Raw genomic sequence first — 55,889 nt, forward strand, 5'->3', positions numbered from 1 at the left:
TCTCCGCCAATGCTAGCAGCGTTGGTAGTGAGCCAGCGGTAGGCAGCAACAGCGTCTAGATGGGCTGCCGGGAATTTATATTCAGGCGCGCGACGGTAGTCCACTGACACCACGATAGCATTGGCCTGCTTGGCCAGGCCGCGGGCGCCACCGTCATACACGGTACGGTCCGCGATCACCCAACCGCCGCCGTGGAAATACAGCACTACGGGGAATGGTCCGTTACCAGCAGGGGTATAGACGGTTGCTGGCAAGTTCCCTCCAGCACCGGCTACGGTTATCTCATGGGTTGCCACGCCCGGGACCAGTGCTGTGGGGCTGCTGTCACGCTTCTGGTCGGCCAGTACCTGCTTTACACCATCTGCCACAGTAGGCTGCTTACGGGCTTCGTCCGGCGTGGTTTTTTCAATGGCCTTAGGATCGAAGGCCGCTTGGGCGTTGAGCACTTTCTGCATGTCGCTGTCAGTGCGGAACAAGCTCTTAGTCGAGCTGACAGCTAATTCCGACAAAGTAGGTTTTTCCGGATCGCGAGCGCAACCGGCCAAGGTTGCCAAGCTGACGGCGGTTACTGCAGCAACCAGGGCACAACGTATTGGATGGGAAGAACGCATGGTGAATCCTCGATGGGTGCAGCTGTGGCCACGAAGTGGCGGCGGACGCTGCAGAAGACGCGCCTACGCTTTGTCCGAGGAAAACAAGTAGTGTTCAAGGCAGACAGCATTTATACGGATCAGCGGTAGGGAGCGAAATCCAACACTGCGCGCGAGTACTACCAGTGCGAGCAGCTAAAGTCTTGCAGGCTTACCTCTGTTCCACATCAATGAGAAAGAATTCAGGCAAAAATTGAGTTCAGATTCAACCTCAGTCCCGTTAGGCGCTGCGCAATTCTCGAACCCGACGTGCTACCAGAATGACCTGGAAGACTTCTGCGGTTTTGTCGGTTTGGCTTCTACAGATGAGTTTCGTGTGGTGACCGATCGCACGTGCTAGCCTGGCGCGCCCAGCTCGAGCATCGCGGTATTCATCAGGCGGACAGCGTCATCATCTTCGACCGGGACTTCCAGTGGACGCTCCTGCAGTAAGGATCGCGACGAGCGGCGCTTGATGACCTTGTTCCACCGAGAAAGATTGCTGGAACTAAGGTGGCGAGCGACTTTCGGAATAAGCGTAATCCGTAGCTTTCCGGGATAAGGAACAACCCATGGCACACTCTGCCCATTATCGAATCGACTACATTCATAACGGCGCTTACAAGAGCTTTTACGTCAGCACGGAGACGATGACCAATGCCGAGGCGTGGCACTGGGCTGCAGTGGATTCAGGAGTTGCACAGATCCCAAAATACCGGCGCGACAAGGTCCAAGTGGTCAGCAAACCCCTCGCTGAGCGGCACGGAATCGCCGAAGTACAATGGTCTCAGGCTTAGTGGTTTGAGACGCCCAAGAGTGGCATTTGAGCCTCGGGACACTGCTCAAACCTGCTCTATGGTCACAGCTATCATCACCGTCAGCTACGACATCTAGAGAGATGTACTGACTGGTTAACAAGCTTTACGAGGCCAGCTAATGGCCTCTCAAGGATCCGATCGCTCCCGGTTTTATCTGCGCCGCTAATCTCGTGCGCAGGGTAAAAGACCCGAGGTAGAAAGCAACAAGGGCGCTACCCACCGCTGGTTGGTCGTCAACCGCCGTTGGTAAATGGTCTGAGCGCCTCAGCTTACGACGCAGGCCTGTGTGCTATGGTTCAGAAGCATCTAATACAATGTAACTCAGGGGAGTACATATGTTTACAGATATCAAACCAGGTCCGAAGCCCGAGCGTGAAGATGGGAAAGACGACCGGAGACGACATGTAGATCCGCCCAACGAAAAGAAGCATCCCACACTTCCCGTCCATAAACATAAGCCTGGTGATTAATCGCCGGCTTGCAAGCCGAGTTGTAGAGCCTTGGCTCCATCCGAGGCTTTTTTGTGACCGTTCCATGGCGAAGGGCGCGGTAGTCGATATACCGGGTACAGCGCGGTTACAGTAGTTACCAGGTGAGTCAGGGCCTGCCCCCCTTTTTTCGCGGCTGCTTTGGATCAGGTCACCCTGACCGATCCGGCTTGCGCTTGTCACTCATTGATAAAGCTGGCGGGTGATCAATCGGATCACAAACACCCCCAAGGCCAATGCACTGACGAAGGCGATAAACGCGCCAATAATCACCGCCCAGGTCACTTGCCCATTAGTGTCTTCTGCGTTCTGTCCCACTTCTCCAGCTTGGCGAGCATTTGAATCAATGATGATTTTCAACTCGTCTGCAGCCTTGCGGAACAACGGGATTGCGATGACGTCTGCCATGGTCCCAGCCTGTTCGGCATTTCCGGCTTTCGTTCACGGCAGAAGCGGTCATCAGCCCTCGCACATTCCCGCAGGAATTAAAGAGGCGCATGGCCTGATTGACCACGATTTTTCAGGCAATGTGGGTCGAGTTGGTGAGGAGTACTCGAGAATAAACATTCTGCGGAGGGGTACCGTCACTACCTCGCCATTTGATGGTGACTAATATAGCCTGAACGGCTTGAGCCGCGGGCGCTAACGCCAAGCAGGGCCAGGCTTCGACAGCCGCCAGTTAGCAGGATAATGATGCCATTTTCAACATTAGAAATACCGCGCGAGTTTTCCGAAGAGTCTGAGGAAGTGTTCGGTGAGTTCCAGCGAGGCATGGGATTCCCCATGACCCCTAATTTCATGAAGATGCACGGCCACTCGCTGGCAGCGGCGAAAGGAACGTGGGGCTTACTGCAAGGCGTGATGCTGAGTGGAAAACTGCCTCGCACCCTAAAAGAAATGCTCGTCGCAGCAGTTTCGCATGATCGCAAGTGCGTGTACTGCGAAGCTGCGCATCTGGCCTGCTGCAGGAGCCTGGGAATCGATATAGCGACGCTGCAGACGCTGGTTGAGCACGTTGAAGACCTTACGCCTGAGAAGATGCGCGACATCATCCTTTTCGGGGTGAAGTGCGCTCGCAATCCACAAGGCATGACACAGCAAGACTACGCGTCCCTTAGTAACCATGGTTTGAACGACGAGGACATCATGGAGTTAATATCGGTCGTAGGTTTAGCCGTCTACCTGAATATCGTCGCGGACGCGACCGGGGTGACTCCCGACGATATGTTCTTCCAGGTCTGATACCGACATGAAAGATGCCCTCACGCGACAGAGCTTGCTGCTGGAATTCATATCCGAGTGCGTGAGTCTGCAGAGCGTACCGGAGTTGGCAAAGCTGATTACTGACCGCCTGCATTGGATTTGTGACTATGACACCTGCGCAGCCTTAATGCATGGAGTGGATGGCTTGTCTTTATCGTCGCAGGACCGAAAAGCCGGATCAGGAGCGCAGATCCATAGTGATCTCCTGTTGTCGAGACACAGGACTGCGCTAAGCGACGCAATGGCGAAAGGTTCGCCAACGATGGCGCATTACGATGAAAGCGACCTGTTTCTGCTCGCCTTGCCATTGGGCTGCAAGGCAGTGGTTCACGGTGCTTTGTGCGTCGCCGGGACGGCGAAAAGATTCTCTCAGGGCGATGTGCGCCATCTCCAACACGTTTGCAGCGCCGTGGGAGGTGCGCTTGCGCGCATCGAGGCGCTTGCAGCCGAGCGCGAGGCCGAAACGGTCATCAAACTGGTGGAGTCGCAACTTCGGGTCGCAGCTGAGGACCGCGTACTACTGGCCGAGCAAATGGTCAGCATCGTGAGTCATGATCTTCGTAACCCGCTGTCGGCCATTTTGATGGGGACCAGCTTGATTGGTAACGGCGAGCCACTTCCCGGTAAAAAGGAGCGAGTGCTGCAAAACGTGCAGCGGTCCGCGCTTAGGGCGCAGCGCCTAGTGGAAGACCTGCTTGATTTCACTCAGGCCCGTGTCGGCAAGGGATTGGCCATGCGCATGACTGACGTCAACATTACCGAGCTTATAATTTCGATCGTCGATGAGCTCCGGCTAAGCTTCTCTAACATCGAGCTGCGCAACCATGATGCCCATTCGGGCTCGGCTTATCTTGATGCGGACCGTATTCATCAACTGCTCGGAAATCTGGTTGCCAACGCTGCTACATACGGCGCGACAGGAAGGCCTATCCTTCTTGAGTACGAGATCAGCGCCGAAGAGCTTACCCTCTCGGTCCGGAATGAAGGCCCGCCGATTCCAGAGTCCCTGTTCGCAACCATGTATGAACCGATGATTCGTGGACAGACGCAATGCGGGCAGCGCGGTGTCGGGCTGGGTCTGTATATCGTTCGGGCTATTGCACAAGGTCATCATGGAACCGTTAACGTGACATCAAGCGCAGAAAATGGGACGTGCTTTTCAGTGCACCTGCCGCTTGATGGTCGCTCTGACGCATCATCTGAGGCTTCAGCCCAGACTTGATCATTACCGGCGTATGCGTGCAGGCGCATTGACAGCTTTGTTTCCCCAAAAATAGCGTTGGGAGGAACGTCCATGCAAATCCTCGATCTCACTTGATGTCAGGTCACGCTTAACAAACGATAACAGCCCGTTGGTCGCTTTGCCTGCTTTGTCATGGAGCTTGAGCGAAAGATAATGGATCAGATGAACCCAACAACCTTTAGCCATTAAACCTGCGGATAACTGAAAATTGGTCTCCGACGCATCATCTTTAGAACTCTGAGCTTACGCATGACCAATTTCTCCGATATTCCCGCAGTGGCGTCGTCTTCAGCCAACTGCGCAAGTGCGTCTGCAGCGGCCCTTTTCAACACTGCCGGCGACATGGCCATCCACTTCCGGAACAGGGATTGGAGTAGCACAGCCCTTGGTAGTTATGGTACTTGGCCTCAAAAGCTGTTGACGCTTCTTGAGGTAGTTCTGTGCTCAAGACAGCCGATGTTCATTGCCTGGGGACCTCGACAGGAACTGCTGTACAACGAGGCATACGCAGAAATTCTCGCATTCAAGCACCCAGCTGCGTTGGGAAATCCGCTGCTCGAGATCTGGAGTGAAATTCGCGACGACTTGTCGCCGATCGTGACGATGGCCTACGGAGGCCAAGCTGTCAGCATGGACGACATCATGCTGGTGCTGCACCGCAGAGGCCACGCAGAGGAGACACACTTCTCCTTTTCCTACACGCCCCTGCATAAGCAAGACGGGCAAGTGGGGGGCTTTCTCTGCGCTTGCACCGAAATTACTGATCAGGTCTTGTCAAAACAACGACAACAGCACGCTGAAGAAGCGTTATGCAAGCTCAATGAGACGCTCGAGCAAGAGGTAGAGCAACGCACTGAGGAGTTAAACCGGTTGTGGGTTTCCTCGCCTGACCTCCTCCTTGTCATGGACTTCAAAGGCTTTTTTTTACGGGTCAACCCAGCGTGGTCAGAGCTGCTCGGTTATCAGCCGCACGAGCTGATTGGTCATCATGTGAACGAGTTTGTGGTCCCTGACGATCACCACGATACGGTTAGAGCGTACACCTTGGCAGCCAATGGAGGCTTGCCAAGGTTGGTGAATCGCTATCGGCACAAGGACGGCTCTGTGCGCTGGATTTCCTGGGCAGCAGCTCCGGCAGGAGATCTTACGTATGCTACCGGCCGTGACATCACTTCGGATAAGGAGCAGGCACAAGCGCTCAAGCAGGCTGAAGAGGCACTGCGACAGTCCCAGAAACTGGACGCCATCGGCCAATTGACGGGTGGTGTAGCGCATGACTTCAATAATTTGCTGACTGTCATCAAATCTTCAGCAGACATGCTTAACCGACCAGCGCTTACAGATGCTCGGCGTGCCCGATACATCGGAGCCATTTCAGAGACAGTGGATCGCGCTGCCAAACTCACTGCGCAGCTATTGGCATTTGCGCGACGCCAGGCACTTAAACCTGAGGTTTTCGACGTGTGCGAGAGCGTGCGCTCCTTATCCTCAATGATCAGGACACTCGTCGGATCGCAGATTGAATTTGTGACGGATCTGCCTGATCTGCCCTGCCTTGTGAAAGCCGATCCAACCCAATTCGACACAGCAGTAGTCAACCTGGCAATCAACGCGCGGGATGCGATGAATGGCGGCGGCCGTCTTACAATCAAGGTTGAAAAAGTTGAAGGGGTCCGCGCAATCCGGGACTTCCAGCTTTTCCCTGGAGCATTTGTCGCCGTATCAATCATCGATACTGGGCACGGCATATCGCCAAGACATCTGGATCAGGTTTTTGAGCCATTCTTCACTACCAAGGGAGTTGGACAAGGCGCGGGGCTTGGGCTCTCCCAGGTTTTTGGGTTTGCCAAGCAGTCTGCAGGCGAAACCACTGTGGACAGCACAGAGGGTTTCGGAAGTACATTTACGGTGTACCTGCCCAGGATTGAACAGTCAGCGTCAGCACAGGTCGAGGATGAGCTGCTGCCTATGATGGATGGACATGGCCTCCGTGTACTGGTGGTAGAGGACAATGTGGACGTTGGTGCTTTCGCGTTAGACTCATTGACTGACCTGGGCTACCTACCGGTGTTGGCCAACAACGCTGAGCAGGCGTTGCTAGAGCTAGCTAAAGACGCGAGCCGGTTTGACATTGTGTTCTCAGATGTTGTCATGCCTGGCATGAATGGCATCGATCTCGCGCACCATATTCGCGACACCTATCAGGGTCTGCCTGTTTTGCTGGCCTCTGGATACAGCGATGTGTTGGCAAAAAATGGCACTTCCGGGTTTGAGCTGTTGCACAAGCCATACTCGATCGAGGATCTTTCTCGGCTCCTGCGCAGGGTATGTGCCCGCCAACGTCAGGGGCTCGGGACTGGCAGGCAATGAACATGTGACTGGACCAAATAGTCCTACATTGAAAGGTACATATGCACGATCGATCACGCGCTGAATCAGTGCCTCTTACACAGCAAAGCGCAGCCTTTGCGGAAGAGCTTACCTACCGCCTGCGTCAGCAACAGCTGGCAGCAGAGTTTGGCCTTTATGCCTTAAAAACCCATGATATTCCGGCGCTCTTACAAGAAGCGACGCGCATCTGTGCTTTAGGTATGCATGCCGAGTTTTGCAAGGTCATGCAGTACCAGCCAGAAGCGGGCGATTTTCTTCTTCAAGCCGGAGTCGGCTGGAAGTCTGGATATGTAGGGATTGCCCGAGCGGGCGCTGACCTGGAAAGCCCTGCCGGTTATGCATTTCAGACAGGGAGACCGGTCATTTCAAATCATTTACAGGGTGAAACGCGTTTCCGGACACCGAAGATCCTTGCCGATCACAACATCAAACGTGCCATTAACGTGTTATTGCAGTTAAACGGCGAGAAATACGGTGTTCTGGAGGTTGATAGTCCGAACGAACAATTATTTGCCGAAGCTGACCTCGCCTTCATGCAGGGTTTCGCTAACTTATTGGGCGTTGCCCTGGAAAGACAGCATTCGGAGCAAATTTTACGCACACGTGAATTGCAACTCAGCGAGGCTCTGGAGCACCAGGACGTGATGACCAAGGAGGTAAGTCACCGGGTAAAAAACAGTCTGTCCATGGTAGCGAGCCTGTTGCACCTGCAAGGTCGCAGCTCTGGTAATGCCGAAGTGCAACGCGCGCTCGCTGACGCTGAGTCCCGCGTGCATACGGTTGCGGCTGTGCATGATCGCCTATGGCGTACCAACGAAGTGCATAATGTCGACCTTGCTGATTTCATCGGCGGTTTGTGCAGCCAGTTCTCGGTTTCAGGCACGGGCAACGGAGCAACTTTTGATGTTGATGCTGCGTCTATCTCAACTGACGATGCTATTCCGCTAGGTCTGCTGGTGAATGAACTGCTGACTAATGCAATGAAGTACGCTCCGCCCGAGAAACCGGGAGACGTGCACACCAGCCTGAAAGCGATAGGCCGCGGCTTGCTACGGCTGGAGGTTCGGGATCGGGGTGATGGCCAGGCCGCTGCGCTTGGTACCGAAAAACCTACCAGCTTGGGAATGAAGCTTATCGCGAGGCTGGGGCGTCAGCTTGGCAGCACACCGAAATGGGAAGATGCCCACCCAGGAACGCGCTTTGTATTGGAGTTCATGCCTTCAGCGGCCGCATGAAGCGGTTGCTGAACGCTAGTCAGTCACGCTCAAACGCCGCACAAGACAGCCGATGTCGTTTTAAGGACTGCGTCCGGGCATCCCGTGTTGCGTATCTAGGGAGGTTTTCCTCGTTCTGGCAGCTACTCTTATCGATTTACAATAATTTCGTTGAGTGCAGCCGGCTCAGGACTCCAGCGGCAGGCCGTCGGCGTCCACCTTCGGCTGCCAGCTGTCTGCCGCGTCGTTTACTGCGATCACAAGACCGTCGAATTGCGCGCCACTGATGATGCCCGTTTGATACACCTGCTCGATGTACTCAATGGTCAAAGCAGCATTGTGCTCGGCGAATGCGTCGCTCATCCCGCCACGGATCGCTTCGATCAGCAGTTCGACGCGTATCGCGACACGCTCGGGGGTCATGGTCATCCTGGGAGAACTCCTTTCAAGTCGTTCTGGCGGCTCGGTCATCTGAACCTTCGGCATACGGTTCGGATGGCAGTTGCCAATTGGCCAGCTCGGTGTGGGCCTCGACGCTCAGCGATTGCATTTGCGCGGAGCTGATCAGGCCAAATTCGCGCAGCGTACGCAATAGCAGCGTGCCCGCGCTCAGCATTTGGCAGTCGTTGGACGTCAGGGGCACAGCTATGCCCCACCAGCATAGCGTACAGCCTTTTCGGGCGTCATACCGACGCCCTTTTCAGACCAAAGGGAAACGCGAGCTATGCTTCCTTCAACAAGACTTACAGGAATGCAGGCTAAAAAAGGACGCAGCCAAGCACAAACCGCCAAAATCAAGGTCATGAAGGACTGGCACTTGAACATGGCCGCCGAACTGGAAATCGTATTCGGCGCGGGTGCAGCCCGAGGCATCGGTGTCGCTGTCGCGCAGCGCTTTGCGAAATAGGGCTACCACAGCTGTTGGCCAAGAGCTGTCCGCATAAGAGGGAATGTTGTGGGCTATTACAAGTCGGCGTTTTCAAACGCGGTCAGTGTCATTTACCAAGGTTTCAACGCCTGCGTCTGACTCCGCGATCATCTCTGCCACTCGACTGGCGAGCACGTCTAAAGCCAGTGGTTTAGTGAGTAGCTGCATGAAAGGGCCTAGAAAATCGGCCCTTGCCATAGCCCCCTCTGCATACCCTGTGAGAAACAACACTGGAAGACGCGGCTTACGTTGTTGAAGAATCTCGGCTAATTGACGCCCGTTCATTCCTGGCAATCCGACATCGGTAAGCAAGAGGTCGACCTTTTGCAAATCGTTGTACACCTTCAGGGCTTCTTCACCACTGCGGGCCTCGTACACCCGGTATCCAAGCTCGGCTAGCACTTCATGATTGATCAGGCGCACAGACTCATCATCTTCGACCAGAAGGATGGTCTGACCTTGTCCTGCGGTGACCTCCAAGGCGCCGCTCGGATGATCTTCCTCGATCCCCTGATGTTCCGGTAAACAGATTGAAACGACAGTCCCTACGCCGGTTTTACTCTCAATGGAGAGACGACCGTTGCTCTGTTTAGCGAATCCATAAACCATGGATAAGCCCAAGCCAGTGCCTTGGCCTATAGGTTTGGTAGTGAAGAATGGTTCAGTAACCTTGTTTAGGAGATCATCGGGGATGCCATACCCTGTATCACGTATCTGCAGACAGACGTGCTGGAAAGGGCTTGTCCCTGTTCCCGCATCAAGGAAGGTGGCAATGGTTAATTCACCGCCATCAGGCATGGCGTCTCGTGCGTTGATCACCAGGTTGAGAACCGCGTTCTCCAACTGGTTGGAGTCTACAAAAATCCAGGGTTGGTCCAGGCTCAGCTCAACCTTGAGAACGATGTTCTCCGTAACCGTCCGCTTGAGTAGATCGGCTAGCGATCGGATAAGCTCATTGACCGAAACTGCTTTTGGATGCAGGGACTGGCGTCGAGAGAAGGCAAGCAGACGGTGCGTCAGAGAAGCAGCTCTTTGTGCTGAACTCTGCGCTGCGTCCATAAACCTATCAATACCGTCCAGGCGGCCCTTGTTCATTCGAAGTTTCACAAGGTCGAGCGCGCTGATAACGCCCGTCAGCATATTGTTGAAGTCGTGGGCAATGCCACCGGTCAACTGCCCCACTGCTTCCATTTTCAAGGATTGGCGCAATTGCTCCTCGGCGCGCGCACGTTCTTCACTCTCGGCCTTGAGCTGCTCGACAGCGGCGTTTAGCTGACGGGTCCTCGCTTCAACCTGAATCTCAAGCTCTTCATTGAACCTGCGCAGAGTCAGTTCAGCTTGCTTCTCCTCGTTGATGTCGACGATCACAGAAGCTGCACCGATGATGGACTGCTTTTCATCGTATAAAGGAACAGCACTGACACGCATCCATGACTCTTTGCCGTCATTTAGGCGATGGTAAAAGTCCAAGCCAGATACCGGGTCTCCTCTCAGCGCTCGAGCGCCCGGAAACATATCAGGCTCCAGCTGCCTACCGTCGGCATCAAGCGCTACCCACGTAGAAGCAACGTCAGGTTGCCTGGAAGGCATGATGCCTCCCGGCACATAGCGCCGGTGCAAAGGGTTGCTGACGAGTGATGTACCTTGCGTGTCCATGAAGCACACACCCACTGGAATGTTTTCAAGCAGGATATGTAACCGTCTCCTCTCCTCCGCCAATTGCTCAATACTCTCGCGCATTTCGAATTGGCGCATACGCGACCGCCACGCTGCAGCTGTAGCACTCAACAACGAAGCTGAACTGAGCGGACGCTCCAGGACGACCACGTGACCCGCCGATTTAGGGAGCCTGCGCCGAGCCATCTCGGTGTCTCGGCCGGACCGCCCTTTATTGGACGCGAGAAGAATAATTGGAATCTCGGACCAGCGTGGTTGAAGCTCGAGTGCCGTTCCAAGACTGAGCACGTCGCCGGACAGACTCTCCTCGGTGAGTATCACCAGCCCCGTGCTTTCACCCACGGCCGCTGCGAGTGAGTGGAGATCACTATGGACTTCAAGCGGGTAGGTCGTGCCAAAGAGCTTGCTCAGGCTAGCTGCATCCCCGTTGAAAGGGGCCACAACAAGTAAGCTTCTCCCCGCAGAGAATCGCTCAGTCTCCACGCTTTCGTTCTTCCATCAAGGGCAGGTCTTCACCAAAGTACTCTGGAGTTCCGGTCAATACGCCCCGGAAGTTGGCCAGCGGTTCACCAACGCGCACGCCTTTCGAGTCAATGCGAAGCTCTCGAATCGCGTCTTCATGGGCGCCGCTACGGTTCTTCAGGACAGAAATTGCTTTACGCAGCCGTCCCTGCGCCTCAAAGAATCGGATAAGGATCACTGAGTCGGCGACGTAAGAAATGTTGAGGTTTGTTGACATTGAGCCAACCAGGCCGTGCTGGGGATTGATCAGGAACGTGACCACGCCAAGCTGGCTGAGGTAGGAAAGCAATTCGTGCATCTGCAAGATCAGTTGTTGCTCCTGGGGCATCGCTGCCATGTAGCCGTTCAAGCTATCGACCACGATCATGGTGCACCCCCGCTCTTCAACTTCGGTGCGCACACGCCACGCAAATTCCCCTGGTGAGATCTCTGCAGGGTCGATTTGTTGAATGACCAAGCGACCACTGGAGATGTGGTGACTCAAATCCATCCCCATGCTATCCGCGCGTGAAATCAGAGTAGCGACGCGCTCGTCAAATTCGTAGATGGTGCAGTTCTCACCCCGACTGCAAGCGGCTGCGAGATAAGCCAGCGCAATCGTGGTTTTGCCAGATCCTGCGGGCCCGGTTACCAAGGTGCTAGTGCCCCTCAAGGGACCGCCTGCCAATAAGTCATCCAGAGCCGCAATCCCGCTGTCTACAGGCTCTGCGGTAAACGGGACATGGTGGGTTGCCGCGATTAACCGCGGATACACTTCAAGTCCGCCCTTGCGGATTGTGAAGTCATGGAAACCCGCTATGAAGTCAACGCCGCGTAATTTTTGAATCTGAAGGCGCCTGCGGGCGGCTCCGAAATCCAGAGTCAATCGTTCAAGCGTGATGACGCCATGACAAAGGCTGTGAAGATGGTTGTCTCTTTCACCATTCGAAGCCGTGAGATCGTCCACAAGCAGAACGGTTATGGCCCGGCCAGCAAAATACTGCTTCAGGGCCAATACCTGACGGCGATAGCGCAAAGGATCCTGAGCCAGAAGCCGCATCTCAGAAAGGCTGTCAAATACCAACCTCTTCGGCTTTATCCTGTCCACCCGCTCCTGGATTAGCTTAATGGTGTCACCCAGTTCCGCCTCCCAGGGGTGCAGGATCGATTGCTCATAACCCGCGCCCAGCACCTCCTCAGTTGAGGAGAGTTCGAAAAGATCAATACCCTCCAAAGTCCAGCCATGCGACTGTGCGACGCCTTCCAGCTCTTCGCTGGTTTCTGAAAGGGTGATGTACAGGACAGACTCGCCGGCTTTTACTCCCTCCAGCAAAAACTGAAGTCCAAGCGTAGTCTTGCCTGCCCCAGGCGTCCCTTCCAGAAGGTAAAGCCGATTGCTGGGTAGGCCTCCTCTCAACACTGAATCGAATCCGACATTGCCGGTTGATATCACTGGGCGCAACGAGGCCATTTTTTTAAACCTTGATAAGGAGGCAAGCGTTAAAGCTTAGGGCTTCCAGTATGAAGCCGCGTAGATACCGACGCTACGAAAACACAAGCTCGCGATCGTAAAGGACACTGGTTCGGTAGCCTCTGCTAAAGCTTGAATTGCCCCACCAAACTATTGAACGACATCGCTAGCCGCGACAGCTCTTGGCTAGAGGCACTGGTCTGATTCGCGCCTGCAGCCGTCTGCGTGGATAGGTCCTGGATGTTCACCAGATTGCGATCCACCTCCCGCGCTACTTGGGCCTGCTCTTCTGCAGCGCTGGCAATGACCAGATTACGCTCGTTGATTTGACTTACCCCATTGCTGATTCGCTCTAATGCCAATCCGGCTTCGGTCGCTAGCAACTGTGTGTTTTGCACAAGAGTCCGGCTTTTGCCCATCGCATGCACAGCTTCGTCGGCACCATTTCGCACCCGACTGATCATGGCTTCGATTTCACCTGTTGAAGTTTGAGTGCGGTGAGCTAAGGCTCGCACCTCGTCCGCGACTACGGCAAAACCTCGGCCTTGTTCACCGGCCCGAGCAGCTTCGATCGCAGCATTGAGGGCAAGCAGGTTGGTTTGCTCGGCGATACCGCTTATGACCTCCAGAACCTTGGTGATGTCATGGATCTGTTCAGCCAATGCTTCGACACGCTGTGTCGAATCGTTGATTACCTCTGTCACGGTGTTGATGGCTGTAACCGCCTGCTGAACCTGTTTTTGCCCCTTCATTGCATCTTCAGCGGTTTGATTGGATATCTGCGACGTACTGACTGCGTTTCGTGCTACTTCCTCCACAGCCGCTGTCATTTCGTTGACAGCGGTGGCTGCTTGTTGGATTTCGCCGTTCTGCGTGACTAATCCGCGCGTACTATCCTCCGTAACCGCAGTCAGCTCCTCTGCCGCCGAGGCCAACTGGTTAGCCGCATCGGCAATCTGGTGTACAGTGTTTTTGAGGCCACTCTGCATGTCAGATAGCGACTTGAGGAGCTGACCCGTTTCATCCTTACCGCGCACCTCGATGGTCTGAGTAAGATCACCAATAGCAACACGTCCGGCTCCTTCCACAGATCGATAAATCGGTCGAGTAATCATCGCCGTTACAATCATCCCAAGGGCGATCGCACACGCGACGGCCACCAAACATCCAATGATCAGAGTCCAGGTGACTTGCGAATTTGTGTCAGCGGCGGCCTGCGTCGATTCATTGGCTTGACGGGAGTTCGACTCAATGATGATCGAGACCTCACTCATGAGCTTTTTGTATACCGGCGTTACCACGTCGTTGGCGATTCTTTTGGCCGATCCTGCATCACCGTTTTTGAGTGCCGCAATACCTGCGTCCACCGCCGCAATGTACGTCGGCCAATCGCGTTCGAAATCATCACCAGCTGCGCGCTCGTCAGCCTCCAGCGGCGTGGCCCGATACGCCTTGAACGAGGCCAAGGCCTCAGCTTGATTCATGCGATATGACTCGAAAACGGCGTCGATATCGGACTGTTCGGCATTTGAAGTGGTGAGCACAATCGCTTTATAGAGATCCCGATTGGTACCGATGAGGTTAGCCTTAACTGCATCGGTTTTTTTGATCGATACCAGATTATTACCGGTGATGCCTTGAACCTGTTCGTAGAGTCCGGCGATACCCGACTTGCCGAGTGCCGCTACGACGACAGTGATCAACGCACACAAGCCAAAGGCGGTTAGAAGCTTGGACTTCAATTTGAGATTGGTTAACCAAGACATAACGGTACTCGCCGAAAAGGGAAGGGATTACCCAGTAATCGGCCCGCAGGTGGATAACTTAAAATAGGCGGATTACACAGAGAACGTCGGCAAGCCCTCAACAAACAGGTGATCGCTGCCCCAAATGCCCCCGCATCAAGGGTCCAGGCTTGTGGGCTTAAGGAGATTTAGCGTTTCTGGAGATGAGGTAAGCGCAGTGACTTATCGCACTGGATGACAGCACCCGGTAAGGCAATGGGGCGCGCTAGTCGCCCCCTCGCTAGCCTCAATGCTTGAGACCTACTGAAAGCCGACAGTTGCGAGACTCGATACTTCCCTGCCGAAAAGGCCAGCACACCCGATCCTTCATGCTAGGCGTCTGCCGAACGATCGTCAGTTTCACCTTCTGCGTCGGTTCAATCCGATGGGTACCGTCGTAGTTTGGATGATAGATGACAATATTATGAGCGCCTGTCGGTTCAAAATTCTGATCGTTAAAGCTGGTTTGCCGGGAAGCGGAGTCCACAACAGTGTCAAGCGACGCTGGTTCGGATCGTAAGACAGAACCTGTATTGGTGTCTCCATCTAGCGCTTGGGACGTAATCCCTAATGGGGGGATTAACCTAAGAGGCTCTGGTCGGCCAATCAACAAAAAAACGGCGGCGGCCACCATACCCACCACTGCTAGACAGGCGACAAGGCTACGAATGCTACGGCTGCGACGTCGTCGGGTCACCCTTTCCGGGGCATCGCTGAAATCCGCTTTCATTCAAGATCTATCCCTGTCTCAATGTCTTTTAGTATGTTCTTAGCAATACCGGGCTTCGACCCAGCATCGCAGTGACTGTCGCTACCGCAGAACAGCCAATCGAATGAAATATCACCTGGATCACGAGGATGAGCCGGCGTCGCTGGCCGCTCAGAGCCATAGTGGCCATTTGACAATAACAGTTCTCGGAACGCTACACACCGCAGGTCAGCGAAATTCGTGAGAGGACGAAACACTTCTTCATGATAAGTGGTCTAGTCGATGGATCGTTCCATCTACGGTTTCACTTGGCCTGATCGCTGCAGTTGGACCGATCCCACCAGCCCGTTCGACGTGATTACTAGGAATCAACCACTCAAGATTCTGTCGGAACGTAACACTCCTCAGCGGGAATGCTGCGAATGGACTCCATCCTGGTTGTTGAAGACGAGCTTATGATCCTGAATCTGGTGATCGACGTTCTTGAAATGTATGGCTACACGGCTACTCCTTTCAGCAATGCCGATGCTGCCTGGAGATTTATCGAAAGCTGCGGCTATCCTCCGCGGTTACTGATTACGGATTTACAGATGCCAGGAGAGATTGACGGCATTGAGTTGGTCAAGCGACTTCAGCCTTCGACGCCCGTTGTCGTCGCCTCCGGCTATCACTCAACCGCTGAATCACTGGATGACCATCGCGTGCACTGGTTACCCAAACCGTTTGATGTCGACCAACTGCATGCGATATGCCAAAAACTTGCACCACAGCATTAAACACTGTTCATATATACAGACTATTCACAGATAGCGTACTGCTTGATACAGGCCGGAGCAGCGATGGCGAGCCACCCAACACGTGTAAACGATAGCTCCACCGGAGACATCAGCGGATCAGATCACAACATCTTCTTCGCTGCCGTGGAGACCACGCGCATGCCGATGATTGTGACAGACCCCAAGCGGCCTGATAACCCGATCATCTTCGCGAACAACGCATTCATCGACATGACCGGTTACAGCCGCGATGAAATCGTGGGCTCCAACTGTCGATTCCTGCAGGGGCCAGAAACCGATCCAGCTGCCGTCAAGCAGGTCCGTGAGGCCATTGCTGCCAATAACGAAGTGGCCGTTGAGTTGGTGAATTACAAGAAAGACGGTTCGGCCTTCTGGAACGCGCTTTTTATTTCGCCGGTGTACAACGAGTCCGGTGAGCTGATCTATTTCTTTGCCTCGCAGCTGGATGTCAGCCGCCGGCGTGATGCAGAAGATGGGCTGCGCCAGGCTCAGAAAATGGAAGCTCTGGGCCAGCTTACAGGGGGCATCGCACACGACTTCAACAATCTGCTGCAGGTGATGATTGGTTACCTGGACATGATTCAGCGCACCGCCGATAAACCGCATTATGATCAACAGCGGATTCTACGCAGTGCCGGTAATGCGCGAGACGCCGCTGAACGGGCGAAAACGCTCACTCAACAGCTGCTTGCCTTTTCGCGCAAACAGAAGCTTCAGGGCCGTGTGGTGAACCTGAATGCCATCATCACTTCATCACAGGAAATGGCCGAACGCACGTTGGTCGGAACCGAAATCAGGTTGTCTCTGGCAAGTGATCTATGGAATTGCAGAGTGGACACGACCCAAACGGAGGTCGCGTTGCTGAATATATTCATCAATGCCCGTGATGCCATGGAATCACGACAGCAGCCACGTCTGACCATGGAGACCAAGAACGTACAAATTCAGAACCTCGCCTCCACGTCATATGACGGATTGATGCCTGGACGTTATGTCAGCGTGGCTATTACCGACAACGGCGCTGGTATGCCGCCTTCCATCGTCAACCGAGTGATGGACCCCTTCTTCACCACCAAAGACGAAGGAAAGGGCTCTGGATTAGGCCTTTCCATGGTGTACGGATTTATGAAGCAATCCGGAGGAACGGCCCGGATTTATTCCGAAGAGAACATCGGCACAACGATTCGGATGTATTTCCCTGTGGATGACAGCCAGCTCAATACCCTTCCCGTCATGGAGGTGATCGTCGAGCAATCAGGCCGAGAGCGGGTCCTGATTGTGGAAGACCGTCCAGACGTCGCGGAACTGGCCAGGATGGTTTTGGAAGAATACGGCTATAGGTGCGGACTGGCCTACAGCGGTAAAGAGGCGCTTGCCATTCTCAAGGGAGAGAAATTTGACCTGCTTTTCACCGACCTGATCATGCCTGGTGGAATGAACGGCGTGATGCTGGCCCGGGAAGCCAAGCGCTTTTACCCTGCCTTGAAGGTGTTGCTGACAACTGGTTATTCCGAAAACTCGCTAGAGCGTACGGATGCAGGGGGCAACGAGTTTGATGTGATATCCAAACCCTACGTGCCCACCGATCTGGCGAAGAAGGTAAGGCATGTGCTGGAGGGACCCAACGGGGTAAGCTGATTATCCGTTCTTGTTCGGTGCAGTCTTGAAAGCCCGCCAGGCTGCACTAATGGTTCTTTGAAGCGGTGTGCGAGACTGAGCTGATTGTCTAAGCGTGCGACCACCGCACCTGGATAATACCGTGCCGCTCTGCGAGTGGTTTGCTAACGGCCTGCACCTTGTCTCGGCGATATTTCGGGATCTGAGCAACCCCCAAATCCACTGCAGCCCAGCGCCATGCTTCAGCATTACTCATGGTCTGCGCGCTGACGTAAAAGCTCTTGTCGGCACCATCGTGAACGTAGTCGATTCGATAATGAGCGGAGTGTGGCATGGGCGATTCTTTTCCCAGTATGTGACGAAATTCACTTACTCTGAGAGTTCCCACGCTCCTTCGTTCCGTATCTTTGAATCACCTCGGCCGCTCTGGCGCCGGCGGCGAAGTGCGTGGTTCAGACTTGGGACGCGATGCAAGTGGAGAAGCCTTGATCTGCGATCAACCAATGTTCGGGTCGTGAAGCTCCATTGCTACGGGGTCACTTTGTATGATGCTCAGCTGATGCAAGCTGACATAGCTTCCTTCTTTGTATTCAACGTCACGCAAGGTTCCTTCGTGAAGGAAACCGAGCTTACGGAGAAGATGGAAGCTAGCTGCATTCTCGGGCTCCACATCTGCGTGCACCCGATGGATGTTCATATGCCTAAAAGCATGCCGTAAAACCTCCGGCAACGCTTTCTGCATAATTCCGCGCCTCCAGTAGGCAGGCAGTAGCCAGTATCCCAAGTCGACACTGCGATGCTCGTGTATCCAGTCACTGAATCCGCAGGCTCCGATGAGCTCGTCGTCTTCATGCCTTGCAATACCCCACCAAATACCCTCACGCTCAGACAAAAGCCGCTCATACCACCGCATTTGCTCTACGGTCGCCTCAAGGCTGTGATAAGACACGCCGTAATGGCGTATGACGCTTGGGTTAGAGAGACCTGCAAAAACGGCCTGGATGTCCTCAGATCGTATCTCGCGAAGCACGTAATTTCCCAGGTCAAAACTGGGTACGCTCAATGCTGTTGATGGGTTCAAATCGATATCCATATCCGCGCTTCATCTGATCCTTCTACGGAAAAATTTACGTGTCTAGAGCGCTGGAAGTCAAAGACGTCTTGATAGGAATACCGCTCTACATGGCTAGAAACTGGCAAAGGCCTTGAGGTCGAGCGGCTGCTTTGGGTCGATAGCTGTCGTTCGCAATGAACAAGAATCTGCGGCCATAAAAGGCCCCCGGACCGTCGGAAAGTCAGGGGGCCTATTTAACAGATAACCCGTTATTCGTGGAGCTGGTGATTGACGGGGTGACTTGTCGCCCAGGCTGGCATCGGCCAGCAAGCCCAAGGGCGCGGTAGCCGCCTTTATGGACAGAGGCCTGTCTCTGATGCTGCGATGCTCAGCATGATTTCTTTGTAAATCGCTTCTCTGCTTGAGCCGTAATGAGCTTCGCGATGATGGTTAGGGCACAGCCCGATAACGTTAGCGGGGCTGTCGGCGCCGCCGTCCGATAGTGGTGTCGCATGATGAGTTTCAAGGTAGGTGTAGCCTTTGACGGTAGTAAAGCCTGGAGCTTGACAGGAGAGAAGCTCGCAATGCCCCTTCGCACGGTTGAGGACATACCGACGGACTTCGGCCAAACGCTCAAAAACCAATCCACTTCGAATGTATTGTTCTGGCCGTTCAGTCCCTATGAACTGATCGACTGATGTAGGTGCGCCAACCAACGACGCACCATTCTCGGCATTAGCCTGGCCAGACCTAGACTGACTGTTCTCATGAGGTGGGCCTGCAATGGTGTCGACCATCCCTGTTGTATTAATTGGCGCCGCACCACGCCGGATAAGATACTGGCCAGACTCTATCTCGTACGTTTCGACATGCCATAACTCAGTATCGAGTTGTCGAAAGCTCGCTTCAGAACGCTCAAATGCTCCAAGCTGTTTTTCGGAATCCTTACGGGCTACTAAAAAACCGTAAATGGGAAGATCTTCGCGGTAAGCTTTCTTCACCATCATCGAATTGCCGTGCACTACGAGCCCAGCCTCCGGCCTGCTGCCGCCGCTTAGAAGTGTGACGCCAGTCCTCGACGGCGCGCTCCAGCTCCATCGCCTCTGTCCTAGAATTGGCTTCGTAGAATGCCCCTATCTCATCGCCTTCGATACCTTCCCACCATATTGATAGAATGATCGAGTGTTCATGTACGAACGCCCATCGATAGCAGTAAAAGGGGTTGGCAGATGGCGTCTTAACGGGCTGCCCATTCTCTTTCAAGCCCCACGGCTGCACGTCATGCCCCGCCCGCTTTACAACGTTGTAGATCAGCTCGCGAACTGTCGGCTTGGGGAGAGGATTCATTGCAGGCTCTTCGTGTGGTGTCGAACGCGGAAGCCGCGTCTTGTGGGGTATCTGGGCGACTTTTTCCTACTCGTTAGCCTTATGGTTGGCCCTATCGCGCCACTTGCTTTCAGCTCCCGACTGGGTAGTGCTGCGAACGTCAATTCGTTCGCCGCGAAAGTCTCCATACGCCCGGTAGGAGCTTCCGTCTTTGGCTACCCAGCCTTTGACCTGTAATCCGTCAATCTGTGCTTCAAACTCTGCTGCGGCGCTCATGGCCACGGCCTCCGTTGGTTACTTACCAACCCAGCATGCCATCACGACTAAGAGCACCCGGGACTTTTCCTATAGCTTGCCAGAGTTCAGCAAACCCTTGGTTTCGAGGTAGAACACTGCCGGCTTGCCCGTCTATACGAATAACCCGTAGGTCTTGGGCATCCGAGCACCCAGCATTGCTACTCTCGGATTGCAGGCCCAGCCGGGCCAGCTGTGCTCCTGGATAGCTCGCCAGAATGAACCATCGACTGTCCCATCTCAGACTCAACTTTCTATTCAGTCCGAGTTGTGGTTGAGAAAGCTAAATTAAGCCGAAAAGTGCAGGGGCAATTTGAGCATTTGATCGGCTGCCAGATAAGTTCTGGCGAAACTCGAATGACTGCTTGGCAAGCAACACAATTAAAGATAATTTTGTCTACCCTTTCAAGCACTTGATCGCCTTCGGTGGTTGCGTTTTTCCGCCAAAGTCTGTTGCACATAGTGTTGCTACAGACGACGAGCTCATCGTTATCAAACTCGCCCTGTCCAACATAAAGCATATTCCCACAATCACATTGAGCCGATATGATCGCCTTGAGCGCAAAAATGGCCGTGGCTTTCGTGCAGTCCTCAAGCCTAGATATGATGGCTGTGAACGCGTCTGTCGTCAGAGCTTTAGGCTTTTTCTTAGCATTAGACTGTGGCGCATGCAAGTAAGATCCAAGCTTATTATAGTTGGCTCTAAACTCTTTCCAAGGTATAGCTTTGGTTTCTCCTAATGATTTGAAATTTTGTGGGATTGGTTTTACGTCAGGCCCTTCGATAGCAAACGATAAATCTCCGCCTTGGTTCGACGTCGGATCAAAGGAGATTAGCAACTTTAATAGTTGATCCGGCTTCCACTGACTTGCCACGCTGACGGGTATGACGTCCCCATACTCCTGCAACTGTCGGTAAACAACGGTTTCCATAGCGAAACGCAGCTCTAGCGCTGCATAACGCAGGGACGCCTCGTCAGGTTGCTCCAGTAGGCGTTTGGCCCGCTCCAGATAAGGCGTGATGCAGTATAGATCCATATTTATCCTAGACATCAGAATCAGGTGGCGTGAGATTTTTCAACTCATTGGTTAGATCACTGGCTAGCTGTACATAGCTGACCACTGCATCGGGATCTGGTGAGAAATCAGGATCATGTGTTGCACGGTTACGTAATTGTTGAAGCTCGCTGAGAGCTAGCACATGATTCGGGCTGAGAAGTCCTGATTTAGCGATACCTTGGATAGCACCAATTGGGTAGCGGCGGGCCGTCGGCTGCACTAGCCTGCGCGACAGCGCTAAAGTTATTGCCTGCTCCTCTACAGCTAACCATGCCTCCAATATCGCTCCACGTGGGTTCTCAGCCGCATGACTGACAGTCGTAGGAGACACCGAAGATAATGGTAAATCAGGTACAGATGCCGCCACATCCGCTACACGTCGAGCGAACTCAAATTCCAAGCTGCCGAATTTCCCTTTAGTGAGAGCTTTTGAGAGATCCGCTACCTGCTTACGAAAAAGCGAACCGAGCAAAACTGCAGCTGCAGGCCATGCCACAGCTTTAGCTATTTCTACGATGAAGGTAAGACCATCCAGTGTCATATTTTCTTATTCCTGATCGGGGGCAACAGCGACCCACGCTTTCGCCCCGTTGGAGTCGTCGCCACCTTCGGCCTTGAAGACCAGTCCGTCCTTGTCCACCGCGTAGACGCCTGGGCGTTCGCTTGCCGGATCACGCAATTCATTCTTCCAGCCGTACACATCCCCATCCCACACCAGCACGACGCCGCCAAGTTGCTCCTGGTTGCCTGCTCGCCACTTGGCAGCGGTTGCGCGTATCGCCTCGATCAGTTGTGTAATGGTCGTTTTCCGTTAAATCAGGGGACCGGATTGTGAGCTGAATAGAAAACGCTCCAATGCCTCGCCGTAGTCCGCAGAAACCAATGAAAAATTGTTTCCGCTCACTAACCATCCGGCTACCGGGGGGGTACCCACAGGGGGTTGTATAGGTACATTCACGAACGATCTGGTCATATAGGTACTTTGGCCGTCTGCAATCTTGACCGTGGCTATGTTGTGTTTTTTGGCGTAGTCCAAAGCGCCGGATTGAAAGCGCGAGGTCGTGAACAACACTCCTTTTTGGGCACCAATTGAACGCATTCTGTCATGCAAAATTTGTAACGTTTCACGCTTGATCGCGCTTTTGTGCTGTTTGCACTCCACGAGCACTAAAAAGTCCATACCAAGCGCTGAAAATCTTGCGCTAACGTCAATTTCGTATTCCCCGTCGACCCCTTGAATCAGCTCCTGATGCTCCGATCTGTAATCAAGTACCTCATGCCCCATTGCATCCAGCATAGCCCGCACGTGCTGCTCAAATTGGGTAGGAGTGAGCTTTGGTGAAGAATCGTTTGAATTAATCAATTCTGCCTCCGACGTCATAGAAAAAGCGGTGGGGAGTGATAGTGCGGGATCGCGAAAAGTACGCCCTGGTACCGGTAAAGCCCGCGCCTAGGCGGGCTGGTGGTGCGGCAATTTTTCCTTAGTCGTGATGCTTGAGGCCCACTGAAAGCCGACAGTTACGTGACTCAATACTCCCATGCCTGAGAGGCCAGCACGCCCGATCCTTCATGCTGGGAGTTTGCCGGACGATGGTCAGCTTGACCTTCTGCGGAGACTCAGCCCGAGGAGGGATAGGGGGGCTGTGATTAAAGGTGACGATGTTGTGAGCGCCCGTCGGAACAAAGTTCTGATCATTGAAGCTGGTTTGCCGAGACCCGGAGTTAGGACCCGTGTCCAACGAGGTTGGACTTGAGCGTATGACAGAGTCTCTGTCCACCTCTGCGTTCAACACCTGAGCTTTGGATTCCATCGACGCGACTCCTCGGAGGGTCTCCGATCGGGTTGACCACAGCAAAGCGCTTACTCCAATAACACTGCTTATTGCTAGGCACGCGACAATACTTTGCACACCACGCCTGTGGCCTCTTCGGGTAATTAGCTCCGGGGCATCACTGAGTTCTGCTTTCATCCATGACCTACCTGTGATCTCTTTTTGCACATCGGCAACATTCTGGAAGCGATCTTCCCGTTGAACTATCGGACGCGAAAGACACGCTCTTGTACTGCCAAAAGCCAGTGGTGCACAGCGGATTATTCATGCTTCAGTGAGCAGTTGGACTCTCTACTACGGGCCTAGCCCGCATGAGCGCGGGCTTGTGGGTACAGCGACCTTTCCTATACTGTTCGTCTTTTGACCTACCTGATCGAACCATGTATGTGCTATTCGACTTCGATTTCTTGTAGCTTGAAGTAACGCTCGCCAATTTTTAATGCTGGGTACGCAAGGCAGTTCGAGTAGACATCGCTGTATTGCGTCATGGGATCATGAATGTCAAACGCGATGGCTCCTGGCACAGATCCATAAGTCCTAGCGTTCACCATATGCAGCAATTGAAGTCGGGCTGTGGACTCGCCATTTTCAGAAGCTAAGGCCACCACTGCTTGCTTCAATGTTTCGGTACGGCCATCAGCGACCTCCATGATCTTGGATAAAGTTTTGCGGGCTGAAAAGCTTGCAAGCCCAATTCTATTCAGGTCTATCTGAGCCAGCGTAACTAATTCCATAACACTTTCTCCTTAATTGAAGAGGTAGACGTTTTCAGTTGCCGTTGCTCATCGAGCTGGTGGTGCATAAGGTGACTTGTCGCCCTCAAGGCAGCAGTCAGCGACCCACGCTTTCGCGCCTTTGTAGTCGTCACCGCCTTCTGCCTTGAAGACCACTCCGGTCTTGTCTACGGGGTAGGCACCTGGGCGCTCGCTTTCAGGATCGCGCAGTTCGTTCTTCCAGCCGTACACCTCGCCTTCCCACACCAGTACGACACCGCCAGAGTGTTCCAGGTTACCAGCCTGCCACTTTGTGGCAGCTGCGCGTAGCGCCTCGATCAACTGCGTCATGGGCGACATTTCCGTAAATTCGTAAGTGGTTGAAACAACTTGTGATCTTGCTCACTCGCTGCACTTTTCCGTGACTAATTCGTTGCTGCGCAGGCTTGGTCAGTAACAAGCCAAGATTCGTTACTTTTTCCGCTAGAGCTCTTTGCCCGGCTCATGGTCAGAGCGCATTTTTGATTCATGACCCACACGCTGATCGTTGCGGTATCCCCAATGATTACCGGCTCGTCAACAAGCGTGAATTTTTTAATCAGATACTCATAAGCCAGGGCCTTCAATGGAACTGCTTCGATCGCTTCCGTCGAGGAGGCTGACCACGGAGGATTTACGAACACGGATGCTGTAGTGATGACCATGCCAGCAATAGCTATGCCTCGAATCAGCCATTCCTTTTTCGCCAAAAGTGATACAGCTACAAGCAGGATGCCAATGGCTGCACTAAAGAAATTAAAGCCCCAAACTGGACCAAATTTTCCAGCAATGTAGAAGGTCAAAGGCACGACAAATGCTGCCAGCATGCACTGCAAGATGATTGCCCACTCCAAACGCCTGCGCTCAATTTTCGCATCAGCCGAATGAGTTCCTTGGTTTCCTTTCATGCGTTTCCCTCGTTATCTCCAACGCGAACACCGCGCCTCTCCTACTGACTTGGCCCCGCGTTTGACGGCGGGGCTTGGGTATCCGGGGGGACAGAACCGCGCTATTTCCGTGATTCTTCGAATCACCATGCTCGTGTGAATTTCTACGCGGAGCCGGTCTGAAACGTAGGTTAACCAGGGACTTGCACAGGCTTGCCGTCGATTATTCTGTAGCTCCTTTGAACGAGTGTCATAGGGTTCGACGTGAAGCTCTCCACGGTTATGATCTGAGTAATGTCAGATAGATCTCCTATGTTCAGCTCTAAAGCCCCTCGGTCATTTAGTGCCTCAGGTTCAGCGCCAAGACATATTCTGTACTCTCGCTGCCAAGCGTACTCGATTGGTTTGCGAAACAACCCGATGGGGCCGCTATAGTCGCTGAAATCTACATAATCGACCTGGCCGTATCCGCCTTCGAAGAACGGAGAGTTATAAAGGTGAGGGTGAGTCGCAATAGCTTGAGAAAGCCTTCTCGCAAACTCAGAGTGGTTCGTGATCCGAAGGACATGGGTACCAAACTCTCGGAAACGCTCACTGAACTGCAGTACTCCGTTGTCGAGCCCCCAAATGTTACCGTCATGCCCGGTCGACACAGAAGCCAAGCAGTACACCATAACGGTCTCAGGCCGAGGTAGATGCAGGGTCATGGTTGTCTCTGGAGACAATATGATTTCGTCGTCACCTTCTACCTGAAGTGCGAGCTCGCTGATGACTCCATCCCTCATACCAGAGCTGAGCTTCAGGTACACATTTTCAAGCTCGTCCCTTCGAAGTACAGCGCCGGCTTCACCTTCGAGCTTTGCGAAATAGTCCACGCTGTTCATGTAAAGCAGACCACGCTGCAGCGCCTGGAGTCGATCTAAATCAGCCACCTTGAACAGCATCCAGCACTGCTTATTAGGCATGCGATCAGGCACCGCTTGCATCTGCACTTCACTAGATATCATCTTGCCCCCTAACCCCTACAGATCACTGTCAACCAAGAGAATGTGACTGACTTCAGTTTGACGCTCGCGACGGCCAGATCTGCTTTTCCCATACCATTTGGTTTAGCTGCATGTCTTGACCTGGAGTGCCGCAGTGCATCGCGCATCGTATGTAAACTTGAGCGTGGAAATCCCGCGATTTTCTACTGTAAAGACCCCCCAATCTTCGTAGGGCGGACGCAGAACAGCCCTAAGCGCTTCAACATGCTTGGTCGCGTCAAAACCAGCCTGCGCCTCTAAATTTTTAGAAATCAACGATTCTCTCATTCGCTCCGGATTTTCAGGTTCGAGTGGAACATGCCACGGCAAGCAACTTTCACTACCGTCAAACCAGCAATAGAGTGCGGGGTGTCCTTTCAGATGGCGATAAATTAACCCACGCAGATGGGTAGCGAACACTTCAAAGTAATGTTCAAGGTCGTGAATCAGCCCTTGCTCTGCGCCATAGAAAAAATCATCGCGCGTTGCCTCCAGCGTGAAAATGAAAAATCTAGCGCGCCCCGCCTTGTCAACAAATCTGACCCCATACTCAGCGCTTTTGCGGAGCGTCCGACGCTGCCTGACAAAGAAATTTGTGGTCTGGCAACACTCATCCAGATCAGCATCGTCATCATCGAAGGAAGGTACTCCGCTGCGCGAACTCGCATAGGCGGGATTGTTCGGGTTCAACTGATTGGACCGATTGTCCTGGTCATCTTTTGCGGACATAAAGAATTCCATGTGTTCTGTTCACGGAGATCCCCTCATTTGCAGACCAAACCCGCGAGGAGGCGTGTGATGACCGATTTTTTTTCGTTGTACGTAGAGCTAGTGGTGGATCAGGTGCTTGTCGCGTCTTGGCTCGACCCCCGTTATGAGTAGCGCCCCTCGACCATCTTGACCAGCCTATGCACAACGCCGCCTACTTCCTGGGCGGCCACTCGCCAGGCCTCGCGCGCCCTGTGTTCCGCTGCGCGGGCTGCTTCGCAAGCGGGCTCGTCCTCATTTTCTTCAGCCAAGGCCAGCGCCTGCGCCGCTTGATCAAAAGCCAGGGCGGCAGCATCCATGTAGGCCAACTGGACGTTACACGAAGATGTATCAATCATCGGCATGGTAAGGATTCCTTGTGGTGCAGCCCGCACAATAATCCGGTTTAGTTGTCATTGGTCTGACCCCGCACGTTCTGATGCCCGAAAGTGCCCTTGTACTACTGACAAAGCTCGCGACTGGGCGGGCTTGTGGGTGCAGCGACCTTTCGTTCAACAGGTTAGGAGCCGGGTAAACGCCAAGGCAGGTTCACCAGAGACGCTATCTGTAGTCGGAACCGGGGAGTCTGATAGGAACTTTGTTGCCACCCTGATCGATGCCACGTTGGATATCCCCACCAAAGCCTCGACATAGAACTGTTTCGTTCCGTGTCGTAATAGGCCGTGGGTAAGTTCGTCCAAGCCCTGATGAAGGATTTCAGTGGCCCAGCCTCTACCACGGTACGCTTCGGGCACCGCGTATCCGATCTGAAAGCATGCAACTCCATCGATCTGGTCAACGCTGACGAACATAGCCAGTGCCTTGACTCGACCGTGCTCGATCCGGGCGTAGGTACATCTGACACGGCCGTTTATTTCTTCAACGAGTACCCGAACTGAACGATACTTTTCGGCAGCTTGAGTAGCCATCCCTTTACGAATCGCAGCCTGAAGGCTCTCCAGTGCTTGGAGCGGGTCAGTCATTGCCATGATTTTTCCTTAGTCGCGATACTTGAGGCCCACTGAAAGCCGACAGTTACGTGACTCAATACTCCCCTGCCTGAAAGGCCAGCACGCCCGATCCTTCATGCTGGGAGTTTGCCGGACGATCGTCAGCTTGACCTTCTGCGGAGACTCAGCCTGAGGAGGGATAGAGGGGCTGTGATTAAAGGTGACGATGTTGTGAGCGCCCGTCGGAACAAAGTTCTGATCATTGAAGCTGGTTTGCCGAGGCCCGGGGTTAGGACCCATGTCCAACGATGTTGGACTCGAGCGTATGAAAGAGCCTCTGTCCACCTCTGCGCTCAACACCTGAGCTTTGGATTCCATCGACGCGACTCCTCGGTGGGGCTCCGATCGGGTTGACCACAGCAAAGCGCTTACTCCAATAACACTGCCTATTGCTAGGCACGCGACAAGACTTTGCACGCCACGCCTATGGCCTCTTCGGGTAATTCGTTCCGGGGCATCACTAAGTTCTGCTTTCATCCATGACCTACCTGTGATCTCTTTTTGCACATCGGCAACATTCTGGAAGCGATCTTCCCGGGAACTTTCGGACGCGAAAGACGCGCCCTGGTACTGCCAACGGCCTGTGTTGTACAGCGGATTATTCATGCTTCAGTGAGCAGTTGGATTAAGAAAGGAAATTCTTTGCAGCAGACCTCATTAATTTGCTCTCGGACCCGATCATGAGTAGCAGTGTCATGGGTTGCGATTGTCAGGTAGTAATTCTGATCTTCGTACTGCGCAAAAACGATCCACTCACCGCTCAATGCCTGTCTTTTGGCAAGTCGATGTCGATTTCCACTGATGACATCGTCGACAAGAGCCGGAACATCTTCTGGAGTTAGATAACGTAATTCACAAGCGTCCTTTGCCTCCTGAATTTTTTTTTCAAAAAATGGCATGCCGCATTGGTTGAGACCTTTTTCCACATTTTTCGCGAAAGAAGCTAACCCGTCCTGCAGGTAGTGCTTATGCCAGAGGCCCTTAAGCGGTGGGTGACGGTTCTTGATCGGTGGCTTGAACTGACCCAGTTCATTTTTTTCCAGTAGCTCAATTTCATGGACTATTTTGGCGGGGTTTTGAACGCCGGAAAGGGCACCTCCCAAAAGGTTTGCAGCCAGCAACACGCTGTAGCGGCCAGGGGCGATTTGTTCTAAGCCAATCAGCGTTGCAAATTCACTCAGATTAACTTCAGGGACGTCGTCTGGAGACACATTCTCTTCCTTGTGATGGTCATGGTTGACTCCAAACAAACACTACTGATGTCGCTATGCCAGTGCAACCTCGAATGCCTGCCGAATTTTCGTTTGGTCGACGCTCAAATAAGGCTTGCTGTGATCAAGCCACGAATGGCCAAGAATGGTCTGCACCATCTCAACGTCGCCGGTTGCGGCCAGCACCTTTGCTGCCAGTGAGCGCCTGCCGCTGTGCGATGCCCCCTGTACCGGCCTGCCTGTAGAGCCTGCTGATCGTCTGTTGCAGCGCATCGTAGGCCCCCCGCCGTCCAACTGGCGGTGCTTGAACGCCAGTTCAAAGGCTTGCCCTTTGTGCGTCATGACCAGCTTTGATTCTGGGCGAAGTCCACGATACTCATCGGCGCCGGAGAAGCCCCAGCGGCGTTGTAGGCGCACGGCAAGCCACGCATCGAGCGCGGCGAGGCAGCGGGCATGGGTCAGGTACACATTGCGGGGACGGCAACCCTTGGTGATGTCAGCCCGCAAGTACACCTCGGTGTTTGATTGCACCGCTGGGAAAGAGCACGTCCGCCACCTCCAGCAAAGCCAGCTCGGTGACACAAATCGCGGTGGTGTGGGTGAGCCATAACAGCATCACATCACGCTGTGGCATGCGGCCAGTTACGGATGCAACGCGGATAAGTTGCTTAAATTGTCCGGGGCGAAGCGAAGTAGCGCGGCGGGTGGTCATGCGGCCTCTCTATCAGGATTGCACGAGAATCGTGCTCGATCTGGAGAGAGTCAGGCCGGGGCCTCCTGACAAGGGTATCAGCAGTCCCCACCTGGTGTTCACGGAAAATGCAATGCGCGCACATATGCAAGGCAAGAAGCAAGAGGGAGATCTTCACTTCCTCCTTTATGATCTCCTCGGTCCGTCGGTTGGGGAGCCGAACAAAGCGCAGTGAGGTGGATCGGCAAAGCCTACTTAACATTTCGATGAAGCTTAACTGGCATGATCCTTCAGGCGGTGGACAGCGCTCCGTGGAGTAAAATCTCACCATTTGGATGAAACTCGTCACCGAATGACTGCATGCTGGACGCTCATTGATGGCTATCAAGCACCGAAAGTATTGCCACGCTGGCAGGGATTGGCAGGGTTGTCATCTGCGTCTCGCTCAAACGAAGGCTGAATAGGTAGCCTTGCCCTTCCTAGCAGCCACTGCGTTGTAGAAATCCGAACTCAGAGGCGTCGTCAATACCTTCAGCCACTACACGATGCTGCAGACTTTTACCCATCGCAATGGATTGCGGCGGCCACTGCAGCGTTATCTACCCCGAGTTAATATGATTGGCCGATCTTCAATACGTCGAAAGGCAACTGAGTGAGATAAGCCAAGCTGGAATAACCAGTACCGGAATCGTCAAGTGCTAGGCTGAGCCCCGCAAGGTGACAAGCTTAGGTCTCTGCCATTGCGTCCCACAGCGGCCGAGCGCATCTACGATTACCTAGGGATGTCAGACCATCTGTCGTGGCACTCGGAGACAATATCGCGCTTTGCTCAGGAATACTCTACGCCGGAGTTCTACGTGCCCTTGCTTGCTGCCGGCTTTGCCTGCGGCAGTGGGAGCTACCTCCAGCGATTCTTAGAAGGGTTAGGCCGGATGAGAAGGTGGTAAAGGCGCTTTAAGGCTGACGGACCGAGCATCAGTCGCTGATTGCCAATGTAAGAAATACGTTATCAACAATAATGAGGCAGACAACCGACCAACGAGCAGTTAAAGAGCCGTTGCAGTATGTAACAGTTCGTTCACGAACGTGTACAGTGTCGTGTAGCCGCTGGACGCGTCTCTATCAAGATAAAAGCCTCGCATGCCGAACTCTGTCGGACCATCGCAGTCACATCGCTTCGAATCGCCAACCATCCATGTTTCTTGAGGTAACGCGCGTACCGACTGCACTGCGTGCGTGTAGATTACGCTGGATGGCTTGATGGCCCCGACAGCAAAACTAAAGGAGTAACCGTCTAGCGTAGGATAAAGTCTCTCGATAGCTGACGCATAAGGTTTGGCAAGATTCGAACACACCACTACGTTTATCCCAGCGGCCTGGAGAGCTGCCACTCCTTCTATTCCATCGGCGTAAGGCTGAATACTTGCCAACTCATCATGAAGATCGGCTTCAAGCTGGTCCATGAGGATAGGTTTGACCAAGATGCCAAAAAAATCGGCAGCTTCCCTCAGGTCCATTGGTGAAGACATCAGGACTTCCGCGTCAGTCGCCATTGCGAATCGGCCTTGAGCAATACCAAGTCTAAGAATTTGGCGATAGGGATGAGTGCCGTTCTTTATGCGGAGGAGCGTGCCGAAGGCGTCGAAAATAGCAGTCGTAACAGGCATAATGGACCTCGTGGAATGCGACATCGCCAGCTTACCTGAGACTACCATTCCCGCGTCTGCGTTGTACGGGACTAAGGCTAAGCGACGCTAGTCAAACTTCAAGCGACGACATCAGCCCCATGCTAGTGAGGTGGAGCACCTGCGCTGGGCAGTGGGCCTGCTCGTTCCGCCGGGCGATACAGTAAGAGAACCGTGTTGGGCATTGATGCTCAACAGACAAGAGTTCATTCGACATTACCGGCTAGTTGACCGTATTGTCATGTCCCGTTTGTCGCCCGCAAGGTGCTCACTCCAGCCCAAATAAGTAAGCTTACTTGCAATACAGGATTTCTAATAATTAGGATACCTGCACTTACTATAAGGTATAAATTTCGCTTACTAAAAGCTGCATTTTTAGTCGCCCAATGGAGGTAAAGTGAGTTTCGCCTCCGTTGCTATATTAAGCTTCGCTGTAAGCTCGGCAATTACCCCAGCCCCCGACAGCCCGGTTGCGGGATCGGTTCGGATAAGGAGCTCCTGATACTGCGCCCCCCAACCCTCCGCGTCATCATCTATGGCCAACCACTTTGAAATATTTCCGCGAACAACATATCGTATTATTTGATGATATCGAGTTGACTGGTCCCATAATATCTGGTCAGTCCATTCCTTGGCCATGGAACTATGCCATGTCGAGCCTACCACTCGGTCCTGTAGATTTTTTGAAAGGCGCTTCTTTGCACGAGAAAAACCCAAATTCCGTACCCAGCTTGTGCTGAGGACAATTCTGGCATCAGCATACTGAGCGAGCACGGACTCTAAAAGCGGCATCCACATGAAAAGCGTCCCCTCCTCCCTGAGGGAAGGCCCAGATGGCGCCATGAAGACGCTATCTGGATGTAAGACGCCGTCGAAATCCAAAAATATAATCATGCATCGCCCCAGTTTTTCTAAATTGCAGGTAATCCATTGTTCATCTGAGAGCGTATTTCACCCGAACGAGCTGCAACCATTGATAATGGCTAAAGTTTTAGAAACGCCTAAGAAAATCTTTATCTTAATCCATCACATGGCCGGATTGTCTACATATAATGCGAAACAGCTGATACTGTTTGGCGCTTCCTCACATATTCGCCGTTAGCCTACGGGCGCAGTACCCTTTTCGCCCAGACGGCGAAGCAGATTTGCTCCGCACTGCGAACCAGTAATCGCACACAGATGGCATGCTGAAGAAACTGAGAGATCCCTGCGTTCATTGAGCAATATCTAGCGTTAGAGCTTCCCAATTGCTTACCACGATTTTGTGAGGGCGATTGCGTCATAGAACCGTATGCTCATCATATCCTTATCCTACGTGTGTCGATATAGTCGCCGAACACATCAAGCGAGTAACTGGAAGAGTGGTACAGAACTTCTTTTGAATAATGCTCTAATTCCGCCTCGTTTCCTACCCCATAAATTCCGTCATTTGTAACATAAACAAAACCGTTCTCACCGGTCAGCCTATGAACTACAAAAAACATCGCATAAAGTTTCTGACACAACCAAGCCCCAGAACCATTGACGCTACTTGGGGTTGAGATTATGACTTCCCCCAGAATGGAGTTCGAGACTATCCTTACAGCAGCAGCAAGACGAGCCAAGTCATAAGGATCCGATATAAGTAAAACTTCGTCGTCAGACGCGGCCAGAAGCCCAGGCGTTGCTGTTACCTGAAAAAATGGATTTACAGTACTAAATCTTTTCCACAGCCTCGTCTCACCCAGAAGCAGCGCGCCGCTTCCCCTTTCTACTTCGTCGACCGGATCGGTAGTGAACATATTTTCTCCAAGACCAATAGATTCATCCGTGGCGGCCCATCTTTCCGCATCAAGGCATAGCTGGCATCCCGCGAACTGATTTTCTCCCAACGGAAAGAAAGCGACCTTATACGCTGCATCCAGCATAGCACTTTCAAAAGCAAAAGGGCTTTATCGTTCCTTTTGAGAGCTGCGCATATGACAACAAAAAAGGATTTCGGGGCCGCATTGAGAAACATCAGAATTCAAAAGCAGCTACCGCAGGAATCTCTCGGCCCAAGCCAGTCTTTTATCAGCTCCATCGAGAGGGGCATTCGAAGTCCAACACTTCAGAAGGTGGAGCAGCTAGCCGTGCTTCTCGAAATAAGCCCTTTAACGCTGCTAGCATTCGCTTATTTGGAGGAAGATCAGACCGTGGACGATCTCTTGATTACAGTCAGAGAGGAGCTGCGTAGCCTAGGGAAATGACCTGGCCTAGCTACTTGGTGTGACCTGTGAATGCTCGGGGCTTGTTAACATAAAGTTCATCCAGACGCCGAGTACCTCCCCGTATAGGGTGGGCATGAGCACTGCCGACCCTAAAATGGCCACGCATTGGAGTTATCAACGTGGACACTCACTGATGCCCCACCACTCCCTAGAATAGCGGGCTGTAGCCGATGTCCATAAAGTGCTTGTCAAGTGTATGGTCACGGTTATCACGGCGAACCGACCGGGCGCTGCCGCTGCTCGACTGATCAGATTCAGCGCTACCGCAACAAGCTGTCGGGCCCATTGCTTGACCGGATCGATTTGCACCTAACCGTTGCTCGGGAAACTACGTCTTTAGCTGCCACGCCTGACTGCAAGAGTGAAAGCGCCAGCGCAGCGGAGGTGGTCTCCGAAGCCCGACAGCGCCAACAACGACGTCAAGGGTGCGCCAACGCATTTCTTGACCTGCCCGCGCTGCGCCAACACTGCGCGTTACTGCCGGAAGACGAAGCCTGGCTCGAGAATGCGTGTGAACGCCTCAATCTCTCGCTACGCGCTGCCCACCGCCTGCTGAAAGTGGCTCGCACGCTGGCTGATCTGGAGAAGGTCGACGCAATCGCGCGATGCCACATCGCCGAGGCTTTGCAGTATCGGCCTTCGACGAATTGAAACCGCATACACCATGCCACGGCGGGAGATAACCCTTCGTTCAGCACCGCACTGTCGCGCAGAATGTGCAACACCTGTGGGAGTGACCGGGGTGGCGCTCCACCTTGCTCACGAAGGCGGCATCTCAACCGCTGAATATTTGGCGGATGTTCTTGCCTCTTCGCGAGCAAGCTCACTCCCACAACTCGTGTATTGCCAGATACATCTGCGGTGTTGCTTGATGAGATTGGGCTTGCTCACACCTACACTGGTTGGCTGGCGGCTCAGCAGCGCTCCAGCCTCACCGAAACCGATCCACTTCCTTCTGCAAGTCAGCCGCCACGGCATTCAGCTCTTGAGCCGTGATCGCCAGGTTGGACACGACTTCGCGTTGCTCGCTGTTCGCCAGGGCGATGCTTTGCAGGTTGGCGCTGAGCAGCGTGGCGGTGTTGCTCTGCTCTTGGGTCGCGGTGGTGATGGACGTGAATTGCTCACCGGCAGAGCGGCTTTGTTCGTCGATCTGGGCCAGCGCTGCAGCCACTTTGGCGTTGCGCGACAGGCCTTCCTGCATCAAAGCATTACCTTGCTGCATGGTGCTGATGGCATTGCTGGTCTCTTGCTGAATGCTGCTGATCATGCCGGAGATTTCATCGGTGGCCTGACGCGTACGTGATGCCAGGCTGCGGACTTCATCCGCTACCACCGCAAAACCACGGCCTTGTTCACCGGCGCGTGCGGCTTCGATCGCGGCGTTGAGGGCCAGGAGGTTGGTCTGCTCGGCGATCGAGGTGATGACGCTGACGATGCCGCCGATCTCCTGCGAGCGTTGGCCCAAGGTATCGATCACCGTCGCGGTGCTGCTCAGCGAGCCTGCAATTTGCTCCAGCGAGGCGGATGCCTCCTCCATGGACGTGCGACCGATGCGCGTCTGCTGGGCATTGCCCTGCGCCATGCGTTCGGTGGTGCCCATGTTGTCGGCGATGGTCAGGGCCGTGGCGCTGAACTCCTCCACTGCACCGGCCATGCTGGTGATTTCGCCGGATTGCTGCTCCATCCCTTCATAGGCGCCCCCCGACAAGCCAGACAGCGCGTTGGCACGGCTGCTGACTTCCAGCGCCGCTGTGCGGATATGGGACACCATGGTTTCCAGCGCCTGGCCCATCTTGTTGAAGCTGCCCGCCAACTGACCAATTTCATCGTGACTGGACACGTTCAGACGTGCGCTCAGATCACCAGCGCCCAACGCTTCTGCCTGACTGACCAACGCCGACAGCGGCCGCAGCTTGCTGCGTAACAGCCAGATCGCGGAGCCGACAGCGATCAGCATCGCCAGCAGGCTGCCGATGGCCAGTTGCGTGCCGACGCTCCAGGTGACTGCGCTGATTTCATCTTCAGGCATCGTCGCCAGAACCGTCCACGGACCGCCTGCAAACTTCTCGCCGACGGTGTAGAAATCTTCGCCGGCGTCCTGCCAGAAATGCCCAACGCTCGGCGTCTTGGCGAACTCGGCCAGCGTGGTGCTTGCCTGATCCAGGTCCTTCACGCCCGCAGGCGGCACCAGCCATTTGTTCTGTTCGTCGAGCAGCGCCAGGGAGCCAGTGGAACCGATGCGGAAGTTTTTCAGGTTGTCGAACTGCGCCTTCTGCGCGTCGGTGTAATCGAAGCCGACGAACAGCACGGCGATGACTTTGCCGCTGGCGTCACGCACCGGGCTGTACTGCGTCATGTATAAGCGATCGAACAACAGCGCGCGACCGACATATCCCTGTCCGGCGAGCAACTTGTCGTAGGCCGGGTGTTTGTGATCCAGCGAGGTGCCGATGGCGCGTGAGCCGTCCTGTTTGCTCAGCGAGGTGCTAACGCGCACGAAGTCGTCGCCGCTGCGCACAAAAACGGTCGCAACGCCGGCCGTCATGCTCTTGAAGTCGTCGACTTGCGTGAAGTCGTTGTTCAGCGGGGCGCCGTTCAGCAGCAGCGCCGGAGTCTGCACGCCCGCGACCGCAACCTGCTGATCAGCCTGCAGGCTCAGGCCGCCCGAAAAACGCTTCTCGAACAGACCGCTCAGACGCTGCGTGCTGTCGCGCAGGGTGCTGTGGAAGGTGTTCAACTGGTCGGCCAGCAACCGGGCTTCGCTGCTCATGTGCTCTTCGCGGATGACCAGGTTCGCCGAATCAAGAGAGCGCAAGGCGAACAGCGTACTGCCGCTGATGACGACGGCCAGAATAACGGCCAGGGCGATGCCGAGTTGCGAAGCAATTCGGGCGCGAGGCTGAGGCATTGGAGCTCCTTGCCGAACGACGGGACCATCCTGATTCAGGAGCACCATTCGGACGAATTCTAATAGAGGGAATCGATGAGTCGATTGAGGTGAACCGGCTCTGCAATACACCTTCGGCCGACAGACAAAAAACTTGAGTCCTACGTCGCTTCAGGACGGAATTAATTCCCTTTTTGGCTGTCCTGCGTCCGCTTTCGGTCGGGGTGCGCTTTACGACTCATTCCAGAATCGTCACGTCAGGCAATTCCATCGCCTGCACTTCGCCTTTCAAGAAGTCGCTCAGGCGCCGCAGACGCTCGCCGCCAGGGCGGGTCTTGGGCCAGACGAGGTAGTAGTTTTCGCCGCTGACCACCGCCGTGCGCCACGGCAGGCTGAGCCGGCCCTGAGCGACGTCCTCCGCCACCATCAGCAGATCGCCCATGGAAACGCCGTAACCCCTAGCCGCCGCAATCATGCCCAGCTCCAGCGTGTCGAACACCTGCCCTCCCTTGAGCGAGACCCGCTCAGACAAGTCCATGCGCTCCAGCCATCGGCGCCAGTCGCGGCGGTCGGGCGTAGGGTGCAACAGCTCGGCGCCGGCCAGTCGCTCGGCGTCCCACGGCGCGTCATCCAGCAGCGTCGGCGCGCCCACGGGAATCAGCCATTCCGGGAACAGGTACGTTGCCTCCCACTCCGGCGGGAAATGCCCATGGCTGAGCAACACTGCGCAATCGAACGGCTCCTGGGTGAAGTCGACACTGTCGATGTCCATCCAGGCGCTGGTCAGCTGGACTTCGTTGCCCACCTGCAGATGGCGGAAACGACTCAGCCGCGCCAGCAACCAACGCATGGTCAGGGTCGACGGGGCCTTCATGCGCAAGATGCCCTCCTCCGCCATCAACGCGCTGCACGCTCGCTCCAGCGCTGAAAAGCCTTCACGCACGCCCGGCAGCAATTCCCGCGCGGCTTCGGTGAGCTGCAAATTGCGACCATTGCGGCGAAACAGACGGCAGGCAAAGTGCTCTTCCAGCGTGCGGATATGCCGACTGACTGCGCTCTGGGTGATCGACAGCTCTTCAGCGGCGCGCGTGAACGAGCTGTGTCGCGCAGCGGCTTCGAACGCGCGCAGGGCATACAAAGGCGGAAGAGAGCGAGACATTGGCGGGGATTCCTCAGGCTGGACGGCGACCGAAGCCACTCTACCGCAGAAAACCCCAGGATGAGTTTTACTCATGCGAGTGATCGGATTTATCCCTTTGTGCATCTTCACTTGAATCCCCACAATGACCGGCCTGCAAACACCGCAAACCCGAGCGCAAAGACCATGCACCAGCACGCCTTCAAAGAACTGTGGATCATCCTGCGTCTGGCCGGGCCGCTGATTGCTTCGCAGATGGCGCACATGCTGATGGTATTCACCGACACTGTGATGATGGGCAAGCTGGGCCCGGAATCCCTGGCCGGTGGCGGGCTGGGCGCGGCGAGCTACAACTTCGTGTCGTTCTTCTGCGTGGGGGTCATGGCCGCCGTCGGCACGTTGGTCGCGATCCGCAAGGGCGCGAATGATCACGCCGGCGTCACCCGACTGACCCAGGCCGGTTTGTGGCTGGCGTGGGGCATGGCCTTGGTTGCTGCGCTTATCCTATGGAACCTCGAGCCGATCCTGCTGCAATTTGGTCAAGTCGAAGCCAACGTCCACATGGCCAGCGAATTTCTGATCACCTTGCCATTGGCGCTGCCCGGCCTGTTGAGCTTCATGGCGCTGCGCGGATTCACCAGTGCATTGGGGCGTGCGACCCCGGTAATGGTGATCAGTCTGGTAGGCGTGGCGCTGAACTTCGGACTCAACTACGCGTTTATCCACGGGCTGTTCGGCCTGCCGCACTGGGGCCTGATGGGCATCGGTCTGGTCACGGCCATCGTCACCAACGCCATGGCCCTGGCCCTCGCGCTGCACATTCGTTATCACAGCGCCTACGCGGCGTATCCCCTTCACAAAGAACTCATGAAACTCTCGCGCAGTTGCCTGAAAGAGCTGTGGCGTCTGGGCCTGCCCATCGGTGGCACGTATGCGGTGGAAGTCGGGCTGTTTACTTTTGCGGCGTTCTGCATGGGGGCCATGGGCAGCACCCAGATGGCGGCGCACCAGATCGCTCTGCAATCGGTGTCGATGGCGTTCATGGTCCCGGTCGGGATTTCCTACGCGGTGACCATGCGCATCGGTCTGCACTACGGGGCCGGAAACCTGCTGCTGGCGCGCACTGCCGGACGCATGGGGATTGGCTTCGGCGGGCTGCTGATGCTTTCGTTCGGCATTCTGTTCTGGGTTGCGCCCCACGCCGTCATCGGTTTGTTCGTGGACGTCAACGATCCGAAATACCAGGGCGTGGTCGAGCTGGCGGTGAGGCTGCTGGCCATCGCTGCCTGGTTCGAGATTCTCGACGGCACGCAGACCATCGCCATGGGCGCGATCCGGGGGTTCAAGGACGCAAAAACCACGTTCCTGATCGGACTGGCGAGCTATTGGGTGGTCGGCGCGCCGCTGGCCTGGGGCCTCGGATTTCTGGCGAACCAGGGCGCGGTGGGCGTGTGGTGGGGATTGGCGATCGGCCTGCTCTGCTCCGCGGTCGCACTGACCTGGGCATTCGAGCGCAAGACCGCGAGGCTGCTGCACAAGGAGGCGACGGGGGTTGTGGTGATGGGATAGGCCTCTGCGGGTATTCACAATCCGGGGCGGTCACAAACCCAACTGTAGGAGCAATCGGAGGTTACGACGGTCGCGAAGGCGGTGGGTCTGTGACATCCATGTCGGCTGACCCCATGCATTCGCGAGCAAGCTCACTCCTACAGAATCACTCCGAGGTGTGTTCAAAGAACGAGCCGCCGATCACTGGCTCTGCAGCGCAATACCTTTGCTCTGGCCCATCGCCAGATAATCCATCAGCTCCGGCAAGGCCAGCGGGTGACTGATCAAAAAACCCTGGGCCTGATCGCAGTTGAAGCTGCGCAGCAAGGCCAGTTGCTCAGGGGTTTCAACGCCTTCGGCCACCACTTCCAGGCTGAGGTTGTGGGCGAGGTTGATCATCGCGTGGACCAGCTTGCGGTTTTCCTCGCGCTGCTCCATTTCACCGACGAAGCTCTTGTCGATCTTCAGCAGTGTGATCGGCAAGCTGTTGAGGTGCACGAAGGACGAGAACCCGGTGCCGAAATCGTCCAGCGAGAAGCGCACACCCAGCCGTCCCAGCGCATCCATGGTCTGTTTGACCAAATCGCTGCGGCGCATGACGGCCGTCTCGGTCAATTCGAATTCCAGCCATTGCGCATCGATACCCCGATCAGCGATCAACCGGCTGAGTGTCGCGAGCAACTGGTTGTCCTGAAACTGGCGGAACGACAGGTTGATCGCCATGTGCAGCGGCGGCACGCCTTTCTCGCGCAGGGCCTGCATGTCGCGCAGGGCACGGGCAATCACCCAATAACCCAGCGGCACGATCAACCCGCTTTGCTCAGCCAGCGGCACGAACTCACTCGGCGGCAACAACCCACGCTCAGCGTGGCGCCAACGCACCAATGCCTCCAGCCCCAGAATGCGCCCGGTATTCAGGCACAGGCGTGGCTGGTAATGCAGCTCCAGCTCATCGCGACGCAAAGCACGGCGCAGTTCGCTTTCCAGATCGGCGAGGCTGCGCGCGTTGCGGTTGATGCGTTCGTTGAAGACGTGAAAGGTACAGCCCTGAGTGCCCTTGGCCTGCTGCATGGCGATGTGCGCGTGCCACATCAACGGATCGGCGCCGCCATTGAGGCGCGCATAGGCGATGCCAAGGCTGCAACCGATCAACAGGCTTTCCCCATCGACCCAATACGGTTCGGACAAGGCTTCGGTGATGCGCTCGGCGATGGATTCGGCGCGCTCGGGGGCGCGTCGTGTGTCGATCAGCAGGGCAAATTCATCGCTGCCCAGTCGCGCCAGTTGATCGCACGCCTCCAGCTGGCCTTTCAGCCGCGCCACCACTTGCAGGATCAGCCGATCGCCCGCCTGATGACCCAGCGCGTCATTGGCGCGCCGGAAGTTGTCCAGGTCCAGATGCCCCAGCGCCAGGCCGCGGCCGTCGAACTCGGCCAGTCGGGCGGCCAACAGGGTCTGAAAGCCCTGGCGGTTGGCGATGCCGGTAAGAGGGTCCTGCTCGGCGAGGCGATTGAGCGTGGTCTCCAGAACGCCCCGTTCGCGCACGTGGCGCAGACAGCGGCGCAGGGCCTGCGATGTGAGGGCGTCGCGCACCAGCCAGTCGCTGACACCAACGGGCTCTTCGTCCGGTTCGGTGTCGAAAAGCAATACAGTGGGCCAGTGGCATTGGCCGGCGGCGGGCTGAAGGGCTTCGGTGGTAAAGAGTATTCCGGAGGTGGAGAAGTCGGTTTGATTGCTGACAGCGTCCCAGCTCGGCGCGCAGTCAAGGACAGCGGCGTCTCCGAGCGGCGCCAGGCACTCGCGCAACGATGCCGGCCATTCGGGCGTGTCCGCCAGAAGCAGCAAGCGCAAGGGTTCGACAGGCGTAGACAAGCTAACTCCCCACACAAACGTAAAGACCTTGGCGCACCCCCGAATGAGGGTCGTCAAACGCGAGAATCATCCGCAATACGCAAATGTAACAAAACGGCGAAATATAGATAGCGCGGCGCATCACAGTGTCGGACGGTGGCTGCACAATCCGCTGACCCTGTTAAAATGCCCGCCCTTTTCCAGGCGACCCCATTTTTCCCCATGTCCCGACTCAATCCCCGGCAACAGGAAGCCGTGAACTACGTCGGCGGCCCTCTTTTGGTGCTCGCCGGCGCTGGCTCCGGCAAGACCAGCGTGATCACACGCAAGATTGCCCACCTCATCCAGAACTGCGGCATCCGTGCCCAGTACATCGTCGCCATGACCTTTACCAACAAGGCGGCGCGGGAGATGAAAGAGCGCGTCGGTACCCTTTTGCGCGCTGGCGAGGGGCGCGGCCTGACCGTCTCGACGTTCCACAACCTGGGCCTGAACATCATCCGCAAGGAACACGCCCGGTTGGGCTACAAGCCCGGATTCTCGATCTTTGACGAGACCGACGTCAAAGCGCTGATGACCGACATCATGCAAAAGGAATACTCGGGCGACGACGGCGTCGACGAGATCAAGAACATGATCGGCGCCTGGAAAAACGAATTGATCCTGCCGCCCGAAGCCCTCGCCAATTCGCGCAACCCCAAGGAGCAGACCGCCGCCATCGTCTACAGCCACTACCAGCGCACGCTGAAGGCGTACAACGCGGTGGATTTCGACGACCTGATTCTGCTGCCGGTGAAGCTGTTCGAGGAGCACGCCGACATTCTCGAAAAGTGGCAGCACAAGGTGCGCTACCTGCTCGTCGACGAATACCAGGACACCAACGCCAGCCAGTACCTGCTGGTGAAAATGCTCATCGGCACGCGCTGCCAGTTCACCGTTGTGGGTGACGACGACCAGTCGATCTACGCCTGGCGCGGTGCGCGGCCGGAAAACCTGATGCTGCTCAAGGACGATTACCCGTCGCTGAAAGTGGTGATGCTGGAGCAGAACTACCGCTCCACCAGCCGCATCTTGCGCTGCGCCAACGTGCTGATCGCCAATAATCCCCATGCGTTCGAGAAACAACTCTGGAGCGAGATGGGTCACGGCGATGAAATCCGCGTGATTCGCTGCAAGAACGAAGACGCCGAAGCCGAGCGCGTGGCCATCGAAATCCTCAGCCTGCACCTGCGCACCGACCGGCCGTACAGCGACTTCGCGATCCTCTATCGCGGTAACTATCAGGCCAAGCTGATCGAGCTGAAGCTGCAGCACCATCAGATTCCGTATCGGCTGTCCGGGGGCAACAGCTTCTTTGGGCGTCAGGAAGTGAAAGACCTGATGGCCTACTTCCGCTTGCTGGTGAACCCGGATGACGACAACGCCTTCCTGCGCGTGATCAACGTGCCGCGCCGGGAAATCGGCTCGACCACCCTTGAAAAGCTGGGCAACTACTCGACCGAGCGTAAGGTGTCGATGTACGCCGCCACCGACGAGATCGGCTTGGGCGAGCATCTGGACGCCCGCTTCACCGATCGCCTCAGACGCTTCAAGCACTGGATGGACGGCGTGCGCCAGCAATGCGCGACGCAGGACCCGATCGCCGCCTTGCGCAGCATGGTCATGGACATCGATTACGAAAACTGGATTCGTCAGAACAGCTCCAGCGACAAGGCCGCCGACTACCGCATGGGCAACGTGTGGTTCCTGATCGAGGCGCTGAAGAACACGCTGGAGAAAGACGAAGAAGGCGGCATGACCATCGAGGAGGCCATCGGCAAACTGGTTCTGCGTGACATGCTCGAACGTCAGCAGGAAGAGGAAGACGGTGCCGAAGGCGTGCAGATGATGACCCTGCACGCCTCCAAAGGGCTGGAGTTTCCGTACGTGTTCATCATGGGCATGGAAGAGGAAATCCTCCCGCACCGCTCCAGCATCGAGGCCGATACCATCGAAGAAGAACGCCGCCTGGCCTACGTGGGCATCACCCGCGCGCGGCAGACGCTGGCGTTCACCTTCGCCGCCAAACGCAAGCAGTACGGCGAAATCATCGATTGCCTGCCGAGCCGGTTCCTCGACGAACTGCCGCCGGACGATCTCGCCTGGGAAGGCAACGATGACACGCCCGTCGAAGTCAAAGCCGTACGCGGCAATACAGCCCTGGCGGACATACGCGCCATGCTGAAAAGATAACGTTCATTTCGCGCACATCGCGCTCTGAGGACCACCCACGTGGAAGCACTGCACAAGAAAATTCGCGAAGAAGGCATCGTGCTTTCCGATCAGGTATTGAAGGTCGACGCGTTTCTCAACCATCAGATCGACCCGGTGCTGATGCAGCAGATCGGTGACGAATTCGCCGCGCTGTTCGCAGGCTCCGGCATTACCAAGATCGTCACCATCGAGGCGTCAGGTATCGCCCCTGCAGTGATGACCGGTCTGAAGATGGGCATCCCAGTGATCTTCGCGCGCAAGCATCAGTCGCTGACCCTCACCGAGAACATGTTTTCCGCGTCGGTGTATTCGTTCACCAAGCAGACCGAAAGCACCATCGCCATTTCTACCCGTCACCTGAACAGCAGCGATCGGGTGTTGATCATCGACGACTTCCTCGCCAATGGTAAGGCGTCCCAGGCGCTGATCTCGATCATCAAGCAAGCGGGCGCAACCGTCGCCGGCCTGGGTATCGTGATCGAGAAGTCGTTCCAGGGCGGCCGCGCTGAACTGGACGGCCAGGGCTATCGTGTAGAGTCACTGGCGCGCGTACAGTCGTTGAAAGATGGCGTTGTGACGTTCGTCTGATCCGGATTCACCTTTGGGGTGCGCAGCGGACGCCGCGCTTTGAGCCAGCAAACGCGTAGCCCCGTGGGAGTGAGCTTGCTCACGAAAGCATACTTTCAGGCGCAGAGGTTACTGTGAATGTACCGGCCCCGTCGCGAGCAAGCTCGACTCCCACAGATTTCTTGCGGTCAGTAGAACAGGAGACACGTTATGGAAATTGGCGAAAAACTGAGCGTAGAGGCGTTCTTCGATCCGCAGACCTCGACCATCAGTTACCTGGTCGTTGACCGCTCTACGCGTCAGGCCGCGCTGATCGACAGCGTGCTGGATTACGACCCGAAATCCGGGCGCACCAGCACGCAGTCCGCCGACAAGCTGATCGAGAGGGTTCGCGAGCTGGGCGTGTCGGTGCAGTGGATTCTGGAAACCCACGTCCACGCCGATCACGTTTCGGCAGCGGCCTACCTGAAAGAACAGCTCGGCGGCACCGTCGCCATTGGCAGCCACATCACCCGCGTGCAGAAAGTCTTCGGCACGCTGTTCAACGCCAAAGGCGACTTTGCCCGCGACGGCAGCCAGTTCGACCGGTTGCTGGAAGATGACGCGCACTTTCAGATCGGCACGCTGCAGGCCAGAGCCATGCACACCCCTGGCCACACGCCGGCGTGCATGACGTACGTGATTGAAGCCGGCGATGAAGCCGTGGCGTTTGTCGGCGATACGCTGTTCATGCCCGACTACGGCACCGCCCGTTGCGACTTCCCCGGCGCCGATGCGCGCACGCTGTATCGCTCGGTCGGCCGAATTCTCGGCCTGCCGCCACAGACGCGTCTGTTCATGTGCCACGACTACCTGCCCAATGGCCGTGAGCTGATGTTCATGACCACCGTCGCCGAGCAACGCGCCAGCAACATCCATGTGCGCGAAGGCATCGACGAGGACGCTTTCGTCGAGATGCGCGAGAAGCGCGATGCCACCCTCGACATGCCGATGCTGATCCTGCCTTCGGTGCAGATCAACATGCGCGGCGGCAACCTGCCGGAAGCGGAGGACAACGGCGTGCGCTACCTGAAGGTCCCGATCAATGCGCTGTAAACCCTGCCGAGCGCGCTCATCAGGCGCGCTCACACCCTGAACAGCTACCTCCTGACAGCCCCCACGGAACTTGCTCACTTACGATGAATGAACACGAACTGATCGGAGCCGGCCTCGGTACGATCATTGGCGCGGTATTGGGATTGACGGGCGCCGGTGGCGGCATTCTTGCGGTGCCGCTGCTGGTTTTCGGGCTGGGCCTGACGATGATTGAAGCCGCGCCAGTGGGCCTCCTGGCGGTCGGACTGGCTTCGGCCGTCGGTGCAGCGCTTGGGCTGCGCCAGGGTATCGTCCGTTACCGTGCGGCCATTTTCATCGCAATCATTGGCATCGCGCTGTCACCGGTAGGGCTGTGGCTGGCGCACCAGCTGCCCAATGCGCCGCTGGCGTTGGGGTTTGCGCTGATTCTGTTTTATGTGTGCGGGCGGATCTACCGCAAAGCCGCTCACGAACTGCGCCACGGCAAACCGCCGGATCGTGGGGCATTCAGGCCCTGCGTAGTCAATCCGCTGGTGGGTCGGCTGCGCTGGACCCTGCCTTGCGCTCGGTCACTGGCGGCGACCGGCGCATTGGCCGGGCTGTTGTCAGGATTGCTCGGTGTGGGTGGCGGCTTCGTCATCGTGCCGGCATTGACCCGATACACCGACCTTGAGATGAAGAGCATCGTCGCCACGTCGCTGGCGGTGATCGCCCTGGTCTCGACCGGCAGCGTGATCACCGCCACCATCAGCGGCGCGATGCATTGGACTGTGGGACTGCCGTTCGCCGCAGGGGCCGTCGCCGGACTGGTAGTCGGCAGACAGGTCAGCCGTTACCTCGCCGGCCCGCGGTTGCAGCAGCTGTTTGCCGTTAGCGGCTTCTTTGCTGCCGTGCTACTGGTGATCAAAACCCTCGGCTGAACGGATGCCACAGTAAACGTGGGAAACATCGGGCCTAAGCCGTCGCCTGCAACCCCGCCAGCACCAGCCGCTGATACAGCTCTTCTCGCAACCCCTGCGGATGATCGAGGCCCATGCGCTGCAAGTGCTCCGGATAAGCGCTCGCGTCGGGGGCTTCCAGCGTGGCCTTGCCCAGCTCGATGATTTCCGTGAGCTTGAACTTGCTCTTCAACCAGTTCAACGCACGGAGCAGATCGCGCTCTTCAGCCGTGAAATCGCTGCCCAGCGGGTACTCGATGAACAGCGACGGGAACTGGTCGCGGATGTCCTTCAGCCGCTCGGGCGTATTCTGGCTGAACAGCGGATCAAGGCGGAAATCCTTCGGCAGCTTGCCGGCTTTTTGCGCCTGATCGATCAGGCCCGGCTGGAAGCGTGAATCGCTGATGTTGAGCAGCGCCTCGATCACCGCCGCGTCGGTTTTGCCGCGCAGGTCGGCGATGCCATATTCAGTGACGACGATATCGCGCAGATGCCTCGGGATCGTCGTGTGCGCATAGTCCCAGACAATATTGGAATTGACCTCCCCACCCGACTCACGCCAGCTGCGCAGAATCAGCACGGAACGCGCGCCGTCCAGCGCATGGCCCTGAGCGACGAAGTTGTACTGCCCGCCGACACCGCTGACCACCCGGCCATCGGCCAGTTGATCGGAGACCGCTGCGCCCAGCAACGTCACGGTGAAGCAACTGTTGATGAATCGCGCATCCCGCCGTTGCAGGCGCTTGAGCGTCTCGTCGCCGTATAGCTCGTTGATGTAACTGATCGCAGTCATGTTGACCTGCGCGATCTGCGCCGGCGTGAATTCCCGCAGCCGCTCGTAGAAGCTGCGCGGCCCGAGAAAGAAGCCGCCGTGAATCAACACGCCGTCGCTATAAATCGATTCGTCCAGAACCCCGTCGTTGGCCATTTGCTGCAGCTCGACGTCGGCGTAAACCTTGCGGCGGATGATCCCCGCGTCCAGCAGCACCAGCAGCCCGTTGACCAGCATTTCGCTGCAGCCATAAAGCCCGGTGGCGAAGGGCATCACCCCGCCTTGCGCCTCGATCAACGGCTTCCAGGTGGAAATGCCGTCCAACTCGGCCAGGCACGCGCGATAGGTTTCGTTATCGGCCTGGCGCGCAAGCAAGGCGGCGGTCAGGGCGTCGCCCATCGAACCGATGCCGATCTGCAGCGTACCGCCATCGCGCACCAGCGTGCTCGCGTACAAGCCGATGAAATGATCCTGAACACCGACCGGCATGTTCGGCGTCGAGAACAGCGTGCTGCGCTCTTCATGCTCGATCAGCAGGTCGAAGGTGTCGGCGCTGACCTCGGCACCGCCCTGCATGTAGGGCAGATCCGCGTGGACGTGGCCGAGTATCAGAATGCGCTCGCCCAACCCACGGCGTTTTTCCACCATGGGCAACAGGTCGAGGGTGATGTCGGGGTTGCAGCTCAGGCTGAGGTAATCGGGCCGTTGGGAGTCGCGGGCGATCAGTTGCGCGATCAGATTCAGACCATTGGCGTTGATGTCCCGCGCAGCGTGGCTGTAATTGCTGCTGACGTAATCCTGCTGCGCTTCGACACTGCCCAACAGGCTGCCGGGCTGCATGAAGAACTGCTGAACGTGAATGTTGGGCGGGAGGTCGTCCCGGCGCAGATCGGTGAGGAAATCCAGTTCAGGGTAATCGTCGAAGACGCGCTCCAGAAAGGGTTCGAGAAAACGTCCCTGCAAACCATCGCCGCCATCCGGTCGCCCGAGGCACAGCGCGGTGTAGATAGTCAGATGCCGATCGGGCAGCGATTTGATTCGGGCGTACAACGCGTTGGCGAAGCGATTGGGCTTGCCCAACCCCAGCGGCATACCCATATGGATGTGTGCCGGCAATTCAGCCAACACGTGATCGACAGCTTGCTCGATCGAGCAGGAATGCGGCATCCGGCCTCTCCTGATTTTGTTATTTGATAGCGGTTGGACCGGGCCTTCAGGGGATTTGCTGCACTGCGCGGCTTGCGCCCTTAAAAAACGACTGTCACGCGGCCACTCAATCCCGCTTCGTCTCGATTTCCACCAACTTGTCCTCGATGAACCGCAGGTGTTGTTTTGCGCCGTTGCGAGGGCCATACACCCATAAGCTGACTTTAGCAGTCCCGAGCTTCGGAACCCCGTTGCTCCGGAGGGCAGGCATTTGATCAACACTGCTGTCGGGCGCCCCGCACTTCTGGCGGACCACGTCGGCGGTGTCCCCCAGACTGATAAGCGCCGTGCCGCAGCGCATGGTCGCGCCAGCAGTATCGGCGAAGAGCAAGACGGCCAGGCCGAGGAAGATCAGTTTTCGGGTAATCATATCGCTGATCAGAAATTCGCCGGCGTGGCCGCGCTGATGAGTCGCGCAGGAACGTCGAACGGGTTGCGAAAGCGATGGGGTCGGGAGCTCTCGAAGTAGTAACTGTCGCCCTCTTCGAGCACGTAGGTGTCCAGACCGACCACCAGCTCAAGACGGCCCTCGACCAGAATCCCGGTCTCCTCGCCCTCGTGCACGAGCATCTCGACGCCAGTGTCGGCACCCGGCGGGTAGACTTCGGAAAGGAACGCAATGGCGCGGCTCGGATGGGATTTGCCGACCAGTTTCATGGTCACGGCACCGTCCGAGATATCGATCAGTTCGCTGGCTTTATAGACCACTTGGGTCGGATTTTCGGGTTCGAGCTCTTCGGAAAAGAACTCCACCATGGACATCGGTATGCCGCCCAGCACCTTGCGCAGGGAGCTGATCGAGGGGCTGACGCTGTTCTTCTCGATCATGGAGATGGTGCTGTTGGTCACGCCCGCTCGTTTGGCGAGTTCACGCTGGGACAGACCTTTGAGTTTACGAATGGATTGCAGTCGTTCACCGACGTCCAATGCGGGAGTCCTCCTGATGATCAAGTTGGGTCAAGTGGCCGCCATCATGGCAACAGCGTTCAGTATTTACAACACTTGAGCCCATGGCCGGATCAGCAAAGGGACTGGCGGCCGTGACTGGCCGCGAAGGAGTGGTTTGCAGGGGATTGGCGAGCGGCGATCAGGCCCCGGAATAGAGCCTTGGCACGCGTTTCAGATTGCACAGAATCTGGTACGGAATCATGCCCGCGCTGGACGCAAGGTCGCTGATGTGGATGTTCTTGCCCCACAGCTCGACGCGGCTGCCCAGCCCTGCGCCCGGCACGTCGGTGAGGTCGACACAGAGCATGTCCATCGACACACGCCCGAGCAACTGGCTGCGATGCCCGTCGACCATCATTGGGGTGCCGGTGGGCGCCTGCCGCGGATAGCCGTCGGCATAGCCCATCGCGACCACACCGATGCGCATGTTGCGCTCGGCGACGAATGTACCGCCGTAGCCCACTGGCTCACCGACGGGCAGGTCACGCACGCAGATGACGCGGGACTCCAGGGTCATGACCGGCTGCAAACGATCGGCGACCGATTGCGACTGATCAAACGGCGTCGCGCCGTAGAGCATGATGCCCGGACGCACCCAGTCACTCGGCACGCTGGGCCAGCCCATGACGGCTGGGGAATTGCGCAGGCTGAGTTCGGCGGTCAGACCGGCACGGGCCGATTGAAAAATGGCTACTTGCTCATCGGTGCGCGCGCTGTCGAGTTCGTCGGCGCGGGCGAAGTGGGTCATCAAGACAATCTTCGCGGCCTTGCCGCTGTTCAGCAGCCGCTGATGGGCCGCCTGAAAATCCGCCGGGTGAATGCCAACGCGGTGCATGCCCGAATCCATCTTCAGCCACACGTTCAGCGGCTTGCCGAGTGCGGTTTGCTCGATGGCATCGAGCTGCCAGAGGGAATGCACCACGCACCAGAAATCATGCTCGACGATCAGCGCCAGTTCGTCGGCCTCGAAAAAACCCTCCAGCAGCAGAATGGGTGCGTTGATCCCGGCCTGACGCAGCTCCAGCGCTTCTTCAATGCACGCCACGGCAAAGCCATCGGCCTCGGATTCCAGCGCCTGCGCAACCTGCACCGCGCCGTGGCCGTAGGCATCCGCCTTGATCACGGCAAGCGCCTTGGCGCCAGCGGTGTCGCGCGCCAGTTGGTAGTTGTGGCGCAAGGCCTGAAAGTCGATAAGGGCGCGGGCTGGACGCATGCTGGGGCTTCTTGTCGGTCAATAGATGGATATAAGTGGGTGAACTACGGCAGCGCCGCAACCACCGACAGTTCAACCAGAATCTCAGGCTCGCACAGCTTGGCTTCAACCGTTGCACGCGCAGGGGCAAGGCCCCTCGGCAGCCAGGTGTCCCAGACGCTGTTCATGCCGGCAAAGTGTGCATCGATGTCTTTCAGGTAGATCGTCACCGACAGAATGCGGGTCTTGTCGGTACCGGCCAGGTCCAGCAATCGCTCAATGTTGTGAAGCGTCTCGCGGGTCTGCTGCTCAATCCCCGCTGCCATGTCGTCGGCCACTTGCCCGGCAAGATAAACGGTGCCGTTATGGACGACCAACTGGCTCATGCGCTCATTGGTGAGCTGGCGCTGAATGGACATGTTTTGCGATCTCCTTGGAACTGCCGTAACGGGAAATATCGAGGCCTGCAGCGCTGATCTGCGGCGTTTTGCGCGCGATCAGGTCAGCCAGCAATCTGCCTGAACCGCAGGCCATCGTCCAACCCAACGTGCCGTGGCCGGTGTTGAGGAACAGATTGCGGTAAGGCGTTGCGCCGACGATAGGTGTTCCATCCGGCGTCGTCGGGCGCAGACCGGTCCAGAAGCTGGCCTGCTGCAGGTCGCCGCCGTGAGGATAGAGATCGTTGACGATCATCTCCAGGGTCTCGCGGCGACGAGGATTAAGCGACAGGTCGAAACCGGCGATCTCGGCCATGCCGCCCACACGAATGCGATTGTCGAAGCGGGTAATCGCGACCTTGTAGGTCTCGTCGAGAATGGTCGAAGTCGGCGCCATCGCCGGGTCGGTGATCGGCACCGTCAGCGAGTAGCCCTTGAGCGGATAAACCGGCGCCTTGATGCCAAGCGGCTTGAGCAGTTGCGGCGAGTAGCTGCCAAGCGCCAGCACGTAGCGGTCAGCGGTTTCGAGCGTGCCATTGATGCGCACGCCCTTGATGGTGTCGCCGGCGAAATCAATGGACTCGATGGACTGGCCGAAGCGGAACTCAACGCCCAGCTTCACGCACATTTCGGCCAGACGCGTGGTGAACAGCTGGCAGTCGCCGGTCTGATCGTTCGGAAGACGCAGTGCCCCACTGAGGATATTGCTGACGCTGGCTAGGGCCGGTTCAACCCGGGCAATGCCTTCACGGTCGAGTACTTCATAGGGCACGCCGGCCTGTTCGAGCACGGCGATGTCCTTGGCGGCGTTATCCAGTTGCTCCTGAGTGCGGAACAGCTGGGTGGTGCCGAGGCTGCGACCTTCGTAGGCAATGCCGGTCTCGGCACGCAGCTCATCGAGGCAGTCGCGGCTGTATTCGGAGAGGCGAACCATGCGCTCTTTGTTGACCGCATAACGGTTCTGGGTGCAGTTGCGCAGCATCTGCGCCATCCACAGGTATTGATCGACATCGGCCGTCGCCTTGATTGCCAGCGGCGCATGGCGCTGCAGCAACCATTTGAGGGCCTTGAGCGGCACACCCGGTGCCGCCCATGGGGAGGCGTAGCCCGGCGACACCTGCCCGGCGTTGGCGAAACTGGTTTCCATGGCCGCGGCCGGTTGACGGTCAACGACCGTCACCTCGAAGCCCGCACGCGCCAGGTAATACGCACTGGTGGTACCGATTACGCCACTTCCAAGGACCAGAACGCGCATGTTGATTCCCTCATCGCGGATATCCGCTGACGTTTTCAAGTTTTAAGCAAGGATGTGCGCAGTATAAAAAGGCGTGAGCAGTGCTTTTGACTATATAAACGCCTATATTCGGCATTTCTTCTCGGCAACCGACGCTTTGGCAGAGGGCTCTTCGATGCGTACCCAGCACCAGTCCAAACGCGAGCTGGACAAGATCGACCGCAATATCCTGCGCATCCTGCAAAACGACGGACGGATCTCCTTCACCGAACTGGGCGAACGCGTCGGCCTGTCTACCACGCCGTGTACGGAGCGGGTCCGGCGTCTGGAGCGTGAGGGCATCATCATGGGCTACAACGCCCGCCTCAATCCGCAGAACCTCAAAGCCAGCTTGTTGGTGTTTGTCGAGATCAGCCTTGACTACAAGTCCGGTGACACCTTTGAAGAATTCCGCCGCGCGGTGCTCAAACTGCCCCATGTGCTGGAATGCCATCTGGTGTCAGGGGATTTCGACTATCTGGTGAAAGCGCGGATTTCCGAGATGGCGTCGTACCGCAAGCTGCTGGGCGATATCCTGCTCAAGCTGCCCCACGTGCGGGAGTCCAAGAGCTACATCGTGATGGAAGAGGTGAAGGAGAGTTTGTGCCTGCCGATTCCGGAATAAGCATCCGAAACCGGCGCACCGCAAATGGCTTCGGCTAAACCAGGACCTGCCGCGTCGAGGCGATGAACTCATGCACCTGCTTCTCGGCGCGCGGGTGAATCAGGACCTCAGGGCGGCGACCGTTGGGGCATGGCAGGGTTTTTGTGGTGCCGAACAGGCGACAAATCAGCGGCCGCTCGTCATACACGGTGCAGCCGTGGGGCCCCAGGTGTACGCAGTTCAGCTCGTTGAACGCCGCTTCCTGCTCGGCTGGTGTCTTGCGCGGCAAGCGCGACATCTCTTCGGACGACGTGGTCACCGGCCCACAGCAATCGTGGCAACCCGGGACGCATTCGAACGACGGAATCTGCCGCCGCAGATCGCGGATTTTCTCGCTGTTGCAGCCCATCGCGGCAGTTTCCCCTGTGAAAGGTGCTGATTGTGCCCCAGCGCCTCCGGGACTTACACCCGGATGATCATGCACTGGCATTTCTTGCCCGGATTCATTCACCCCGCTACCCTCCGTAAAATTTTCCAAACAGTGTTCTCGGGATATTCAACATGAATGCTCGGTCTCCCCAGCCCGGATTGTCTGATCACGCGGCCTCTTACTACGCCGCCACCCGCCATGCTCAGCCTGACCACCCTGCCCTGCACGGCGAGATCAAAACCGACGTCTGCATCATCGGCGGCGGGTTTTCCGGGCTGAACACGGCGATCGAGCTGGCTGAACGCGGCTTGAAGGTGGTGCTGCTGGAAGCACACAAGATCGGCTGGGGCGCGAGCGGTCGTAATGGCGGGCAGTTAATCCGCGGCGTCGGCCACGATGTGGACCAGTTCAGCAATGTCATCGGCGAGGACGGCGTGCGCCAGCTCAAGCTGATGGGCCTCGAAGCGGTGGAAATCGTCCGCGAGCGCGTCAGCAAATACCAGATCGACTGCGACCTGACCTGGGGCTACTGCGATCTGGCAAACAAGCCCAAGGAGTTCGAGGGCTTTGCCAAAGACGCAGAAGAGCTGCGCAGCCTGGGTTACCGACACCCGCTGGAATTGATTGAAGCGGGCAACCTCAGCAGCGTCATCGGCTCACCCAACTATGCCGGCGCGATGCTGGACATGGGCTCGGGCCATCTGCATCCGCTGAACCTGGCGCTGGCAGAAGCCGCCATCGCTCAGTCACTGGGCGTGCAGGTGTTCGAACACTCGGCAGCGACGCGGCTGGAATATGGGACAGAGGTCAACATTCATACAGCTCAAGGGCGGGTGCGCGCCAGCACGCTGGTGCTGGGCTGCAATGCGTATCTCAACGAGCTCGATGGGGAGTTGAGCGGCAAGGTCTTGCCCGCCGGCAGTTACGTCATCGCCACCGAGCCGCTGAGCGAAGAGCTCGCCAGCCAGCTGATTCCGCGCAATACCGCGATGTGCGATCAGCGGGTGGCGGTGGATTATTTTCGCCTGTCGGCGGATCGGCGCCTGTTGTTCGGCGGCGCCTGTCACTATTCAGGCCGCGACCCGAGCGATATTGCCGCGTACATGCAGCCGAAGATGCTCAAGGTGTTCCCTCAGCTCAAAGACGTGAAGATCGATTTTCAGTGGGGCGGGATGATCGGCATCGGCGCCAACCGCTTGCCGCAGATCGGACGACTGCACACGCATCCAAACGTGTTCTACGCACAGGCGTATGCGGGACACGGGCTGAACGCGACGCATCTGGCGGGCAAGTTACTGGCTGAGGCCATCAGCGGCCAACACAGCGGCGGGTTTGAGCTCTTTGCCAAAGTCCCTCACATCACCTTCCCAGGCGGCAAACATTTGCGTTCGCCGCTGTTGGCGCTTGGGATGTTGTGGCACCGCTTCAAAGAGCTGGTGTAACGAAACTCGCCGCTGTGAGGCTGACTGCGTCACAGCCCTCATTCGCGCCAGAACGGCTTGAGCCCTTCACGGCGCGCCTGCTCGCTGCTCAAGCCAATATCCTTCAACTGCTCGTCAGTCAGTTTCAACAACGCGCGCCGACTGGCCAGGCGATGCTGAAACAGCCCCCACATCCCTAATCCTTCCGGCGCACTAATGCGCGAGCTCCCGTCCTGCTCCCGGACCAGCTCACCGGCATACAGCGTTAACCGAACATCACTTATTCCGCTCATTTCCAGACACCTCAGGGTGGGTTTCGAGTGGATTCATGATGTGTCTGTATGGAAAACCATTACAGATCCAAAGAATTATTATTCTTTGCATACAGATCGGTTTCCTCTCGCGTTGAATGCTGTATTTTCCCAACATCTGTATCGGTCTACCAATCGCATCACCTTGTGGGAGTACGCCATGACCCTCTACGTCAACCTCGCCGAATTGCTCGGCACGCGCATCGAAAACGGCTTTTATCGCCCCGGCGACCGGCTGCCTTCGGTGCGTGCGTTGAGTCTTGAGCACGGCGTCAGCCTGAGCACCGTGCAGCAGGCGTATCGATTGCTGGAAGACAACGGGCTCGCGCTGCCACGGCCCAAGTCCGGGTATTTCGTGCCGGCTGGCCGCAAGACGCCCGCCCTGCCTGCGATAGGCCGCCCCGCCCAGCGCCCGGTGGAAATCTCTCAGTGGGATCAAGTGCTGGAACTGGCACGAGCCGCACCCAGCCCTGACGTGGTTCAGCTGGGTCGCGGCATGCCCGACGTCACCAGCCCGACCTTGCGGCCACTGACCCAGGCGCTGGGCAGGATCAGCCGTCGCTCGGACATGCCCGGGCTGTATTACGACAATATCCACGGCCGGCGTTGCCTGAGGGAACAAGTCGCGCGGCTGCTGCTGGATTCCGGCACCAACATCGATCCGGACGATCTGGTGATCACCACTGGCGCCCAAGAGGCGCTGGCCATCTGTATCCGTTCGGTGTGCCAGCCGGGCGACATCGTCGCAGTCGACTCGCCCAGCTTTCACGGCGCCATGCAGGCGCTCAAGGGGCTGGGCATGAAAGCCCTGGAAATCCCCACCGACCCGCTCACCGGCATCAGCCTCGACGCATTGGAGTTGGCGCTGGAACAGTGGCCGATCAAGGCCATACAGCTGACGCCGAGCTGCAACAACCCGCTGGGCTACATCATGCCGGAGGACCGTAAACGCGCACTGCTGACCCTGGCGCAACGCTTCGATGTGGCGATCATCGAAGACGATGTGTATGGCGATTTGGCCTACACCTACCCTCGCCCGCGCACGATCAAATCCTTCGACGAAGACGGCCGCGTCCTGCTCTGCAGCTCGTTTTCCAAGACCTTGGCGCCGGGCCTGCGCGTCGGTTGGGTCGCGCCCGGCCGATACCTTGATCGCGCGCTGCACATGAAATACATCAGCACCGGTTCCACTTCGACTCAGCCACAACTGGCGATTTCCGATTTTCTCAAGGCCGGGCACTACGAGCCGCACATGCGCCGGATGCGCGGCCAGTACCAGCGCAGTCGCGACCTGATGACCGGCTGGGTCACGCGTTACTTCCCGGAAGGCACCCGCGTGAGTCGTCCCCAGGGCGGGTTCATGCTGTGGATCGAGCTGCCGGAAGACTTCGACTCGTTGCGCCTGAACCGCGCGCTGCAGGGGCAAGGCGTACAGATTGCCGTCGGCAGCATCTTTTCAGCGTCCGGCAAATACAGAAATTGCCTGCGCATGAACTTTGCCGCCAAGCCGACCGCGCAAATCGAGGAAGCGGTGCGCAAGGTCGGCGCTGCCACGGCGCTGCTCATGCAGCGGACCGACCCTGCATGACCTTTGCAGCTAAACCTTTTGAAGCTTTTAACCTTTTGCGGCTTTTAACCTTTAGGAGAAAGCGCGGTCATATCGCCATGACTGATTTTCGGATGACCGC

Annotated in this window: 56 protein-coding genes and 5 pseudogenes (1 of these 61 running past the window's edge); 20 read left to right on the forward strand and 41 right to left on the reverse strand. The window is 56.5% G+C overall.

Going from position 1 to position 55,889, the window contains the following annotated elements; translation table 11 throughout:
* The coding region (locus QMX88_RS00005) for an alpha/beta hydrolase (protein WP_282365329.1) at positions 1 to 611 on the reverse strand (611 nt) is incomplete at its 3' end.
* Positions 612 to 877: 266 nt separating this feature from the next.
* Between QMX88_RS00005 and QMX88_RS00010 the strand changes: the two are divergent.
* Positions 878 to 1,022, forward strand: a pseudogene (locus tag QMX88_RS00010) (tyrosine-type recombinase/integrase); the annotation flags it as partial.
* Between the two features lie 179 nt (positions 1,023 to 1,201).
* Complete coding sequence (locus QMX88_RS00015) at positions 1,202 to 1,426, forward strand: DUF6555 family protein (RefSeq protein WP_282365330.1); 225 nt, start codon at positions 1,202 to 1,204, stop codon at positions 1,424 to 1,426.
* Positions 1,427 to 2,118: 692 nt separating this feature from the next.
* Here QMX88_RS00015 and QMX88_RS00020 read toward each other — a convergent pair.
* Positions 2,119 to 2,343 carry a hypothetical protein gene (locus QMX88_RS00020; protein WP_282365331.1) on the reverse strand — a complete coding sequence of 75 codons (225 nt, stop codon included), beginning with the start codon at positions 2,341 to 2,343 and terminating at the stop codon, positions 2,119 to 2,121.
* A gap of 285 nt (positions 2,344 to 2,628) precedes the next feature.
* Here QMX88_RS00020 and QMX88_RS00025 point away from each other — a divergent pair, with 285 nt between their 5' ends.
* The 4 genes from QMX88_RS00025 to QMX88_RS00040 all read left to right on the forward strand — a co-directional run bounded on the left by QMX88_RS00025 (position 2,629) and on the right by QMX88_RS00040 (position 8,067).
* Positions 2,629 to 3,177: a carboxymuconolactone decarboxylase family protein gene (locus tag QMX88_RS00025; protein WP_282365332.1), complete on the forward strand. Its 549-nt coding sequence runs from the start codon at positions 2,629 to 2,631 to the stop codon at positions 3,175 to 3,177.
* Between the two features lie 7 nt (positions 3,178 to 3,184).
* Positions 3,185 to 4,420 (forward strand): sensor histidine kinase, encoded by a 1,236-nt coding sequence (locus QMX88_RS00030; RefSeq protein WP_282365333.1) that lies wholly within the window; start codon positions 3,185 to 3,187, stop codon positions 4,418 to 4,420.
* 270 nt (positions 4,421 to 4,690) lie between these two features.
* Positions 4,691 to 6,811: a hybrid sensor histidine kinase/response regulator gene (locus QMX88_RS00035; protein WP_282365334.1), complete on the forward strand. Its 2,121-nt coding sequence runs from the start codon at positions 4,691 to 4,693 to the stop codon at positions 6,809 to 6,811.
* Positions 6,812 to 6,852: 41 nt separating this feature from the next.
* Positions 6,853 to 8,067 (forward strand): sensor histidine kinase, encoded by a 1,215-nt coding sequence (locus QMX88_RS00040; RefSeq protein WP_282365335.1) that lies wholly within the window; start codon positions 6,853 to 6,855, stop codon positions 8,065 to 8,067.
* Positions 8,068 to 8,232: 165 nt separating this feature from the next.
* Here the strand turns inward: QMX88_RS00040 and QMX88_RS00045 are convergent, their stop codons facing one another.
* On the reverse strand, positions 8,233 to 8,475 hold the full coding sequence (locus QMX88_RS00045) for a hypothetical protein (RefSeq protein ID WP_282365336.1): 243 nt from the start codon (positions 8,473 to 8,475) through the stop codon (positions 8,233 to 8,235).
* 16 nt (positions 8,476 to 8,491) lie between these two features.
* Positions 8,492 to 8,662, reverse strand: coding sequence for a hypothetical protein (locus tag QMX88_RS00050; protein ID WP_282365337.1), 171 nt, complete (start codon positions 8,660 to 8,662; stop codon positions 8,492 to 8,494).
* Between the two features lie 108 nt (positions 8,663 to 8,770).
* Here QMX88_RS00050 and QMX88_RS00055 point away from each other — a divergent pair, with 108 nt between their 5' ends.
* Positions 8,771 to 8,953, forward strand: coding sequence for a hypothetical protein (locus QMX88_RS00055; protein ID WP_282365338.1), 183 nt, complete (start codon positions 8,771 to 8,773; stop codon positions 8,951 to 8,953).
* A gap of 72 nt (positions 8,954 to 9,025) precedes the next feature.
* Here the strand turns inward: QMX88_RS00055 and QMX88_RS00060 are convergent, their stop codons facing one another.
* The 4 genes and pseudogenes from QMX88_RS00060 to QMX88_RS29500 form a co-directional block, all read right to left on the reverse strand.
* Complete coding sequence (locus QMX88_RS00060) at positions 9,026 to 10,729, reverse strand: ATP-binding protein (RefSeq protein ID WP_282365339.1); 1,704 nt, start codon at positions 10,727 to 10,729, stop codon at positions 9,026 to 9,028.
* A 394-nt stretch (positions 10,730 to 11,123) separates the two neighbouring features.
* The gene (locus tag QMX88_RS00065) at positions 11,124 to 12,623 is read right to left on the reverse strand and encodes an ATPase domain-containing protein (protein WP_282365340.1); all 1,500 of its coding nucleotides are present in this window, start codon (positions 12,621 to 12,623) and stop codon (positions 11,124 to 11,126) included.
* A 125-nt stretch (positions 12,624 to 12,748) separates the two neighbouring features.
* Positions 12,749 to 13,612, reverse strand: a complete 864-nt coding sequence (locus QMX88_RS29495; protein WP_442969420.1) for a methyl-accepting chemotaxis protein — start codon at positions 13,610 to 13,612, stop codon at positions 12,749 to 12,751.
* Positions 13,607 to 14,389 (reverse strand): annotated as a pseudogene (locus QMX88_RS29500) (MCP four helix bundle domain-containing protein); the annotation flags it as partial. The gene QMX88_RS29495 and the pseudogene QMX88_RS29500, both read right to left, overlap by 6 nt.
* Before the next feature lie 1,149 nt (positions 14,390 to 15,538).
* Between QMX88_RS29500 and QMX88_RS00075 the strand changes: the two are divergent.
* Both QMX88_RS00075 and QMX88_RS00080 read left to right on the forward strand, forming a co-directional pair.
* A complete protein-coding gene (locus QMX88_RS00075; RefSeq protein ID WP_282365342.1) occupies positions 15,539 to 15,892 on the forward strand; it encodes a response regulator in 354 nt (117 codons plus the stop codon).
* A gap of 63 nt (positions 15,893 to 15,955) precedes the next feature.
* The gene (locus tag QMX88_RS00080; RefSeq protein ID WP_282365343.1) at positions 15,956 to 17,551 is read left to right on the forward strand and encodes a histidine kinase famiy protein; all 1,596 of its coding nucleotides are present in this window, start codon (positions 15,956 to 15,958) and stop codon (positions 17,549 to 17,551) included.
* An 88-nt stretch (positions 17,552 to 17,639) separates the two neighbouring features.
* On the opposite strand, the gene QMX88_RS00085 is transcribed toward QMX88_RS00080, so the two are convergent.
* The 21 genes and pseudogenes from QMX88_RS00085 to QMX88_RS00185 all read right to left on the reverse strand — a co-directional run bounded on the left by QMX88_RS00085 (position 17,640) and on the right by QMX88_RS00185 (position 33,009).
* The gene (locus tag QMX88_RS00085; protein WP_282365344.1) at positions 17,640 to 17,864 is read right to left on the reverse strand and encodes a DUF6555 family protein; all 225 of its coding nucleotides are present in this window, start codon (positions 17,862 to 17,864) and stop codon (positions 17,640 to 17,642) included.
* Positions 17,865 to 18,026: 162 nt separating this feature from the next.
* Positions 18,027 to 18,623 (reverse strand): GNAT family N-acetyltransferase, encoded by a 597-nt coding sequence (locus QMX88_RS00090; protein WP_282365345.1) that lies wholly within the window; start codon positions 18,621 to 18,623, stop codon positions 18,027 to 18,029.
* 314 nt (positions 18,624 to 18,937) lie between these two features.
* Entirely contained in the window at positions 18,938 to 19,591 is a 654-nt protein-coding gene (locus QMX88_RS00095) for an HNH endonuclease (protein ID WP_282365346.1), read from the reverse strand.
* Positions 19,592 to 20,458: 867 nt separating this feature from the next.
* Complete coding sequence (locus QMX88_RS00100) at positions 20,459 to 21,241, reverse strand: hypothetical protein (protein WP_282365347.1); 783 nt, start codon at positions 21,239 to 21,241, stop codon at positions 20,459 to 20,461.
* A 7-nt stretch (positions 21,242 to 21,248) separates the two neighbouring features.
* Positions 21,249 to 21,803 carry a hypothetical protein gene (locus tag QMX88_RS00105; RefSeq protein ID WP_282365348.1) on the reverse strand — a complete coding sequence of 185 codons (555 nt, stop codon included), beginning with the start codon at positions 21,801 to 21,803 and terminating at the stop codon, positions 21,249 to 21,251.
* A gap of 6 nt (positions 21,804 to 21,809) precedes the next feature.
* Positions 21,810 to 22,061 (reverse strand): antirestriction protein ArdR, encoded by a 252-nt coding sequence (locus QMX88_RS00110; protein WP_282365502.1) that lies wholly within the window; start codon positions 22,059 to 22,061, stop codon positions 21,810 to 21,812.
* Positions 22,062 to 22,073: 12 nt separating this feature from the next.
* Positions 22,074 to 22,625 carry a restriction endonuclease gene (locus QMX88_RS00115; RefSeq protein ID WP_282365349.1) on the reverse strand — a complete coding sequence of 184 codons (552 nt, stop codon included), beginning with the start codon at positions 22,623 to 22,625 and terminating at the stop codon, positions 22,074 to 22,076.
* Positions 22,626 to 23,483: 858 nt separating this feature from the next.
* Positions 23,484 to 23,828, reverse strand: a complete 345-nt coding sequence (locus QMX88_RS00120) for a hypothetical protein (protein ID WP_282365350.1) — start codon at positions 23,826 to 23,828, stop codon at positions 23,484 to 23,486.
* Positions 23,829 to 23,876: 48 nt separating this feature from the next.
* A complete protein-coding gene (locus QMX88_RS00125; RefSeq protein WP_282365351.1) occupies positions 23,877 to 24,158 on the reverse strand; it encodes an antirestriction protein ArdR in 282 nt (93 codons plus the stop codon).
* A 74-nt stretch (positions 24,159 to 24,232) separates the two neighbouring features.
* A complete protein-coding gene (locus QMX88_RS00130; RefSeq protein ID WP_282365352.1) occupies positions 24,233 to 24,754 on the reverse strand; it encodes a hypothetical protein in 522 nt (173 codons plus the stop codon).
* A 170-nt stretch (positions 24,755 to 24,924) separates the two neighbouring features.
* The gene (locus QMX88_RS00135; protein ID WP_282365353.1) at positions 24,925 to 25,719 is read right to left on the reverse strand and encodes a hypothetical protein; all 795 of its coding nucleotides are present in this window, start codon (positions 25,717 to 25,719) and stop codon (positions 24,925 to 24,927) included.
* A gap of 123 nt (positions 25,720 to 25,842) precedes the next feature.
* Complete coding sequence (locus QMX88_RS00140) at positions 25,843 to 26,487, reverse strand: hypothetical protein (RefSeq protein ID WP_282365354.1); 645 nt, start codon at positions 26,485 to 26,487, stop codon at positions 25,843 to 25,845.
* 143 nt (positions 26,488 to 26,630) lie between these two features.
* Positions 26,631 to 26,870 carry a hypothetical protein gene (locus tag QMX88_RS00145; RefSeq protein WP_282365355.1) on the reverse strand — a complete coding sequence of 80 codons (240 nt, stop codon included), beginning with the start codon at positions 26,868 to 26,870 and terminating at the stop codon, positions 26,631 to 26,633.
* A 147-nt stretch (positions 26,871 to 27,017) separates the two neighbouring features.
* Complete coding sequence (locus tag QMX88_RS00150; RefSeq protein ID WP_282365356.1) at positions 27,018 to 27,494, reverse strand: GNAT family N-acetyltransferase; 477 nt, start codon at positions 27,492 to 27,494, stop codon at positions 27,018 to 27,020.
* 623 nt (positions 27,495 to 28,117) lie between these two features.
* A complete protein-coding gene (locus QMX88_RS00155; RefSeq protein WP_282365357.1) occupies positions 28,118 to 28,726 on the reverse strand; it encodes a hypothetical protein in 609 nt (202 codons plus the stop codon).
* A 54-nt stretch (positions 28,727 to 28,780) separates the two neighbouring features.
* Positions 28,781 to 29,233 (reverse strand): site-specific integrase, encoded by a 453-nt coding sequence (locus QMX88_RS00160; protein WP_282365358.1) that lies wholly within the window; start codon positions 29,231 to 29,233, stop codon positions 28,781 to 28,783.
* Positions 29,223 to 29,438, reverse strand: a complete 216-nt coding sequence (locus QMX88_RS00165) for a hypothetical protein (RefSeq protein WP_282365359.1) — start codon at positions 29,436 to 29,438, stop codon at positions 29,223 to 29,225. The genes QMX88_RS00160 and QMX88_RS00165 overlap by 11 nt, the downstream gene beginning before the upstream one ends.
* Before the next feature lie 588 nt (positions 29,439 to 30,026).
* Positions 30,027 to 30,119: pseudogene (locus QMX88_RS00170) on the reverse strand (hypothetical protein); the annotation flags it as partial.
* 344 nt (positions 30,120 to 30,463) lie between these two features.
* Positions 30,464 to 31,084 carry an HAD family hydrolase gene (locus QMX88_RS00175; RefSeq protein ID WP_282365360.1) on the reverse strand — a complete coding sequence of 207 codons (621 nt, stop codon included), beginning with the start codon at positions 31,082 to 31,084 and terminating at the stop codon, positions 30,464 to 30,466.
* Positions 31,085 to 31,477: 393 nt separating this feature from the next.
* The gene (locus QMX88_RS00180; RefSeq protein WP_282365361.1) at positions 31,478 to 31,996 is read right to left on the reverse strand and encodes an HAD domain-containing protein; all 519 of its coding nucleotides are present in this window, start codon (positions 31,994 to 31,996) and stop codon (positions 31,478 to 31,480) included.
* Between the two features lie 404 nt (positions 31,997 to 32,400).
* Complete coding sequence (locus QMX88_RS00185) at positions 32,401 to 33,009, reverse strand: hypothetical protein (RefSeq protein ID WP_282365362.1); 609 nt, start codon at positions 33,007 to 33,009, stop codon at positions 32,401 to 32,403.
* A gap of 51 nt (positions 33,010 to 33,060) precedes the next feature.
* On the opposite strand from QMX88_RS00185, the gene QMX88_RS00190 reads away from it, so the two are divergent.
* Together QMX88_RS00190 and QMX88_RS00195 are read left to right on the forward strand one after the other, a co-directional pair.
* A complete protein-coding gene (locus QMX88_RS00190) occupies positions 33,061 to 33,330 on the forward strand; it encodes a helix-turn-helix domain-containing protein (RefSeq protein ID WP_282365363.1) in 270 nt (89 codons plus the stop codon).
* Between the two features lie 225 nt (positions 33,331 to 33,555).
* Positions 33,556 to 34,002, forward strand: a pseudogene (locus QMX88_RS00195) (ATP-binding protein); the annotation flags it as partial.
* A 280-nt stretch (positions 34,003 to 34,282) separates the two neighbouring features.
* Here the strand turns inward: QMX88_RS00195 and QMX88_RS29505 are convergent.
* The 3 genes and pseudogenes from QMX88_RS29505 to QMX88_RS00205 form a co-directional block, all read right to left on the reverse strand.
* Positions 34,283 to 35,143, reverse strand: coding sequence for a methyl-accepting chemotaxis protein (locus tag QMX88_RS29505; protein ID WP_407073215.1), 861 nt, complete (start codon positions 35,141 to 35,143; stop codon positions 34,283 to 34,285).
* A 42-nt stretch (positions 35,144 to 35,185) separates the two neighbouring features.
* A pseudogene (locus QMX88_RS29510) lies at positions 35,186 to 36,307 on the reverse strand (Cache 3/Cache 2 fusion domain-containing protein); the annotation flags it as partial.
* 169 nt (positions 36,308 to 36,476) lie between these two features.
* Positions 36,477 to 37,397, reverse strand: coding sequence for a LysR substrate-binding domain-containing protein (locus QMX88_RS00205; RefSeq protein ID WP_282365365.1), 921 nt, complete (start codon positions 37,395 to 37,397; stop codon positions 36,477 to 36,479).
* Between the two features lie 165 nt (positions 37,398 to 37,562).
* On the opposite strand from QMX88_RS00205, the gene QMX88_RS00210 reads away from it, so the two are divergent.
* Positions 37,563 to 38,945, forward strand: a complete 1,383-nt coding sequence (locus QMX88_RS00210; RefSeq protein WP_282365366.1) for a NorM family multidrug efflux MATE transporter — start codon at positions 37,563 to 37,565, stop codon at positions 38,943 to 38,945.
* A gap of 180 nt (positions 38,946 to 39,125) precedes the next feature.
* Here QMX88_RS00210 and QMX88_RS00215 read toward each other — a convergent pair whose 3' ends face one another.
* On the reverse strand, positions 39,126 to 40,796 hold the full coding sequence (locus QMX88_RS00215) for a putative bifunctional diguanylate cyclase/phosphodiesterase (RefSeq protein ID WP_282365367.1): 1,671 nt from the start codon (positions 40,794 to 40,796) through the stop codon (positions 39,126 to 39,128).
* Between the two features lie 201 nt (positions 40,797 to 40,997).
* Here QMX88_RS00215 and rep point away from each other — a divergent pair, with 201 nt between their 5' ends.
* From rep to QMX88_RS00235, 4 genes are all read left to right on the forward strand, one after another.
* Complete coding sequence (gene rep / locus QMX88_RS00220) at positions 40,998 to 43,007, forward strand: DNA helicase Rep (RefSeq protein ID WP_122534146.1); 2,010 nt, start codon at positions 40,998 to 41,000, stop codon at positions 43,005 to 43,007.
* A 39-nt stretch (positions 43,008 to 43,046) separates the two neighbouring features.
* Complete coding sequence (locus QMX88_RS00225; RefSeq protein ID WP_122534147.1) at positions 43,047 to 43,616, forward strand: xanthine phosphoribosyltransferase; 570 nt, start codon at positions 43,047 to 43,049, stop codon at positions 43,614 to 43,616.
* 189 nt (positions 43,617 to 43,805) lie between these two features.
* Positions 43,806 to 44,690, forward strand: a complete 885-nt coding sequence (locus QMX88_RS00230) for an MBL fold metallo-hydrolase (RefSeq protein WP_282365368.1) — start codon at positions 43,806 to 43,808, stop codon at positions 44,688 to 44,690.
* Between the two features lie 83 nt (positions 44,691 to 44,773).
* The gene (locus tag QMX88_RS00235) at positions 44,774 to 45,589 is read left to right on the forward strand and encodes a sulfite exporter TauE/SafE family protein (protein ID WP_282365369.1); all 816 of its coding nucleotides are present in this window, start codon (positions 44,774 to 44,776) and stop codon (positions 45,587 to 45,589) included.
* Between the two features lie 34 nt (positions 45,590 to 45,623).
* Here the strand turns inward: QMX88_RS00235 and QMX88_RS00240 are convergent, their stop codons facing one another.
* From QMX88_RS00240 to dadA, 6 genes are all read right to left on the reverse strand, one after another.
* Positions 45,624 to 47,546 (reverse strand): acetyl-CoA hydrolase/transferase C-terminal domain-containing protein, encoded by a 1,923-nt coding sequence (locus QMX88_RS00240; RefSeq protein WP_282365370.1) that lies wholly within the window; start codon positions 47,544 to 47,546, stop codon positions 45,624 to 45,626.
* A 106-nt stretch (positions 47,547 to 47,652) separates the two neighbouring features.
* Entirely contained in the window at positions 47,653 to 47,955 is a 303-nt protein-coding gene (locus tag QMX88_RS00245) for a DUF2845 domain-containing protein (protein ID WP_282365371.1), read from the reverse strand.
* A gap of 8 nt (positions 47,956 to 47,963) precedes the next feature.
* Positions 47,964 to 48,512, reverse strand: coding sequence for a cupin domain-containing protein (locus QMX88_RS00250; RefSeq protein WP_037016647.1), 549 nt, complete (start codon positions 48,510 to 48,512; stop codon positions 47,964 to 47,966).
* A 160-nt stretch (positions 48,513 to 48,672) separates the two neighbouring features.
* Positions 48,673 to 49,746, reverse strand: coding sequence for an alanine racemase (gene alr, locus QMX88_RS00255; RefSeq protein WP_282365372.1), 1,074 nt, complete (start codon positions 49,744 to 49,746; stop codon positions 48,673 to 48,675).
* Positions 49,747 to 49,790: 44 nt separating this feature from the next.
* Positions 49,791 to 50,144: a RidA family protein gene (locus tag QMX88_RS00260; protein ID WP_192171444.1), complete on the reverse strand. Its 354-nt coding sequence runs from the start codon at positions 50,142 to 50,144 to the stop codon at positions 49,791 to 49,793.
* Positions 50,116 to 51,417, reverse strand: a complete 1,302-nt coding sequence (gene dadA, locus QMX88_RS00265) for a D-amino acid dehydrogenase (RefSeq protein WP_282365373.1) — start codon at positions 51,415 to 51,417, stop codon at positions 50,116 to 50,118. Before dadA ends, QMX88_RS00260 begins: the two co-directional genes overlap by 29 nt.
* A gap of 154 nt (positions 51,418 to 51,571) precedes the next feature.
* Here dadA and dadR point away from each other — a divergent pair, with 154 nt between their 5' ends.
* Positions 51,572 to 52,060: a transcriptional regulator DadR gene (dadR, locus tag QMX88_RS00270; protein WP_065988245.1), complete on the forward strand. Its 489-nt coding sequence runs from the start codon at positions 51,572 to 51,574 to the stop codon at positions 52,058 to 52,060.
* A gap of 34 nt (positions 52,061 to 52,094) precedes the next feature.
* Here dadR and QMX88_RS00275 read toward each other — a convergent pair whose 3' ends face one another.
* Positions 52,095 to 52,448 carry a YkgJ family cysteine cluster protein gene (locus QMX88_RS00275; protein ID WP_192171446.1) on the reverse strand — a complete coding sequence of 118 codons (354 nt, stop codon included), beginning with the start codon at positions 52,446 to 52,448 and terminating at the stop codon, positions 52,095 to 52,097.
* A gap of 152 nt (positions 52,449 to 52,600) precedes the next feature.
* On the opposite strand from QMX88_RS00275, the gene QMX88_RS00280 reads away from it, so the two are divergent.
* Positions 52,601 to 53,911 carry an NAD(P)/FAD-dependent oxidoreductase gene (locus QMX88_RS00280; RefSeq protein WP_282365374.1) on the forward strand — a complete coding sequence of 437 codons (1,311 nt, stop codon included), beginning with the start codon at positions 52,601 to 52,603 and terminating at the stop codon, positions 53,909 to 53,911.
* Positions 53,912 to 53,949: 38 nt separating this feature from the next.
* Here the strand turns inward: QMX88_RS00280 and QMX88_RS00285 are convergent, their stop codons facing one another.
* Positions 53,950 to 54,183: a DUF1127 domain-containing protein gene (locus tag QMX88_RS00285; protein ID WP_282365375.1), complete on the reverse strand. Its 234-nt coding sequence runs from the start codon at positions 54,181 to 54,183 to the stop codon at positions 53,950 to 53,952.
* Positions 54,184 to 54,361: 178 nt separating this feature from the next.
* On the opposite strand from QMX88_RS00285, the gene QMX88_RS00290 reads away from it, so the two are divergent.
* A complete protein-coding gene (locus QMX88_RS00290; RefSeq protein WP_282365376.1) occupies positions 54,362 to 55,789 on the forward strand; it encodes an aminotransferase-like domain-containing protein in 1,428 nt (475 codons plus the stop codon).
* A gap of 92 nt (positions 55,790 to 55,881) precedes the next feature.
* A protein-coding gene (locus QMX88_RS00295; protein WP_442969418.1) for a phospholipase D family protein crosses the window boundary here: on the forward strand, positions 55,882 to 55,889 show its start. The gene runs 1,582 nt beyond the window's last position; 8 of the gene's 1,590 nt are visible here — the first part of the coding sequence; it begins with the start codon at positions 55,882 to 55,884; its stop codon lies beyond the right edge, outside the window.

It is taken from the genome of Pseudomonas sp. PS02290 (genome assembly GCF_029960075.1).
GTDB lineage: Bacteria > Pseudomonadota > Gammaproteobacteria > Pseudomonadales > Pseudomonadaceae > Aquipseudomonas.

What these genes read in the sequence shown, in the direction of transcription:
- QMX88_RS00015 (WP_282365330.1), top strand. Translation starts at nt 1,202, where the DNA reads ATGGCACACTCTGCCCATTATCGAATCGACTACATTCATAACGGCGCT.
- QMX88_RS00020 (WP_282365331.1), bottom strand. Translation starts at nt 2,343, where the DNA reads ATGGCAGACGTCATCGCAATCCCGTTGTTCCGCAAGGCTGCAGACGAG.
- QMX88_RS00025 (WP_282365332.1), top strand. Translation starts at nt 2,629, where the DNA reads ATGCCATTTTCAACATTAGAAATACCGCGCGAGTTTTCCGAAGAGTCT.
- QMX88_RS00030 (WP_282365333.1), top strand. Translation starts at nt 3,185, where the DNA reads ATGAAAGATGCCCTCACGCGACAGAGCTTGCTGCTGGAATTCATATCC.
- QMX88_RS00035 (WP_282365334.1), top strand. Translation starts at nt 4,691, where the DNA reads ATGACCAATTTCTCCGATATTCCCGCAGTGGCGTCGTCTTCAGCCAAC.
- QMX88_RS00040 (WP_282365335.1), top strand. Translation starts at nt 6,853, where the DNA reads ATGCACGATCGATCACGCGCTGAATCAGTGCCTCTTACACAGCAAAGC.
- QMX88_RS00045 (WP_282365336.1), bottom strand. Translation starts at nt 8,475, where the DNA reads ATGACCATGACCCCCGAGCGTGTCGCGATACGCGTCGAACTGCTGATC.
- QMX88_RS00050 (WP_282365337.1), bottom strand. Translation starts at nt 8,662, where the DNA reads ATGCTGAGCGCGGGCACGCTGCTATTGCGTACGCTGCGCGAATTTGGC.
- QMX88_RS00055 (WP_282365338.1), top strand. Translation starts at nt 8,771, where the DNA reads ATGCTTCCTTCAACAAGACTTACAGGAATGCAGGCTAAAAAAGGACGC.
- QMX88_RS00060 (WP_282365339.1), bottom strand. Translation starts at nt 10,729, where the DNA reads ATGCGCCAATTCGAAATGCGCGAGAGTATTGAGCAATTGGCGGAGGAG.
- QMX88_RS00065 (WP_282365340.1), bottom strand. Translation starts at nt 12,623, where the DNA reads ATGGCCTCGTTGCGCCCAGTGATATCAACCGGCAATGTCGGATTCGAT.
- QMX88_RS29495 (WP_442969420.1), bottom strand. Translation starts at nt 13,612, where the DNA reads ATGCAGAGTGGCCTCAAAAACACTGTACACCAGATTGCCGATGCGGCT.
- QMX88_RS00075 (WP_282365342.1), top strand. Translation starts at nt 15,539, where the DNA reads ATGGACTCCATCCTGGTTGTTGAAGACGAGCTTATGATCCTGAATCTG.
- QMX88_RS00080 (WP_282365343.1), top strand. Translation starts at nt 15,956, where the DNA reads ATGGCGAGCCACCCAACACGTGTAAACGATAGCTCCACCGGAGACATC.
- QMX88_RS00085 (WP_282365344.1), bottom strand. Translation starts at nt 17,864, where the DNA reads ATGCCACACTCCGCTCATTATCGAATCGACTACGTTCACGATGGTGCC.
- QMX88_RS00090 (WP_282365345.1), bottom strand. Translation starts at nt 18,623, where the DNA reads ATGGATATCGATTTGAACCCATCAACAGCATTGAGCGTACCCAGTTTT.
- QMX88_RS00095 (WP_282365346.1), bottom strand. Translation starts at nt 19,591, where the DNA reads ATGATGGTGAAGAAAGCTTACCGCGAAGATCTTCCCATTTACGGTTTT.
- QMX88_RS00100 (WP_282365347.1), bottom strand. Translation starts at nt 21,241, where the DNA reads ATGGATCTATACTGCATCACGCCTTATCTGGAGCGGGCCAAACGCCTA.
- QMX88_RS00105 (WP_282365348.1), bottom strand. Translation starts at nt 21,803, where the DNA reads ATGACACTGGATGGTCTTACCTTCATCGTAGAAATAGCTAAAGCTGTG.
- QMX88_RS00120 (WP_282365350.1), bottom strand. Translation starts at nt 23,828, where the DNA reads ATGGAATTAGTTACGCTGGCTCAGATAGACCTGAATAGAATTGGGCTT.
- QMX88_RS00125 (WP_282365351.1), bottom strand. Translation starts at nt 24,158, where the DNA reads ATGACGCAGTTGATCGAGGCGCTACGCGCAGCTGCCACAAAGTGGCAG.
- QMX88_RS00130 (WP_282365352.1), bottom strand. Translation starts at nt 24,754, where the DNA reads ATGAAAGGAAACCAAGGAACTCATTCGGCTGATGCGAAAATTGAGCGC.
- QMX88_RS00135 (WP_282365353.1), bottom strand. Translation starts at nt 25,719, where the DNA reads ATGCAAGCGGTGCCTGATCGCATGCCTAATAAGCAGTGCTGGATGCTG.
- QMX88_RS00140 (WP_282365354.1), bottom strand. Translation starts at nt 26,487, where the DNA reads ATGTCCGCAAAAGATGACCAGGACAATCGGTCCAATCAGTTGAACCCG.
- QMX88_RS00145 (WP_282365355.1), bottom strand. Translation starts at nt 26,870, where the DNA reads ATGCCGATGATTGATACATCTTCGTGTAACGTCCAGTTGGCCTACATG.
- QMX88_RS00150 (WP_282365356.1), bottom strand. Translation starts at nt 27,494, where the DNA reads ATGGCAATGACTGACCCGCTCCAAGCACTGGAGAGCCTTCAGGCTGCG.
- QMX88_RS00165 (WP_282365359.1), bottom strand. Translation starts at nt 29,438, where the DNA reads ATGACCACCCGCCGCGCTACTTCGCTTCGCCCCGGACAATTTAAGCAA.
- QMX88_RS00175 (WP_282365360.1), bottom strand. Translation starts at nt 31,084, where the DNA reads ATGCCTGTTACGACTGCTATTTTCGACGCCTTCGGCACGCTCCTCCGC.
- QMX88_RS00180 (WP_282365361.1), bottom strand. Translation starts at nt 31,996, where the DNA reads ATGATTATATTTTTGGATTTCGACGGCGTCTTACATCCAGATAGCGTC.
- QMX88_RS00185 (WP_282365362.1), bottom strand. Translation starts at nt 33,009, where the DNA reads ATGCTGGATGCAGCGTATAAGGTCGCTTTCTTTCCGTTGGGAGAAAAT.
- QMX88_RS00190 (WP_282365363.1), top strand. Translation starts at nt 33,061, where the DNA reads ATGACAACAAAAAAGGATTTCGGGGCCGCATTGAGAAACATCAGAATT.
- QMX88_RS29505 (WP_407073215.1), bottom strand. Translation starts at nt 35,143, where the DNA reads ATGGGCCAGGCGCTGGAAACCATGGTGTCCCATATCCGCACAGCGGCG.
- QMX88_RS00205 (WP_282365365.1), bottom strand. Translation starts at nt 37,397, where the DNA reads ATGTCTCGCTCTCTTCCGCCTTTGTATGCCCTGCGCGCGTTCGAAGCC.
- QMX88_RS00210 (WP_282365366.1), top strand. Translation starts at nt 37,563, where the DNA reads ATGCACCAGCACGCCTTCAAAGAACTGTGGATCATCCTGCGTCTGGCC.
- rep (WP_122534146.1), top strand. Translation starts at nt 40,998, where the DNA reads ATGTCCCGACTCAATCCCCGGCAACAGGAAGCCGTGAACTACGTCGGC.
- QMX88_RS00230 (WP_282365368.1), top strand. Translation starts at nt 43,806, where the DNA reads ATGGAAATTGGCGAAAAACTGAGCGTAGAGGCGTTCTTCGATCCGCAG.
- QMX88_RS00235 (WP_282365369.1), top strand. Translation starts at nt 44,774, where the DNA reads ATGAATGAACACGAACTGATCGGAGCCGGCCTCGGTACGATCATTGGC.
- QMX88_RS00240 (WP_282365370.1), bottom strand. Translation starts at nt 47,546, where the DNA reads ATGCCGCATTCCTGCTCGATCGAGCAAGCTGTCGATCACGTGTTGGCT.
- QMX88_RS00245 (WP_282365371.1), bottom strand. Translation starts at nt 47,955, where the DNA reads ATGATTACCCGAAAACTGATCTTCCTCGGCCTGGCCGTCTTGCTCTTC.
- alr (WP_282365372.1), bottom strand. Translation starts at nt 49,746, where the DNA reads ATGCGTCCAGCCCGCGCCCTTATCGACTTTCAGGCCTTGCGCCACAAC.
- QMX88_RS00260 (WP_192171444.1), bottom strand. Translation starts at nt 50,144, where the DNA reads ATGTCCATTCAGCGCCAGCTCACCAATGAGCGCATGAGCCAGTTGGTC.
- dadA (WP_282365373.1), bottom strand. Translation starts at nt 51,417, where the DNA reads ATGCGCGTTCTGGTCCTTGGAAGTGGCGTAATCGGTACCACCAGTGCG.
- dadR (WP_065988245.1), top strand. Translation starts at nt 51,572, where the DNA reads ATGCGTACCCAGCACCAGTCCAAACGCGAGCTGGACAAGATCGACCGC.
- QMX88_RS00275 (WP_192171446.1), bottom strand. Translation starts at nt 52,448, where the DNA reads ATGGGCTGCAACAGCGAGAAAATCCGCGATCTGCGGCGGCAGATTCCG.
- QMX88_RS00280 (WP_282365374.1), top strand. Translation starts at nt 52,601, where the DNA reads ATGAATGCTCGGTCTCCCCAGCCCGGATTGTCTGATCACGCGGCCTCT.
- QMX88_RS00285 (WP_282365375.1), bottom strand. Translation starts at nt 54,183, where the DNA reads ATGAGCGGAATAAGTGATGTTCGGTTAACGCTGTATGCCGGTGAGCTG.
- QMX88_RS00290 (WP_282365376.1), top strand. Translation starts at nt 54,362, where the DNA reads ATGACCCTCTACGTCAACCTCGCCGAATTGCTCGGCACGCGCATCGAA.